Annotated in this window: 50 protein-coding genes, 1 other RNA gene and 1 riboswitch (1 of these 52 running past the window's edge); of the genes, 8 read left to right on the plus strand and 43 right to left on the minus strand. The window is 38.1% G+C overall.

Annotated features, from left to right (window positions below; all coding sequences use genetic code 11):
- Window positions 1-268: 268 nt before the first annotated feature.
- The 4 genes from F606_RS0103300 to F606_RS0103315 form a co-directional block, all read right to left on the minus strand.
- On the minus strand, window positions 269-1,141 hold the full coding sequence (locus tag F606_RS0103300; protein WP_211210019.1) for a hypothetical protein: 873 nt from the start codon (window positions 1,139-1,141) through the stop codon (window positions 269-271).
- A 92-nt stretch (window positions 1,142-1,233) separates the two neighbouring features.
- Window positions 1,234-1,617, minus strand: a complete 384-nt coding sequence (locus F606_RS0103305; RefSeq protein ID WP_019552447.1) for a hypothetical protein — start codon at window positions 1,615-1,617, stop codon at window positions 1,234-1,236.
- Between the two features lie 117 nt (window positions 1,618-1,734).
- Window positions 1,735-2,067 (minus strand): hypothetical protein, encoded by a 333-nt coding sequence (locus F606_RS0103310; RefSeq protein WP_019552448.1) that lies wholly within the window; start codon window positions 2,065-2,067, stop codon window positions 1,735-1,737.
- A gap of 84 nt (window positions 2,068-2,151) precedes the next feature.
- Window positions 2,152-2,565 carry a hypothetical protein gene (locus F606_RS0103315; RefSeq protein ID WP_019552449.1) on the minus strand — a complete coding sequence of 138 codons (414 nt, stop codon included), beginning with the start codon at window positions 2,563-2,565 and terminating at the stop codon, window positions 2,152-2,154.
- 669 nt (window positions 2,566-3,234) lie between these two features.
- Here F606_RS0103315 and F606_RS20455 point away from each other — a divergent pair.
- Both F606_RS20455 and F606_RS23435 read left to right on the plus strand, forming a co-directional pair.
- A complete protein-coding gene (locus tag F606_RS20455; protein ID WP_019552450.1) occupies window positions 3,235-3,516 on the plus strand; it encodes a helix-turn-helix domain-containing protein in 282 nt (93 codons plus the stop codon).
- A gap of 557 nt (window positions 3,517-4,073) precedes the next feature.
- The gene (locus F606_RS23435; RefSeq protein WP_154651086.1) at window positions 4,074-4,211 is read left to right on the plus strand and encodes a hypothetical protein; all 138 of its coding nucleotides are present in this window, start codon (window positions 4,074-4,076) and stop codon (window positions 4,209-4,211) included.
- A 191-nt stretch (window positions 4,212-4,402) separates the two neighbouring features.
- Here F606_RS23435 and F606_RS0103325 read toward each other — a convergent pair whose 3' ends face one another.
- Together F606_RS0103325 and F606_RS0103330 are read right to left on the minus strand one after the other, a co-directional pair.
- On the minus strand, window positions 4,403-4,975 hold the full coding sequence (locus F606_RS0103325) for an ATPase (RefSeq protein ID WP_019552451.1): 573 nt from the start codon (window positions 4,973-4,975) through the stop codon (window positions 4,403-4,405).
- Entirely contained in the window at window positions 4,968-5,159 is a 192-nt protein-coding gene (locus tag F606_RS0103330) for a hypothetical protein (RefSeq protein ID WP_019552452.1), read from the minus strand. Before F606_RS0103330 ends, F606_RS0103325 begins: the two co-directional genes overlap by 8 nt.
- A 325-nt stretch (window positions 5,160-5,484) precedes the next feature.
- Between F606_RS0103330 and F606_RS0103340 the strand changes: the two genes are divergently transcribed.
- On the plus strand, window positions 5,485-6,255 hold the full coding sequence (locus tag F606_RS0103340) for a GNAT family N-acetyltransferase (protein ID WP_026329220.1): 771 nt from the start codon (window positions 5,485-5,487) through the stop codon (window positions 6,253-6,255).
- Between the two features lie 157 nt (window positions 6,256-6,412).
- Here the strand turns inward: F606_RS0103340 and F606_RS0103345 are convergent, their stop codons facing one another.
- A complete protein-coding gene (locus F606_RS0103345) occupies window positions 6,413-7,618 on the minus strand; it encodes an MFS transporter (protein ID WP_019552454.1) in 1,206 nt (401 codons plus the stop codon).
- Window positions 7,619-7,929: 311 nt separating this feature from the next.
- Between F606_RS0103345 and F606_RS0103350 the strand changes: the two genes are divergently transcribed.
- Window positions 7,930-8,922: a D-isomer specific 2-hydroxyacid dehydrogenase family protein gene (locus F606_RS0103350; RefSeq protein WP_019552455.1), complete on the plus strand. Its 993-nt coding sequence runs from the start codon at window positions 7,930-7,932 to the stop codon at window positions 8,920-8,922.
- Window positions 8,923-9,096: 174 nt separating this feature from the next.
- On the opposite strand, the gene F606_RS0103355 is transcribed toward F606_RS0103350, so the two are convergent.
- A complete protein-coding gene (locus F606_RS0103355) occupies window positions 9,097-9,774 on the minus strand; it encodes an HAD family hydrolase (protein ID WP_019552456.1) in 678 nt (225 codons plus the stop codon).
- 25 nt (window positions 9,775-9,799) lie between these two features.
- Window positions 9,800-10,792 (minus strand): Gfo/Idh/MocA family protein, encoded by a 993-nt coding sequence (locus tag F606_RS0103360; RefSeq protein ID WP_019552457.1) that lies wholly within the window; start codon window positions 10,790-10,792, stop codon window positions 9,800-9,802.
- Window positions 10,793-11,094: 302 nt separating this feature from the next.
- Here F606_RS0103360 and F606_RS0103365 point away from each other — a divergent pair, with 302 nt between their 5' ends.
- A complete protein-coding gene (locus F606_RS0103365; protein ID WP_019552458.1) occupies window positions 11,095-12,327 on the plus strand; it encodes an EAL and HDOD domain-containing protein in 1,233 nt (410 codons plus the stop codon).
- A gap of 192 nt (window positions 12,328-12,519) precedes the next feature.
- Window positions 12,520-13,698, plus strand: a complete 1,179-nt coding sequence (locus F606_RS0103370; protein ID WP_019552459.1) for a pyridoxal phosphate-dependent aminotransferase — start codon at window positions 12,520-12,522, stop codon at window positions 13,696-13,698.
- 78 nt (window positions 13,699-13,776) lie between these two features.
- Here the strand turns inward: F606_RS0103370 and F606_RS0103375 are convergent, their stop codons facing one another.
- From F606_RS0103375 to F606_RS0103390, 4 genes are all read right to left on the minus strand, one after another.
- Window positions 13,777-15,753: an FAD-dependent oxidoreductase gene (locus F606_RS0103375; RefSeq protein ID WP_019552460.1), complete on the minus strand. Its 1,977-nt coding sequence runs from the start codon at window positions 15,751-15,753 to the stop codon at window positions 13,777-13,779.
- A 175-nt stretch (window positions 15,754-15,928) separates the two neighbouring features.
- Window positions 15,929-16,792, minus strand: a complete 864-nt coding sequence (gene pstA, locus F606_RS0103380; protein WP_019552461.1) for a phosphate ABC transporter permease PstA — start codon at window positions 16,790-16,792, stop codon at window positions 15,929-15,931.
- Complete coding sequence (pstC, locus tag F606_RS0103385) at window positions 16,793-17,680, minus strand: phosphate ABC transporter permease subunit PstC (RefSeq protein ID WP_019552462.1); 888 nt, start codon at window positions 17,678-17,680, stop codon at window positions 16,793-16,795.
- 24 nt (window positions 17,681-17,704) lie between these two features.
- Window positions 17,705-18,583, minus strand: a complete 879-nt coding sequence (locus F606_RS0103390; RefSeq protein ID WP_019552463.1) for a phosphate ABC transporter substrate-binding protein — start codon at window positions 18,581-18,583, stop codon at window positions 17,705-17,707.
- 175 nt (window positions 18,584-18,758) lie between these two features.
- On the opposite strand from F606_RS0103390, the gene F606_RS0103395 reads away from it, so the two are divergent.
- Complete coding sequence (locus tag F606_RS0103395; protein ID WP_019552464.1) at window positions 18,759-20,540, plus strand: ATP-binding protein; 1,782 nt, start codon at window positions 18,759-18,761, stop codon at window positions 20,538-20,540.
- A gap of 64 nt (window positions 20,541-20,604) precedes the next feature.
- Here the strand turns inward: F606_RS0103395 and phoU are convergent, their stop codons facing one another.
- From phoU to F606_RS0103420, 5 genes are all read right to left on the minus strand, one after another.
- The gene (gene phoU / locus F606_RS0103400) at window positions 20,605-21,276 is read right to left on the minus strand and encodes a phosphate signaling complex protein PhoU (RefSeq protein ID WP_245542077.1); all 672 of its coding nucleotides are present in this window, start codon (window positions 21,274-21,276) and stop codon (window positions 20,605-20,607) included.
- Window positions 21,277-21,302: 26 nt separating this feature from the next.
- Window positions 21,303-22,058 (minus strand): phosphate ABC transporter ATP-binding protein PstB, encoded by a 756-nt coding sequence (pstB, locus tag F606_RS0103405; protein WP_019552466.1) that lies wholly within the window; start codon window positions 22,056-22,058, stop codon window positions 21,303-21,305.
- Between the two features lie 142 nt (window positions 22,059-22,200).
- Window positions 22,201-22,896 carry a winged helix-turn-helix domain-containing protein gene (locus tag F606_RS0103410; RefSeq protein WP_019552467.1) on the minus strand — a complete coding sequence of 232 codons (696 nt, stop codon included), beginning with the start codon at window positions 22,894-22,896 and terminating at the stop codon, window positions 22,201-22,203.
- A 14-nt stretch (window positions 22,897-22,910) separates the two neighbouring features.
- Window positions 22,911-25,232: a bifunctional diguanylate cyclase/phosphodiesterase gene (locus F606_RS22930; RefSeq protein ID WP_019552468.1), complete on the minus strand. Its 2,322-nt coding sequence runs from the start codon at window positions 25,230-25,232 to the stop codon at window positions 22,911-22,913.
- A 235-nt stretch (window positions 25,233-25,467) separates the two neighbouring features.
- Window positions 25,468-26,379, minus strand: a complete 912-nt coding sequence (locus F606_RS0103420) for a LysR family transcriptional regulator (RefSeq protein ID WP_019552469.1) — start codon at window positions 26,377-26,379, stop codon at window positions 25,468-25,470.
- Window positions 26,380-26,667: 288 nt separating this feature from the next.
- On the opposite strand from F606_RS0103420, the gene F606_RS20460 reads away from it, so the two are divergent.
- Entirely contained in the window at window positions 26,668-28,713 is a 2,046-nt protein-coding gene (locus F606_RS20460; protein WP_019552470.1) for a methyl-accepting chemotaxis protein, read from the plus strand.
- 190 nt (window positions 28,714-28,903) lie between these two features.
- On the opposite strand, the gene trxA is transcribed toward F606_RS20460, so the two are convergent.
- The 25 genes from trxA to smpB all read right to left on the minus strand — a co-directional run.
- Complete coding sequence (trxA, locus tag F606_RS0103430; RefSeq protein WP_019552471.1) at window positions 28,904-29,221, minus strand: thioredoxin; 318 nt, start codon at window positions 29,219-29,221, stop codon at window positions 28,904-28,906.
- A gap of 13 nt (window positions 29,222-29,234) precedes the next feature.
- On the minus strand, window positions 29,235-30,095 hold the full coding sequence (locus F606_RS0103435; protein WP_019552472.1) for an NAD(P)/FAD-dependent oxidoreductase: 861 nt from the start codon (window positions 30,093-30,095) through the stop codon (window positions 29,235-29,237).
- A 208-nt stretch (window positions 30,096-30,303) separates the two neighbouring features.
- Window positions 30,304-31,047, minus strand: a complete 744-nt coding sequence (locus F606_RS0103440; RefSeq protein WP_019552473.1) for an ABC transporter permease — start codon at window positions 31,045-31,047, stop codon at window positions 30,304-30,306.
- Window positions 31,047-31,799, minus strand: a complete 753-nt coding sequence (locus F606_RS0103445) for an ABC transporter ATP-binding protein (RefSeq protein WP_019552474.1) — start codon at window positions 31,797-31,799, stop codon at window positions 31,047-31,049. Before F606_RS0103445 ends, F606_RS0103440 begins: the two co-directional genes overlap by 1 nt.
- Before the next feature lie 4 nt (window positions 31,800-31,803).
- Complete coding sequence (locus tag F606_RS0103450; RefSeq protein ID WP_019552475.1) at window positions 31,804-32,745, minus strand: ABC transporter substrate-binding protein; 942 nt, start codon at window positions 32,743-32,745, stop codon at window positions 31,804-31,806.
- Window positions 32,746-32,920: 175 nt separating this feature from the next.
- Window positions 32,921-33,790: a hypothetical protein gene (locus tag F606_RS0103455; protein ID WP_019552476.1), complete on the minus strand. Its 870-nt coding sequence runs from the start codon at window positions 33,788-33,790 to the stop codon at window positions 32,921-32,923.
- Entirely contained in the window at window positions 33,783-34,184 is a 402-nt protein-coding gene (locus F606_RS0103460; RefSeq protein ID WP_019552477.1) for a DUF3783 domain-containing protein, read from the minus strand. The genes F606_RS0103455 and F606_RS0103460 overlap by 8 nt, the downstream gene beginning before the upstream one ends.
- A 102-nt stretch (window positions 34,185-34,286) precedes the next feature.
- Window positions 34,287-35,096 carry a TIGR03915 family putative DNA repair protein gene (locus F606_RS0103465; protein WP_019552478.1) on the minus strand — a complete coding sequence of 270 codons (810 nt, stop codon included), beginning with the start codon at window positions 35,094-35,096 and terminating at the stop codon, window positions 34,287-34,289.
- A complete protein-coding gene (locus tag F606_RS0103470) occupies window positions 35,075-36,397 on the minus strand; it encodes a putative DNA modification/repair radical SAM protein (RefSeq protein WP_019552479.1) in 1,323 nt (440 codons plus the stop codon). Before F606_RS0103470 ends, F606_RS0103465 begins: the two co-directional genes overlap by 22 nt.
- 136 nt (window positions 36,398-36,533) lie before the next feature.
- Window positions 36,534-38,558, minus strand: coding sequence for a methyl-accepting chemotaxis protein (locus tag F606_RS0103475; RefSeq protein ID WP_019552480.1), 2,025 nt, complete (start codon window positions 38,556-38,558; stop codon window positions 36,534-36,536).
- 138 nt (window positions 38,559-38,696) lie between these two features.
- Window positions 38,697-39,248, minus strand: a complete 552-nt coding sequence (locus F606_RS22155; RefSeq protein ID WP_019552481.1) for a hotdog family protein — start codon at window positions 39,246-39,248, stop codon at window positions 38,697-38,699.
- 99 nt (window positions 39,249-39,347) lie between these two features.
- The gene (locus F606_RS0103485; RefSeq protein ID WP_019552482.1) at window positions 39,348-40,409 is read right to left on the minus strand and encodes a hypothetical protein; all 1,062 of its coding nucleotides are present in this window, start codon (window positions 40,407-40,409) and stop codon (window positions 39,348-39,350) included.
- A gap of 261 nt (window positions 40,410-40,670) precedes the next feature.
- Window positions 40,671-42,137, minus strand: coding sequence for an oligopeptide:H+ symporter (locus tag F606_RS0103490; RefSeq protein ID WP_019552483.1), 1,467 nt, complete (start codon window positions 42,135-42,137; stop codon window positions 40,671-40,673).
- A 321-nt stretch (window positions 42,138-42,458) separates the two neighbouring features.
- Window positions 42,459-43,718, minus strand: coding sequence for an HD-GYP domain-containing protein (locus tag F606_RS0103495; protein ID WP_019552484.1), 1,260 nt, complete (start codon window positions 43,716-43,718; stop codon window positions 42,459-42,461).
- A gap of 55 nt (window positions 43,719-43,773) precedes the next feature.
- Window positions 43,774-44,721 carry a diguanylate cyclase gene (locus F606_RS0103500; protein WP_019552485.1) on the minus strand — a complete coding sequence of 316 codons (948 nt, stop codon included), beginning with the start codon at window positions 44,719-44,721 and terminating at the stop codon, window positions 43,774-43,776.
- Between the two features lie 84 nt (window positions 44,722-44,805).
- Window positions 44,806-44,893, minus strand: a riboswitch (cyclic di-GMP riboswitch).
- Between the two features lie 116 nt (window positions 44,894-45,009).
- Window positions 45,010-46,368 (minus strand): branched-chain amino acid transport system II carrier protein, encoded by a 1,359-nt coding sequence (gene brnQ, locus F606_RS0103505; protein ID WP_019552486.1) that lies wholly within the window; start codon window positions 46,366-46,368, stop codon window positions 45,010-45,012.
- Between the two features lie 269 nt (window positions 46,369-46,637).
- The gene (locus F606_RS0103510) at window positions 46,638-47,474 is read right to left on the minus strand and encodes a family 1 encapsulin nanocompartment shell protein (protein WP_019552487.1); all 837 of its coding nucleotides are present in this window, start codon (window positions 47,472-47,474) and stop codon (window positions 46,638-46,640) included.
- Between the two features lie 14 nt (window positions 47,475-47,488).
- Window positions 47,489-47,863, minus strand: coding sequence for a demethoxyubiquinone hydroxylase family protein (locus tag F606_RS0103515; RefSeq protein WP_019552488.1), 375 nt, complete (start codon window positions 47,861-47,863; stop codon window positions 47,489-47,491).
- 164 nt (window positions 47,864-48,027) lie between these two features.
- Window positions 48,028-49,353: a TIGR02679 domain-containing protein gene (locus F606_RS0103520; RefSeq protein ID WP_083923940.1), complete on the minus strand. Its 1,326-nt coding sequence runs from the start codon at window positions 49,351-49,353 to the stop codon at window positions 48,028-48,030.
- The gene (locus F606_RS0103525) at window positions 49,322-53,371 is read right to left on the minus strand and encodes a TIGR02680 family protein (protein WP_019552490.1); all 4,050 of its coding nucleotides are present in this window, start codon (window positions 53,369-53,371) and stop codon (window positions 49,322-49,324) included. The genes F606_RS0103520 and F606_RS0103525 overlap by 32 nt, the downstream gene beginning before the upstream one ends.
- The gene (locus tag F606_RS0103530; protein WP_026329223.1) at window positions 53,358-54,503 is read right to left on the minus strand and encodes a TIGR02678 family protein; all 1,146 of its coding nucleotides are present in this window, start codon (window positions 54,501-54,503) and stop codon (window positions 53,358-53,360) included. The genes F606_RS0103525 and F606_RS0103530 overlap by 14 nt, the downstream gene beginning before the upstream one ends.
- Window positions 54,504-54,508: 5 nt before the next feature.
- Window positions 54,509-55,981, minus strand: a complete 1,473-nt coding sequence (locus F606_RS0103535) for a TIGR02677 family protein (protein ID WP_019552492.1) — start codon at window positions 55,979-55,981, stop codon at window positions 54,509-54,511.
- A 151-nt stretch (window positions 55,982-56,132) separates the two neighbouring features.
- On the minus strand, window positions 56,133-56,597 hold the full coding sequence (locus F606_RS0103540) for an Hsp20/alpha crystallin family protein (protein WP_019552493.1): 465 nt from the start codon (window positions 56,595-56,597) through the stop codon (window positions 56,133-56,135).
- 361 nt (window positions 56,598-56,958) lie between these two features.
- Window positions 56,959-57,308: a transfer-messenger RNA gene (gene ssrA / locus F606_RS22600) on the minus strand.
- A 75-nt stretch (window positions 57,309-57,383) separates the two neighbouring features.
- On the minus strand, window positions 57,384-57,671 hold the 3' portion of the coding sequence (gene smpB, locus F606_RS0103545) for an SsrA-binding protein SmpB (RefSeq protein ID WP_019552494.1). The gene runs 189 nt beyond the window's last position; only the last 288 of its 477 coding nucleotides appear in the window; its start codon lies off the right edge, out of view — the gene reads right to left on this strand; the stop codon is at window positions 57,384-57,386.

Raw genomic sequence — 57,671 nt, forward strand, 5'->3', positions numbered from 1 at the left:
TAAAATATGGTAAAAATCAATAAAACAACAGCGAGACCAACACTATTTTTGATAGTCGTTGATCTCGCTGTTGTTTTTATCCACACAATTCTACCAGCCGGAGAAACACTTTTCTCACTGGGTCTCCTGAATGAAGTAAAATACGCTCCCCATGGTTCTTTATGCTGAACTTCCATATAAAATATATTGCCAAATTTCAACAAGGCCGGATACTGCTGTGAAACGCATGAAAATAAACAGGTTAACGACTGCTAGTACCATCATCTGTTTATGAAAATTTGGACTTCTCAAAATATGCAATAGGATTTAATGGCGTTGTTATCCAAATAAGCGGACTCAAAAAATAATGCCATTTGGATTCTCTAAAAGAATTATATCTTTTTAATTTTATTTCAATATCTTTACCTTTTTCAAAATTCATTTCCGTTATGTATTCATTCTTTTTAAATAATAAAGTTTTTATTTTGTCTTGATTAATTTCATTCACAAACTCATAATTGTTTTTATCCATAATTTCAATGCAAAAATCTTCTGTTTTCCTTGCCTCAATTTTATATTCAAACATGAACGCGTCTATTTCATCTACTTTATTATATGCATCACCTATTATGTTTTTAGAATTATAAACCTTTCCATACACTTTAAAAGTGTCTTTGATCTTTTGATTTTCCTGTTTTAATTCTATATTTTTCTGTACTATATTGTCTCTATTTACAAGGTAATAACCTGAAATACACATATTTAAAATAGCACCTATAAATAAAATGAACCCCAAAGTATAGCTAATCCCCTTAGCTATACTTTTCCCGATTTTTGAATCTATAATATCATTATTTGCTATTTCTTTATTCATGAATTGTTTATAAAGTAGTATGATCCAACTCATAGGTATTTCTAAAACTTCATAAAAGGCTTGTCCTTTTAAGCCTTGTTTCTCATAATTGGGCGGTGAACCAATGATACTATATAAAACAAAAAGCCCATTTAATACCATTACTGGTGATAACAATAAGAATAGTACCAAAAATAATATAATTTTAATTAACTTAAACAAGAAACCCTGTATCTTGTAAAAAATTTTCACTGCACCCTCTTTTCCTTTCCAACTAGAAATATGCAGCATCCGTAATAGCTGAACCACTATAGCACTGATATTCTAGCAATCAACTTCCTTATTTCCCGTTAACTTCTTTTGTCAACGAATATAAGAGCCAGTAATTACTAACAATGATACTAGCAGCAAATATCATATCTTTTTGCCAAAACCCAACCATTCAAACCATAGGATGATGATATTGCATAATAACAGTATTGATCCGCTATTAATCTTTCTGCTAATTCATCTTCGGTATTATAAGACATGGGCCAACAATAATTCTTTTTCTTTTTTAATAAATCATTATTTCTTTTTATAAATAAATTAACATCATATTTTTCTATATCAAAAAGAATACTTCCACTTAATTCATTCTGAAAAAAATGCACCAACACATCATAAAAAAAGATATTCGTATTTCTTATCACCCCAGCTTCTTTATATTGTGTATGTAATATTATTTGGTTTTTTTTTAAATCAACTTCATAAGACATTATTTCATTATCATGTATGCTTAACAAATTATCACTCCCAAAATCATGGTACGACCTTCCTGTAGGGCTTTTTCCTTTTATTCGATCACACAATCTATCCAGTTTATCGCAGCCTATCCAGGCTATCATCTCACTACATAGATGTTATTCGCTAGAAGAATATATCATTTTAGCTGTAATAACATTAATTTCATCTCCTGAATTAAGTAGAATGCTCACTTTAAAATATTCACCTTCAGCATTTTCTATACCCAATGTAGAAATATAACATCCTGGTCCCCACGGTTCCTTGTGATTAACTTCCATATACACTATGTTGTCGAAATTCAACAGCGCCGGATACTGATGCGTATCATCCATAATGATAGGCATTTCAAGTGTTCCCGCATCATAATCACAAATAATTCTTGAAATTTCTGCATCATGGAAGTTGATATTTTGAATTTCTTCTATTTTTTCTTTAGTAAAAATAATCACTACTTATCATCACTTTTTTTATTGCCTATTGCTATAGACGTTTTCATAATTCATCTCAATGTTACCAGTCCACTATCTCTTATTTTATTTAGATTGCTCCCATTTACCTCTCAATTTCTCCATGTCGCGTTCTATCCCTGAAAGATATGATAGTGCATACGTTTTTATTTGATTCTGCCATTTCTCTTCACCATATACGTACCCTTCCAAAAAATCAAGCGTACCATTTTTAATAAAAAGTACAAAGCCCGCACCATCTTTCACATTCACTATGTTGGCTATAACATCTCCCAGTTGAATAGGTTTAGATGTTTCCAGTTTGGGCACATTGTTTGGCACATCAAACGATGTAAAAAATCCAGTACCCGAAAATTCACGTTTCTTTATTAAAGCTTTGCGGTATTGATTTCGGAGAATCATTAATTTACCATCTTGACCATCTAAAAGCTTTGTCATTACTTCTTTTTCCATTTCAATAAATGCCCCTGATATTTCCATGTAAATTCTCCTTTAATATTCTAAAATGAATAGTCTTTCAAAATACTGCCATCTTACACTTTTCTTCACAGCTAACGCTTTGTCCCTTGATCAACCTAACATGAAATAAAAACAACTCTGGTTCATTTATAAAATCTTAAAAAATTCTATAAATAGTAACCAGAGTCGTTTCATTAACCATATTATTCACCAATCACATGTAAGATAATCCTCTAAATGTAATGATATGACCAAAATCTCCCATGATTTGTATTGTTAAATAACAAATCCATCTGTTACTACATAATAAATTAATAATTTGCTTTGTAATTTCATATCTTATTCTTTTTATCGATGATTGGGTCTATTCACTTAAACTTTAACTTTTTAAATTTTTCTCTAAAAAGCTCATCCGTTAAAAATTGCCCATTATTCTCGCAACGTCGACTTGGCTAAACCCTAAACCTGTAACAGCCTGTTTGCTTTGCCTGGGTTGACCTCTCTAATTGCATGATTCCCAAATGTAGCATGATATACATTATGCCATACATAGACATCACGTCATTGTTTTCTAAGTTCACAATTTTCATTATTTGCTAAATAGCGTTCAAACTCTTCGCGATTGATCATTAAAAGCACCGCCTTTTTCTTTTTTAAACTCTCTATATCATACAATGGTAAATGTCTATTATGGTGGCACAAAAGCAAAAATATATTGCGAAATATATTAATAAAACTACACAAGCTTACAGCTTGTATGAACGTGATGAACGCGATCCTGATTCAGCAACACTTATTCTACTAGCGGATTTTTTTGATGTAAGTTTAGACTATCTCCTTGGTCGCACCGACCAATCTAAGCCCACTATCCCACCAGTCGAAAAAGCATCCGGTGATTTACCACAAGAAGCTCTCGATCGAATCGAAGAATTTAAAGACTTGATGCGACTAAAATATGGTAAAAATCAATAAAACAACAGCGAGACCAACACTATTTTTGATAGTCGTTGATCTCGCTGTTGTTTTGTCCACACGAAAACCCATATTCTTAATTTATCATCAAAGTGCTCTTAGCATATAAATTACAGAGATGCTAACATTTATCGTAGAAGTGTTTATGGATAAATATTGTATATTCGTGCCAGGTTGACACAACCTGATTATAATAACAAATAAGGCGCCGTTGCTGCTGTCAAAGTAAACATAATTGTACAACTCTATAACCTATGCTATACTTATTTTTAGGTACTACCCAGCGGTAGGCGGTCAATATTACCCCTGAAATGGGGTGATGCCCATGAACGAAACAAACGTGACATTGTTACTCTTTGTTGTTCTTGTGGTACTTTTACAAAAAAAGTAACCGCCCTCGGTCTCCAAACTTAGGCGGTTACTTTTTGAAACAGTTTTAAATTTCGGGGCTGACCGTTTAATGGGTAGCACCTTTTATATTTAATTATACCATCACCTTGATATTACTTCAATATTTCTTTCTTAACTTCTATTCTGCGAAATTTTTGACGTAAGTATTGACTGATCGTATCGATCAACCGAAGTTCAATATAACACCAATAGAAAAAGTATCCTGCGATTTACCACAAGAAACCCTCGATCGAATCGAAGAATTTAAAGACTTGATGCGACTAAAATATGGTAAAAATCAATAAAACAACAGCGAGACCAACACTATTTTTGATAGTCGTTGATCTCGCTGTTGTTTTATTGATACGAAAAACCATAGTCTAAATTTATTATAGAAGTGCTCTTAGAAAATAAATTTCAGTACCACTACAATCTAAAAAACACTTGCAACACAAAAAGATGACCCCTACACAGTTTCCCCGACAAGTCGATCGTCTCATTTATGCATTGCTTTATTTGCATCTGTTAATTTGTTTATATGCTCTCTATCCCAAAATTCATTTTCCCAATAAAAGCAATCATCCTTTCGTTTCTTAAAAATACGAAATGGCTTATCTGAATTATCATATATATGGAAAATATCACATATTTGTAAAAGAGTTGGCACTAGCTTCAATGCTTTCTGATACCTACTAATAATCTTTTCCTGCGGCACATCATGTCCCCCCGCCGCTTTCCTTGTTTTGACTCGCATAACATTGATTATTGAAGCTGCCGTCAATACATAGATACAGCGGATAAAGAAACCTTCCGCTTTTGCTCTTATCAATAAGTTGATATTTCGCTCTGTCGATAATACAGTTTCAAAAGTAAAGCCTTTATGCATATCTATCATTTTATTACGAAGTTCCTCGGCCTTTTGCGCAGCTTCTAAGTCAGTGCAATGGCTGCTACGTTTTATATCGTCAGCATTGATATAAGGTTCTATAATATTTGCCAATCTTGTAATTGTACTTTTTCCGCTCCCATTTGGACCAGCAAATACTATTATTTCCGGTTTCTTATGCATATTCTCTGCTCCCGTCAGGGTATTGTATATAAGGAGCCTTCCTTTCGTGGTCATATTTTGATATTGGCAGCCCTTTAATTGTTTTGATTTCATTTTCAATTCGAACTGCCTCACTAAATCTTTTTGTAAGCTCATCATCTGATACACCACAAGTAGAGTCCAATTCATTTTGTTCATTCTTCATGATCTATTCCCCCTCGTTTATCTTCATTATATAATATTTTTAAATAATTTGACACACTTACATTGCTCTGCATTTTCTTTTTTCACCTTTGTACTGGCGACCACAATATGGAGAAAATCATTCTTCAAAAAATAAAATCAAAAAAACATAGACTTAATTCATCACATAAAATTAAAATTTTTAATCACTACTAACTGTAATATTATTTTTTTAATAAAATGGAGTAAATATACTTATCATACAAGGACCATTCGCTATTTGACTTTAGCAGGCTACAAGAATAAAATTAGAGATATCAATTGATAATAAAGAGGTGTTCATGTTTATGAATCATTCCATCACACATATTGAAGAATTATCTTTAAATGCCTTTCCAGCATTACAAACAGAAGTATATGATGGTTGGATCTTACGGTTTTCGGATGGTTATACGCATCGGGCAAACTGCATTTGGCCTTTATATGAATCCAGTATCGATCTTGAAACAAAAATCAAGCACTGTGAAAAAAAGTATACCGAAAAAAACCTACCAACTATTTTTAAAATAAGTGATGAAAACAATATGGATTTAGATTTTATATTGAATGCTTCCGGCTATCAATTAGTCAAAAATGTTCAATTAATGGCCTGCAATCTTTCACAATTGCCACTCTGGCCTGTGGAAAATATTCATATCACAAAAGGCATGAACGAGTCATGGCTCGATGCCTATATTGATTTCAATGGGACACAGACGAAAAAAGTTCATGATATTGCCGCCCGCATTTTACAAAATGTATCCAGCAATATGTTTTGTGCCGAACTTAGACAAGACAATCAAATTATGGGATTTGGCCGGGTTGTCCTAGATCAGGAAATCATTGCTCTCTACAGCCTGCATATCAATGAAAAATTCCGTCGTCAGGGTCTTGGAATTCAGCTTTGCAAAGCCTTGATGAATATTGGTATTGAACACGGTGCCGGTATCGCTTGTTTACAAGTGGCAAGCGATAATAAAAATGCGATTTCACTTTATGAAAAATTAGGCTTTCAATCAATGTACCATTATTGGTTTCGCGAAAAACGCACCGCCAACAGTAAAGAAATCATTGATTGATTACATGCTGACCATATCAGATGAACCACCCGTTAAGCGGGTGGTTTTTAGTTTCTTTATATGATATTCAAACCTGCTACAGCATAAAAAAATTCAGGTATCGTAAAATATTACGATACCTGAATTTAGTATGCTAACAATAAATAAATTTGCCAACTTATCCTTTGACTAGAAATTTATTTTTCAAGGGAACTGTTAAGGGAATGGTAAGCAGCGCCACTACCGCAACGATAATTACGCAAACTTTTATCCCAACAAAATCACTTATAATGCCATAAACAGAAGGTGATATTGCCCCTGAACCAATCGTTAATGTATAAAAAATAGCAAAAGCCTGTTGTCTTCTTTTTTCCACTACCAATTCTGGAACGCTCCCATAAAGTACGGAGGATGTTCCATTGAGCACAATACCAATAATTGGCGAAAATACGATTGCGGCATGCAGCGGAAAAACAATCATAGCGAAAATACATAAAGTCGTCATGATTTCGGTAATGATCACCGACCGCAATACCCCAAACTTTACAGCCATCATCCCACAGACAAATTTTCCTGCCGCGCCTCCGGCAAAGATCAGCGAAAGTACTAAGCCGGTGGTTGACAGTGCTGCGCCTTTTTCCTGTAGCAAAAACGGTAAAAACGTTAAAAATCCCATCCGCGTTGCACTATCAACGATACCGATCGTGGACAAAGACCAAAACGCTTCGTTTCCCTTCCATTTGAGGTATCCATCTGCAGCGCGAAGTGTTTTGGCTTCCGGAACATTCGTTTTTGGTCTTGTCTCGCGATTATTTAAAAGAATCACGGCAGCTAGTCCCATGCCGAAAAGTCCCAATATATGACTCACGGACATCCAGCTATATTGCATCATTAAATATGCGGCCGCCCCTGGTAAAACCAGTTTTCCGATATCGCCAGCCACATTAAAAGTACTCAATGCCGTTCGACGGGCATTGATACCTGTATAAGCATTTGAAATCAACAAAGAAGATAGCGGATGTTGTACACTGGCTCCAATCCCGCCAACGGCAAGAATACAGCCTAACATAATAGGACTCCCAGCACTATAACCTAGGAAAAAAACAGCCGCACTTGTAAGAAGTATCCCTGATACTAGTAATTCAAACGCTCCAATTCGCCGAGCAAACGAACTAGCTGGCACTTGAAATCCTGCCAGTGTACCAGAAAAAAGCGTCTTTAAAAAACCGATTTCGGTAAAAGATAAGGCAAATTGTGCCTGCCAAACAGGGAAAAAAACATACAACATATCCGTAAAACCATCTTGAATAAAATGAGCCATACTCCCTGTCCATAAAACTTTTTTATGTGCTGCCAACGGCTCGCCCGTATAACTTTCAGCCATTTTATGCCCACCTATCTATTATTTTTAATTTATTCGATAAATATCCTCTTAATTGTAAGACATTGTCTCTCTCTTGGCAAATTCATAACAACTGATTCTGTATTATTTCAACCTAACAAAGACAATTTTTTTAATGAGAAAAATTTGTCATATGATCAACAAAAACAACCATTTCTTTTAAATGTAATAAATTAAACTCAATATAAGAATATTTAAATCGAATATGTTATAATAATCAAATAAGCGAAACGTAATACACACATTCGTCCATTATAAATGTAAAATCAATGTGATAAAAGGGAGCCGATCTGATGCAAAAGCCAAAAATATGTGTCTTTAACTATCGTGATTTTGATGAAGGAGCGTATTTTGAAAAAATCAGCAAAGAATTAAACATTGAACTTGTAATTTGTCCTACTGGACCAACCAAAGACAGCATGGGCCTCGCCAAAGATTGCCAGTGTATAAGCATCATTACAACGCCAATTGATGCTGAGCTTATGGAACAACTTCATTTACTTGGCATAAAAATGATTTCTACGCGAACCATTGGTTTTGATCACATTGATCTGGCAGCGGCAAAAAAATATGACATCGCTGTTAGCAATGCAACTTATTCCACAAATGGTGTCGCTGATTATGCCATTATGTTAATGATGATGTCGGCTAGAAAAATGAAGCACATCATGCAGCGCGCAAATATCCAGGATTTTTCATTGCGAGGTCTGCAGGGCAGAGAATTTGCTGCCCTGACAATCGGCATCATCGGAACTGGAAAAATCGGACAAACCGTCATTCGTCATTTATCCGGTTTTGGCAATCCAATTTTGGCCTGCTCCTTATATGAATCTGAGGACGTAAAGCAGTATGCTCAATATGTTTCTTTAAGCGAATTGATCCAAAGAAGTGATATTATAAGTTTACATACCCCTTTAGATGAAAGTAACTATCACATGATCAACAGCAAAAGCATCACTGCCATGAAAGATCAGGTGATTTTGGTCAATACGGCCCGCGGTGGTTTAATCGATACCGCTGCCTTGCTCGATGCGCTCGAAAGCGGAAAGATAGGTGCTGCTGCCTTAGATGTCATTGAAGATGAATTTTCACTCTATTACAATGACTTGAAATCGCAAGTATTGTCAAATCGGAATTTAGCGATACTGCGCAGCTATCCGAATGTCATCGTCACGCCCCATATGGCATTTTATACCGATCAAGATGTACATGATATGGTATATTCATCCCTAAAAAGTTGCTTGCTAGAAATCGCTGGCGAAAAAAATCCTTGGCGAGTCAATTAAAAAAACGCTACACCCCCAGAGCTTCTAAAATCCAAGAAAATTACCTCAGGTAAGATCAAGAACTATATCCAAGTCAAAAAAGGCGGGATATCCATAGAATCAGCTATGGATATCCCGCCTTTTACATATCGACAGCGTTTTTTTATTGCACTGAAAAAAAATCGTCGACTCTATTTAAATTACCGTATCAGAAAAATATTTTTTAACTTCTAGCAGTGTCTTCATTTCTTTAAATACAAGCTTTTTCGTATCTTCATCCGGTTGTAGTAAATCCGGTACCATAATAACCTTCATACCAGCTCGATATCCGGCTAACACGCCCAGCGGCGAGTCTTCTAAAACAATACAGTTTTCTGCCAAGCAGTTCATTTTTTTTGCAACTGCCAAAAAGATATCCGGTTCCGGTTTCGATTTTTTAAGTTCATCTCCATAAAGGGCATAGTCAAATCTTTTTAAAACATTTGCCAGCGCTAACAGATGCATTGCTGTTTTTCGATTGGACGATGTTGCTACTGCTTTTTTTATTTTATTTTTTGCAAGAAAATCCAATAATTCATAAAGCCCCTCTTTTATTGGAACGCCATTGTCTTCTATATATTGTGCTGCAAATTCTAATTTCTTTACTAAAACCATGTCAAACGGAAACGCTTTACCGAAACGCTGCTGATAAATTTCTTTCACACGAATCAAATTAACACCAATCGTGCGACGAAATGTTACTTCATCTAAAGCATATCCATAAAATTCACATGACTTCATAAAACTTTGAAAGGATACTTTTTCTGTATCAAACATTAATCCATCCATATCAAAAATCACTAAGCTGTTGTGTTCATCTAGTATGCTATTCATGACATCGCTTCTTTCTGGGTAAAGTTTATTTCTTCTCATCTGCCGGAAAGACCAAGCCGATTTCCGCCCGAGCCTGATTCGCCACAGCCATGACTTGCAGTGACTGCTCTAAATACGCATAACACCTTGACAAGTCTTGCCTACGATAAATTTCTTCAAAAACGATAAATTCATGGACCATCCGATGCTCATACAGATTTTCATTGTTTGTTACTTCCTGCTCTTCCACTGATAGAGTAAATGATTCCAATGTATTCGGTGCACCATGAACCCTTATATAACCTTGTGTTCCTTGTATTGTAAGCAGGCTTGGACTGACTGAGTCCTTTGCCCCGACACAAACTGCCGCAAACCCATCATATTTAAGTGTAAGCACACCAGATGTATCAATACCATTAAACCCAATATTTGCCATATAATGCACTTCTTTTGGTGTGCCAAAAAGGCCAATAACAAAATTTAGATTATAAATATTAATATCATATAAAGCCCCGCCAGAAAGTTTTGGATCAAATGCCGGTAATACTTCACCTTGCATATATTTACCATAGCGTCTGGAATATTGTGAATAATTACACTGTACCATTTTTATTTCACCAAGTTCTGGTAAAGCTTTCTTGATGGCTGTAAAATTTGGCAAGTGCAAAAGTGTAACCGCTTCAAATAAAAATAATTTTTTATGTTTTGCAATGGTGACAAGTTCCTGTGCCTCCTTGCTCGTTGATGTAAATGGTTTTTCTACAATAACATGCTTACCTGCTAAAAGTGCCTGTTTTACATAGCTATAATGCTGGCTGTTTATAATACCGATATAAACAACTTCCAATTCGAGATCACAAAGCATTTCAGCGTAATCCGTATATACTTTTGGTATTTTATATTGATCAGCAAGCGCTAATGCTTTATCTTTACTATGTGAACGCGCCCAAATAGCAATACAATGAATCGTTTCCACCTGCCTGAGTGCTTCCAGTGCCTCACTAACAATGACACCTGTTCCTATAATGCCTAATTTCATACAGCTGCCTCCCTCAAAAATAAATAAAGTATCGATCCTATAATAAAAGTATTCGTCAAAAGCTTGTAAAACCCTACGTCAATCTGCCTGATGATAAAAAATACAATTCTATTTTCGTTTTAACAACGTTACAAACTCCACACTATGTATACCGATAATCCCGACTTTCACGAGGCAGGTATTTATTTTAAAATGTAGAATTGTATTAATGAAGACTTCCATAAAATAGGATACGTATTGACTATTGCTTGCACAGTTTCACCTTCACTGTACTAGGCAAGTTACACTGAAAGGAGCTTTTTATGATAAAAGAAAAAGATGTTCATGTAGCACGTCAACCAATTTTCGATGTAAATTTAAATGTTTTTGCCTATGAACTCCTATTTCGCAGTAGTTTTATAAACAGTTATGATGGTACAGATGGAGACCAAGCGACACTAGATGTCATCAACAATAGTTTTTTACTGATTGGTATTGATACCTTAACCTATGGGAAAAAAGCTTTTATAAACTTTACCGCAAACTCCTTGAAAAATAATATTCCAGCGATGCTTCCTAAAGAAATTCTAGGTGTCGAAATCTTAGAAACAGTCATCCCTGATAAAGAAATAATAGAAGCTTGTAGAAAGCTTAAAAAAAATGGATATCTATTAATTTTAGATGATTTTATATTTCATCCAGATTATCTACCGCTCATTGAATTAGCTGATATTATAAAGGTTGATTTTCGGATTACACCACCCGCTGAGAGACGCAATCTTATTCAGCGTCTGGATGGTTATCCAATTAAGTTTCTGGCTGAAAAAGTAGAAACACAAGAAGAGTTTCAGTCTGCTCGTCACCTTGGTTATTCGTATTTTCAAGGCTATTTTTTTTGCAAGCCATTAGTCTTATTTGGCAAGAATCTACCTGGGTACAAAACAAATTATCTGCATATCTTAAAAGAAATCAATCAGCCCGAAGTGGATTTCGCTGCAATTGAAACCATTATCAAACAGGATGTTTCGCTGTCTTACAATTTGCTAAAACTAATCAATTCTCCAATATTTGGTTTTAGAACTACGATTCGCTCTTTGCAGCAAGCTTTAGCCCTTCTAGGACAAAAAGAGTTGATAAAATGGATATCACTCATCGCATTGAAGAGCGTAGCCAATGATAAACCAGGTGAGTTAATCTTGAACTCTCTCATACGGGCAAAATTCGCCGAAAAATTAGCCCAAGAAAAGATATGGCGAAATCGAGTCTCTGATGCTTTCCTGATGGGTATGTTTTCTCATATTGATGTTCTTTTGGATCGACCGATGCTTCAGATATTAAGTGAAATTCCTTTAAAAGACGATATCAGGCAAGCATTACTTGGTCAAGAACACAACGATTTTTCTGTATTATATCAATTGATTAAAACCTATGAAGCTGGGGAGTGGGAACTATATATCCAGTATGTCGAAGAACTCGGTATCGAGGAAAATCTCGTGTTGCAAGCCTACCGTGAATCTTTGATCTGGGCGCATGATTTGCTGCTCGCCAATTATTGAAAAAGTGATTACAAAAACATTGGTTGCCAAGGTTTTTATAACCACTTTTTTTATGCATAAATAACCTAAAAAAAAAGATTATTTACAAGAATTATGATTTATATAATTGAATAAAAAATTCATATATGTTATTATGGCTTTAGTTAAATACCTACTTGCAAATTGATTTTGATAGAAACGAGTTGATTGTTTATGCGTAATTTCATTTCCGACAAAGCGGCACAATTCAATGAATCCGTCATTCGTGAAATGTCACGAGTCGCCAGTGCCAACAAGGCTGTTAATCTCGCTCAAGGTTTTCCTGATTTTCCAGCACCAGATGCACTTAAAATAGCTGCAGCGCAAGCTATTTTCAATAATGAAAACCAATATGCTATCACCTGGGGCACAAAAAAGCTGCGTGATTCTCTGACAGCAAAAATCAAACGTGATTATGCTGTCAGACTAGACCCAGAAAAACAGATCACCGTCTGCTGTGGTTCCACCGAAGGTATGATTGCCTCACTATTAGCCACAATAAATCCTGGTGATGAAGTCATTGTCTTTGAACCATTTTATGAAAATTACGGAGCTGATGTTATTTTATGTGGTGCCAAGCCACGGTATATTACCCTCAAAGAACCGGATTACTGTATCGACAGAGAAGAACTCTCTGTTTTATTCAATGAGAATACCCGCGGTATCATCCTTAATACACCAAATAATCCAACAGGTAAAGTATTTAGCCGCGATGAATTGGAATTCATAGCCAAACTTTGCCAAGAATATGATACGTTAGTTTTTAGTGATGAAATTTATGAACATATTGTTTTTGATCAAGCGAAGCATATACCAATCTGGACACTACCTCATATGTTTGAGCGTACAATCGCCATTAACAGCGTTTCCAAAACCTATAGTGTCACCGGCTGGCGTATCGGTTTTGTTACAGCCTCTCCCGAACTTACGGCTTCCATTCGAAAAGTTCATGACTTCTTGACGGTTGGTGCGGCTGCCCCGCTTCAAGCCGCTGTAGCCACCGCATTCCAGTTCCCGCCAGAATATTATGATAAGCTTTCGGCTTTTTATCTGGAGCGGCGAAATTTTTTGGTAAAGGTACTCAATGATGTCGGTTTTAAGTGTATTGTACCAAATGGAGCTTATTATATCATGGCAGATATTACGAATTTCGGCTGGGATGATGATATTGAATTTGCTTTCTATCTGACAGAAACAATCGGCGTAGCTGTAGTTCCAGGTTCTACTTTTTATCGCAATGATGTACCCGATGGGAAAAAATATGTGCGTTTTTGCTTCTGTAAAGAATTTTCTACATTAGAAGCTGCCGCCAAACGTTTAGGCAAACTTAAAAACTATCATAAAGAACCATAAAAAATTCCTGGTGTGAATTAAATAATTCACATCAGGAATTTTTTTTAGTGCCTTGCTATTTTTGTTTTTTCATTCATTTTAAATATTATTAGCAATTTCATAGCCATCCCAAATTGCTTTCATTATAGTTCCTACTTGACGACCATCACCAATTTCATAGACAACCGCTCTGCTCTGTTTCAGTTCAGATGCTATAGATTTTCTTGGTCGGAATCCAACAGCAATTACAACAGAATCAGCTTGTATATCCATTTCACTTCCCTCTGCCGCTAGAACAATTCCATGATCTTTAATCTTTACAATTTTATGTCCATTTAAAACTTTGATATGATGATGCTCAAACAGGTCAAAAATCATTTGTCGGTTCGGAACCGGAACGGGAATGCCCGCCGAAAGGATACTATCCAACGCTTCAACAACCGTAACATCGTGGCCCTGCTCAGAATAGGTCAAAGCCATTTCACACCCCACCAAACCGCCGCCAACAATAACAACCTTGTCACCAATTTTCTCTGGATGGTTTAGTGCATCTATACAGCCAATCACTATGTTCTGCTCAATTCCAGAAATTTTCGGTATAATCGGTTCTGCCCCAACAGCAAAAATCATGACGTCTGCCGGTAATTTTTCCAGTTGTTCCGTATCAATTTTCGTTTCCAGCTTTATTGTCACCGGCAACTCTGCGAGTTCTCGTTGATACCATGCATTTAAGTCACGAACTTCTGTTTTGAATTTATGCGATCCACCAGGAATCAAATTACCACCCAACGTTTTTTGTTTTTCAAACAAGGTCACGTGATGGCCGCGCTTTGCTGCCGTGCGTGCAACTTCCATTCCAGCAATACCACCACCGACAACAACAACCTCTTTTGTCTGCAACGAAGGCTTTAGCCCATGCCTACTCTCTCTCATTGCCGCTGGATTCACAGCGCAGCTAGGCTGCAAACCTTGTTGTAGTCTCGTAATACAGCCTTGATTACAGGCCAGGCATGGACGAATTTTATCCGATTGTCCCGTTATCACTTTATTCGGATAATTCGGATCAGCCAAGGCCGCCCGCCCCATAACAATAGCATCTACCTTGCCATCTCGAATTGCTGCTTCGGCAAGATCCGGATCATTCATACGTCCACCGCCTAAAATAGGAATATGCACAGCAGCCTTCGCTTTTTCTGCCAAAGCTATTGTATATCCTTTTGGCATATACATTGGTGGACAAGCATAATAAAAAGAGTCATAAACGCCTGCATCAACACTTAGCGAATCATACCCATAACTTTCTAACAACTTGGCGATATGTATTCCTTCTTCTAAAGTTCTTCCGGCTTCTTCTTCCCCGGTCAGAGATGCTTTACCAAACCCTTTAATAAAGGTTTTTAGTCCCAAGCGCATACTAACAGGATATTCTTTTCCACAAACCTGTTTTATGCCTGCAAGAATTTCTTTTGCTGCCCGCAGACGATTTTCCAGACTGCCGCCATATTCATCGTTTCGATGGTTCATTAAACTCATGGCAAATTGATCAAGCAAATAGCCCCAGTGAATAGCATGTACTTCCACGCCGGAAAACCCTGATTCTTTAGCCAGCTTCGCCGTCTTTACTACAGCATTAATTTTTTTCTTGATCTGTTCATTTGTTAAGACGGGAGAAAGCATGCCTGTTTGACCAAAAACAGGAACTGCCGATGGTGCTGGTAATTCAGGATAATTTCGTCCTAACCCCATCGTAATTTGGGCAAAGATCTTAGCTCCGTAAGCACCTGCCCGTTCATTCAATTCGGTTGCAGAAAATTTAAATGCATCGGGTGTCTGCAAAGGACTTGGTCCAATTCCAGAATAAGGATCTACCTCATAATCTGACACAATTGCTCCCGTAAAAATCAAACCAAATCCACCTTTAGCACGTTCCACTAAATATTGGATCGCATTTTCACTAAAACCTCCCTGTGCACTATAATGCTGATTTCCACCTATTGGCGCCATGCAAAATCTGTTTTTCAGCGTCAAACTACCAATTTTAAAAGGTTTACATAAACATTCATAAGAGTTTCCCATATTTTCCTCCTCAAGTATTGTTTGACATACCTATCTTACATAATTACAATTATACACTTTCACTCATTACATAACCATACGCAGCAAGACTCCATCGATAAAAATTTAGCTAAAAAGGCAAAAAAATTTAGGGTGTGAATCAAATGATTCACACCCTAAATTTTATTTTAGCGCATTATAGATGTTTTACAACACCCATGCGTTTTTGTAAGATTTTCAACGGTATCATAAACAAGAGGTTAAAACATAAGATTGTTATGATCAGTAACGCACCTATGCCATCCGCAATCGTAACCCGATCCGGTACAAGCCCAGTTGACATCAAATACCACATATGCACGGCCAACGTTTCACCAGCGGCAAAAAAATTCGTATCAGCCTGGTAGCGTGAAACTGTTGTACCTGCCGTAAAGATCAAAATAGCCGTTTCTCCCAAGGCTCTGCCAGCCGTTAAAGTAATGCCTGTTATGATTCCTGGCAATGCACTTGGTAAAATAACTTTCCAGATTGTCTGGAGTTTCGTTGCTCCAAGAGCAAGACTGGCTTCACCGTAAGCTTTCGGTACCGTACGGATTGATTCTTCCGTTACCCGCACAAGTACTGGCAAATTTAAAAGAACCAAGGTCAACGCCCCGCTAATAATGCTGAAGCCAAATCCTAGAAAATTAACAAAAATAATCATCCCGAAAAGCCCCAGCACAATTGACGGTACGGTAGCCAAACTTTCCGTGCTAAGCCGAACAATTTTCGTCAAGCGTGTTTCTCTGGCATATTCAGCTAAATAGATCCCCGCACCAATTGCTAGTGGAATTGAAATTGCCAAAGACAAAAAGAGTAAATAAAAAGAGTTAAACAGTTGCGGTCCGACACCGCCACCGGCCTGAATATCACTTGGTTTGCCAAACATAAAGTCAAACGACAGCACTGGTAACCCTCTATAGAGAATATACCCTAGGAAAAAGATTAAGATTCCTAAAATCATAAACCCGACAAGCCACATAACAGCTGTAGCTACTGAGTTCGTCAATTTTGCATTCATTTATGCATACCTCCTTGAGCCCAGTCGCCGAATCAGCAAAATCATGCCAAGAGATATGACAAGCAGCACTAAAGCCATGAGAAATAAGGAGTTGCCCCAAACAGAACCAAATGGTGTATTTCCCATCTCAACAACAATATTGCTGGTAAGTGTTGATGTTGATGAAAAAAGTGTAGTGGCAACCATAGGCGTATTACCAATTAACATCTGTACCGCCATGGTCTCGCCAATTGCCCTGGCCATGGCTAAGATAATTGCCGTGAGGATTCCTGGCAAGGCTGCTGGAACCAGCACATGAAATATGGTCTGCCAGCGCGTTGCGCCGAGTGCCAAGGATGCTTCTTCCATCATCGATGGCACAGAGCAAATTGCATCTTCGCTGATACTGATGATAGTTGGTAAAATCATGACGGCCAGTACGACAGCCGCCGCCAGCACACCAAACCCTGATTTTACATGAAAGACTTCTCGTAAAAATGGCACCAACAAGGTAAGCCCAATATAACCGTACACAATCGATGGTATTGCTACATATAATTCAGTAGCTGGACGCATGATTTCCCTAAGCCAGTTTGGTGCTATCTTCGCCATAAATAAAGCCCCTAAGAGTCCTAATGGAGCGCCGATCAGAACCGCCAGTATGGTAACAAGAAGTGATCCTACAATAAAACTAAGTGCGCCAAACTGATGTCCCATGGGATTCCATTTACTTGTGAAGAAAAACTCGAATGGACTCACTTGGCTAAACGTCATCAAACCTTGTTTGCCGACAAAGAATATGATGGAGAAAATTATCAGTGCCATCAAACACGCACTGGCAATAAATAGGTATTTAACATACCGATCATAACTGAGTCTTCGCTTGTGATTCTGATCTTTGCTGTACATTATAACATCCCTTCTAGCTGTTTGTTACTTTTTCAATTTAGTAATTGCAATAAAGCCCAGCTTTTCTACTTGTGCATTTTGGAATTCATCACTCATTACATAGTCAATAAATGCTTTGACTGCGCCTGTAGCTTCACCCTTTGTATACATATGACCATAACCATAAATTGGATATTTACCATCAATTATTGCCTGCGCCGAATATTTAACGCCATTGTAATTCAATACTTTAACTGTGTCATCTGCATATGGCGCATCTACGTAACCAATAGCTCCCGGTGTAGTTGCAATCGCTGTTCTTAAAGCACCGTTTGAATCTTGAATAACTGCTTTATCGGTGAATTCAGCACCTTTTAAAACAACATCCGCAATGGTTGCACGAGATCCGGAAGATTTTGCCCGATGAATCAAAGTGATTTCTTGATCGGCACCGCCAACTTCTTTCCAGTTTGTAATTTTCCCTGTCATAATATCAATAACTTGCTGCGAAGATAAGTTATCCACTTTTACATCTTTATTTGTTATAAACACAAAAGGTTCAACAACAACTTTATGATCGACAAGACCTTTATCTTTATAGTCTGCAGGAAGATCAACATCCGAGTTACCAATTTGTACAGCACCTTCTGCCACTTGGTTCATACCTGTGAAGGAACCACCGCCAGCGATATTTACAGTTACTTTCTCATGTTTCTTTTGAAATTCTTCCTGTGCTGGTTTCAAAAGTGGTAAAAGTGCGGTCGAGCCTGATGCACTAATTTGTCCCGTAAGGACTGCATTATCCTTATCAGCACCAGATGTGCTCGCTGCTTTATCTCCACCGCCGCATCCAGCCGTCATAACAGCTCCAATCAGTAAAGCTGCTGCCATTGTAAGTAATTTGCTCTTTTTAAATGAAATCATTATTCCATTCCCTCCTGAATATCTTTTATATCTTTCCCTTCCTATATTCTAGCGTAGAGACTTCGTTTTGATGTTAAGGGTTTGTTAAGAAATTGTTAAAACCGCTATACAAAAAAAACGCTTATGTTACAATAAAATTGATATTAGTAATACCCACACAGAAAGAAGGTCCTTTATGCTAAAATCAAAAATCAGCCGCCGTTTGATTTTTTCATTTCTGCTCATTACAATTACATCCCTATCATTACTTGGAATGTACCTCTTGCAATTTTTTTATAATGAAAATCTCAAAACAAAAACTGAAAATCTCATCATAAATGCTCGAACGATTGAAGTTTCGCTTGAAGATGCACTTTATAATCCAGCAAAACAAGATTATGTAAACAATGAAATTCATAAGATCAGCGATGCCACAAATCTTCGCATTACCATTATCAATGTAAATGGCCAGGTGATCGCCGATTCGTGGGAACAGACGGAAGAATTAGATAATCATCTCTTACGCCAAGAAGTACAAGATGCCCTCCATAAAAAATATGGTACGTCAATCCGTTATAGCGACACCATCAAAGAAAACATGCTCTATGCGGCAATGCCAGTTTATCAAAACGATGAACTAGTCGGCATTGTAAGAACCGCTTCTACTTTATATCCGATTGAAAACTCATATAAACATATTCGGAATACCATTTTTACAGCACTTTGTATTACAATCATTCTGGCCGTCCTATCTGGTTTTATTCTTGCTTATCGACAAATAAAACCCATTCGGCAAATGATTGAAGATGCCCAAAAAATTGCCGATGGTGATTTAGACAGGCGTATCTATATCTATACCAACGATGAATTAGAAGTTCTTGCCCAAACCATCAATAAACTCACTACCAATTTGGAAGAAAAAATTAGCGAAGCCGATGCTGAGACGCGTAAATTATCTTTGATTTTAGAAAATATGGATAACGGTGTCATGCTGCTTGACACCCAAGGTAATATTACAACAGCCAACCAGCGTGCACGTGATCTCTTTCGACTCACCCCGGATTTAATGAAAAAACAAAGTATTAACGCCATCGGCAGCACCCTTCTCAGTGAAACAGCCAAAGAAGTCCTCAAAACGATGTCGACAAAATCCATCGCCTTTAAAATCAACATCAATCATACAAAAAAGACATTTGATGTATTTTTTGCCCCGATTATAAACAGCGACAATACTGTAATCAGCATTCTCAGTGTATTTCATGATATTTCTGTTTTGCAGGAAATGTCAACCCGTCAGACTGAATTTGTAGCAAATGCATCCCATGAGCTTGCTACACCTCTGACATCCATTTGCGGCTTTTCCGAAACACTTTTAAGCGGTGCTTTAAAAGACCCTGTACTTTGTGAAAAATTCATTACCATCATCCATACCGAATCTGAACGAATGGATCGTTTGATAAAAGATTTATTGCAGCTTGCCAAACTAGATAGTAAAGAATACCGTCAGCAAATCAAAATTGAAAGTGTCGATCTGAAAGAAGTATGCCTGGCTGTCAAGTTAAAACTGCAAGCTCAAATTGATAAAAAGGCTCAAAGTCTTCAACTAAATCTTCCCGTAGAGCCAGTTATCGTTCAGGCAAATACCGACTGGATCATGCAATTATTGATGAACCTGACTGAAAATGCGATTAAGTATACACCAGAACAAGGACAAATAACCCTCACTTGCACACTCGATCAGAATAAAGTTTTTGTAAAGGTTAAAGACAATGGGCTGGGGATTGCCCCCGAAGACCTGCCTTTCATCTTTGAACGCTTTTATCGGGCTGATAAATCTCGCATCCGCCTTGATTCAAGTGGGGGTTCCGGTATAGGTCTCTCACTTGTACGATTTATCGTTGAATTATTCGGCGGTCAAATCTTTGTCGAAAGCCAGCTCAAAGTTGGCACTAGTTTTACGTTTTATCTACCGAAATAAAAAAAAGAACCAAAGAAAAGCCAATCCTAATTCGCAGCCAGCGAGTTAGGATTGGCTTTTCTGCTTATTTTTCAGGTTTTCGAATACGTTCCGCTGTTTCTAAATAAATGACCCATTCAGCAATATTCGTTGCATGGTCACCGATACGTTCAATATAACGAGCCACAAAAATCAATTGAGTTGCTTGTTTTACTTTTACAGCATCATCGCCAACAAATTGTGACAATTCATGAAAAGTTCGAGCAAACAATAAATCGATTTCATCATCCATCTGGCAAACTTCTTCCGCCAATTTAAGATCGGCTGTCTGGTAAGCTCGAATGGCCAGCTCGGTCATCCGTCTGGCACTTTCCGCCATTTTTGGAATATCAATCAATTTTTTAACAAAGGGTACTCCCTCTAATTCCAAAACTGTCTTTGCTATATCATAGGCATGATCACCGATCCGCTCCAAGTCTGTAGAAATTTTAAAACCTGTAGCAATGACCCGCAGATCCCTGGCGATCGGTTGTTGTTTTGCAATGAGCAGCATGCAGCGATCTTCGATACCAATCGTCATCTCATCAATGATATCGTCTTCCTTCATGACTTTTTCCGCCAGCTCTTTATCCATACCAAGCAAGGCCTGCATCGCTAATCCTAAAGCAACATCGACAGCCTGCCCCATCTCTGTTACCTTTTGCTGCAAGAGATCCAATTCTTCAATATAACCTTGCCGTGTAACTCTAACCATCATTTCTACCCCCTTAGTCTTTTCAGAAATCAACCAAAACGACCAGTAATATAATCTTCTGTTTTTTTATTCGCTGGTTTTGTGAAAATCACATTTGTCAGATCATGTTCAATCAATTCACCATTTAAGAAAAACCCTGTATAATCGGAAACACGAGCCGCCTGCTGCATATTATGCGTAACCATGACGATTGTATATTTTGCTTTTAATTCAGCCACCAATTCTTCAATTTTCATTGTCGAAATCGGATCAAGTGCCGAACAGGGTTCATCCATCAAGAGTACTTCTGGTTCAACAGCAAGGACTCTGGCGATGCAAAGTCTCTGCTGCTGCCCCCCGGACATCCCCATAGCCGATGCCGAAAGACGATTTTTCACTTCTTCCCAAAGAGCGGCCCCTTTAAGACTGCGTTCGACAATTTCATCAATCAGGACTTTATTGGTTATCCCATGAATTCGGGGACCATACGCAATATTATCATAAATTGACATAGGAAATGGATTGGGGCGCTGGAAAACCATACCAACGCGTTTTCTAAGATACACGACATCTGTATCTGGTTGATATATGTTAACACCATCGAGTGAAACTTCTCCTTCAATCCGCACATGTTCAATTAAATCATTCATCCGATTCAGTGTTTTCAAAAATGTTGATTTACCGCAGCCAGATGGACCAATCAGTGCCACAACTGAATGTGGGTTCACGACAAGCGATACATTTTTTAGTGCCTGTGATTCACCGTAATATAAGTTCAGCTTCTTCACCTGCATTTTATAATCCATAATCATTTCCTCCAGTCAAAAAACTCGCTATAGGAAATATACCATACCACTAAATACAGGTTGTTAAGCAAATGTTAAGTTTTTGTAAACAAAAACAAGGTATAGACAAATTTAAACTGTCTATACCTTGTTTGACTGATGTTTATTTATCTTTCATAGCAAAACGATAGCCCACACCGCGCACGGTTTCAATCGCATCACTTATTTTGGGAACTTCGGCAAGTTTGGCCCGAAGATGACGAATATGAACATCTACCGTACGTGTATCACCATAATATTCATAGCCCCAAATCTTCTCTAATAGTTCATCTCGCGAATATGCTTTCCCAATATTTGTTAAAAACAACTTTAATAATTCGTATTCTTTCGGTGTCAGAGCCAAAAGTTCTTGATTCAAAAATACTTCGTAACTCGAAAAATTGATTCTGAGTGGTCCGACAATCAGCTCACTATTCGGTAAATCATCTCGATTGCTGCGGCGCAGTACGGCTTTAACCCGCGCAATTAATTCCCTCATGCCAAATGGTTTGGTCATGTAATCATCAGCACCAAGTTCCAGTCCCAAGACCTTGTCGATTTCATCCGACTTAGCAGTAAGCATAATCACGGGGATTCGTGCCGTCTTATTTTGACTTTTTAGCTTGCGACAAACTTCAAATCCATCCAACCCCGGAATCATTAGATCCAATAAAATTAAATCCACTTTTTCTTCTGCGGCCAGCAATGCACTAACCCCATCAGCGGCTGTCAAGACTAAATAACCGGCATTCTTCAAATTATATAAGAGCAGTTCACGAATGGATATATCATCATCCACAACTAAAATTGTCTGCTGCATTTTCTTCACTCCATTCAACTGCTTTGCTTACGAAACGAATCAAATTCTTCCATATCCATTGGTTTTGCATATAAGAAACCTTGTGCAATATCACAAGAAATCCCCCGCAAAAATTCAGCTTGTTCTTGGGTTTCTACCCCTTCACAAACAATTTCCATTCCCAGTTTCCGGGCCATTTCTACAACCTGGGCAATAATAATTTGGCTTCGTTCTGAATTGGCTGTCTCATCCAGAAACACCTTGTCAATTTTCAACGTATCTACCGGTAATTCTTTTAGCAAATTCAAAGATGAATACCCTGAACCAAAATCATCCATTGAAATAGATACTCCAAGCCCATGCATCTCTTTCATCATTTGAATCAAACGGGAAGTATTATCAAAAAACATACTTTCCGTTAATTCCATTTCAATAAATTTAGCTGGAATATTATATTTTTTCAGTACGCCTGCCAGTCGTTCCATATAAAAAGGCTGATTAATATGAACACGAGACTGATTGACCGAAATGGGTATCGGCAAAAGTCCATTATCAAGCCATTCTCTGATTTTCTTACAAACCTCTTCCAAAATATAAAAATCGATTTCAATAATAAAACCATTTTTCTCTAGAATCGGCACAAATTCATCAGGTCTCATAAAGCCTTTCACGGGTGAAATCCATCGTACTAAAGCTTCTGCACCAACAATTTCCAGTGTTTTTAAATTAAACTTAGGTTGTAAATAAGCCTTAAATTCACCATTTTTCAGAGCACCTTTCATCATTGCTTCCATTTCATTTTGATGTACAAATGTCTGCATCAGTGCATCATCATAACAATGCAGAGATTCCACTGCATTATCACGTCCCGCTTTTTGGGCTAAATTGGCCTTATCAATCATCGACATGATGGCTGATTTCAGGGGACGTTTTTCTGCCTCATACAGGTTGATCAGCGGTTCATCAATATTAGCTTGACAATCCGTTTTCTGTGGTGGTATCAGATAAGCTCCTGCGGTAATATGAAGTGAAATATTCATATGTATTGACTCATATAAATGGTCCTGCATATAAGATTTAACCATCGCATGATATCGAGTGAATTTTTTATCGTCCAGCTCATATAAAAGGATAAATTTATCACCTGAAACACGAGCACAGGCTTCTCGGTCGTTCATTTTACGTTTAATCACATGAGCCAATGAAATCAATATTTTATCGCCAGCAGGATATCCGTAGGTCTCATTAATATATTTGAAATTTTGAATATCCAACGAAACAAGCGCATACTGATCTACGGCATATTTTCCCAAGAGCTGCGCTGCTCGAACCCGAAATCGATTTACATTATCGATGCCTGTCAACGAATCAATATAGGCTAATTTTTCAATACCACGCTGTGCTTTATCTCGTATGTAAAGGATATATAATGCCATCCCCATAAGACAAGTGACAATCAATCCACATAAAACCATTGTCTTCATTAAGGACTGTTGTCCTTTTGACATTACCGTATTTGTATCAACAAAGGTCAACAAAATCCAATTGTTTATTTCACCACCAACTTTATGATACCCTATGTAAGTTGGAACACCGTTGACTGGACTAAGCACAATGCCCGATTTACCAGCTGCCAAATCAGCTTTGATCTTATCCACAAGTACCAAATTCTCATTTGCTGTTACTTCTTCACTCGTCATTCGGTTATATAAATTAAACGATTCATGGTCACCGCTGCGACTTGGCGAATTTAAAATCACATTTCCTGCCGCATCCATTATGTAACAAGTTCCATCTTGCGCATAAAAATTATTGAGTAGTTCCGACTCAATGATTCGAACTGATTTTGTCATATTCACCGTACCGACAATCTTTCCATTTAAAACCAGTGGAACACTATAAATAATAAATCGCTCATGCGTCAAGGGATCTTGAAAAGGCTTAGAAATTGAATATTCCCCAGACATCGCTTCATTAAAATAAGCTTCCTCCTTAATGTTTTGTCGTATACCATCTGCTGCAATGGTCGTTCCATCGGCTTTGCTGACAGTTAGTTCTTTATAATCATGTTGATTCGAATAAGTACTTAAATAATTTTGGAGTGCTTTTTGATCATTGAAATAATTATTTTTCCCGATCCGTGCCGCACCTTCAACAAGCCGCCTCTGATCGACTTCAATTCGATTTTGAATCATATCCGTTCGCTGCGTAAGCAAAGTGTCGATTTCCTGTGTAAAATTTTGCTGTATTGCTGATCGAACACTACTTACATAATAGATACAAGAAATAATACAGGCAAAAAGTAATACATAAATGATAGTTAAAGCTTGTCTGTTTGCACTGTGTCCTTTAAGCATGTAACCAACAACCCCAAACCAATTTCAATATCATAAAAGAATGCTCATAAAATTTTTACATTCTAATATAATCATTATTATAAGTTCATTTTTTTAATAAGTCCAGCCCTTTCAATGTCAATCTAAAACAAAGAAGACCTCCCGCTCCGTCAAAAATGTACTTTTTTATCAGCAATCGCCAAAAACAAGCGCAATCTCTTGATCAAGTTGCAGTTTTGGCAATATTTTAAAATTTTTATACCGAAGTATTATTCAAAAAATTATCGAATTTTTTTGATTTTGTATGTTCCTGAATAAATTCAACAAAGCTCTGACCTGCCTGCGATAAACATTTATCCTGACTCCAGATAAGCGAAATATCAACCAGCATCGGTGGCATAATAGCTACACGAGAAAAAATAGTTTCATTACGTGTAACCAGATCCAATAGCAATGAAATTCCAACTTTATTCGCAATCAACTGCTTGATGGTTTTAAGCTGTGATGTACACAATAAAATATCCGGCGTAAAATCATTTTCAATACACCGTGCATAAATTGCTTTATATTGATAGGTATTGGGCTGCTGTAAAATAAATTTTTCTTTTTTCAGTTGGTCAAAGCTCACTGTTTTTTCATCTTTTAACCGATGGTCATGATCAACACAAAGACTCATTTGATCCTGCATAATCGTAAGTTTGTGCTGTCCAGCGCGTTCTTCGCCTAAAATAATCCCCAAATCCAGTTCTCCATCATCAATCTTTGTCTGTATTTCAGTTGAATCTCCATACTCAATAACATCCAATTGGATATTCGGATAATCCTGCTTAAAACTTGTAAATAAATTAGGAAATACATAGGCTTCTATCATCGGTGGGACCCCTAAATGCACCGTCCCATATTTATTTTTCTGAAAACGCATCATATCTTGTTTCGTTTCATCAATTGCCCAAAGTATCTTGTCAACATGAAGTAAAAAAGCTCTGCCTTCCGGAGTCAGCACAACATGTTTTTGGCTTCGGTCAATCAATAGCACTTTAAGTTCTGCTTCTAAGGCTTTAATCGCTTTTGTGACAGACGGTTGTGATACATGCAAGACCTCTGCTGTTCGTGTAAAATTTTCTAATTTACTAATTGTGTGAAAATATTCCAATTGACGGAATTCCACTAAAATCAACCTTCTCCCGCATGTCATTTCTTATATTATTCTATCATAACTTGAATGCATCGTATATGCTTTTCAGCGAAAATCTTTAATTTTCTAGGAAATACAGGACTTTTTGCTCTATAATCACTTATAAATAAAAACCCGATATGCGTCTCAACCTAATATATAACGAATTCTCATTTTATTTCATGTTAAGATTTGGCAAAGAAACGGTTAAGCTTTCGCAAATTACCTTCCGCTCTGAAATAAATCATGCTAACATCAAAAAGAAAACAAGGAGCTGTGATAATGAAAGTTTCAAATTTATATGGAAAATTCCTATCTAAAATAAATTTTAAAAAAAGACCAAATTTAAGTTATAAAAAATTGAACAAATCATCTTTGCTGACCAAAAGTGCTGTGTATACCATTTTAACCTGTTCAATCCCGATTTTACTAATCGGCCTGCTCTTTACACATGAAATTTCCAACAGTCTAACGGATGCAGCCATTGAGAAAAATAACAAGGTTGCCGAACGAGTTGCCAGTGATGTAGGTTCGTACATACTTAGCAAGCAAAATTTTCTGCTTGCTATAAGCAAGAAAAATGAATTACGCAGCATGGACCCGATTCTTACGAAACAATACCTCGCATCCGTTCAAGCTTTTTATGGAAGCTCTGAACCATTATTTGTTGCAGATACGAACGGGCAGCAGATAGCACGCAGTGACACTGCCGCCCCGATCAATATAGCAGACCGACCTTATTTTCAATCAGCCATGCAAGGCACAACAGCATTTTCGGATCCACTACCAAGCAAGGTTACACAAAAATTGACAATAATCGGTACGACACAAATAAAAGGAGATGGCAATAAATCCGTTGGAATTATTGGTGCCACGCTGTCCCTTAATAACCTTCAAACACTCATTGAACAAATTCTATCGCAAAATCCTGGCTATTCAATCGTTTTGCTCGACAAAAACACCATCCCTTTATACAATCAAACAGACTCTGCTTCTGTAGACAATAGAACTTCTCTGCCCGAGCCGATCTATACCGAGGCCGTACAAAAGAAAACCGGCAAGGCTATAAGCAATGTGCGTGGACAAGATTTTCTTGTTTCCTACCGTCCGGTAGAACATACAGACTGGGTCGTTGTATCTTTATATTCTAAAGATGTTGCGCTGGCTGCTGTCAATACACTAATCGAAGAGAGTTTAGGAACTGCACTGCTTTTAACTTGTATTTTTGTTTGTATTGGTCTTTTTGTAACACGTAAAGCATTAGCACCATTAAAGGAATTACATATTTGTACGGCAATTGCAGCGACTGGTGACTTAACCGTAACATTAGAAAATAAACGACAAGATGAACTGGGTTCCGTAGCGCGTGCTTTTAATATGATGTTGTCCAGTTTACGTGATATTGTCCATAAAGTAAAAGACTCCGCCAGCAAGATGGCTGAATCGGCAAGTCAGGTAGCCTTAAACACAGAACAATCCAGTGATTCAATTCAGCATGTCGCAATCGAACTCCAAAGTGCTGCCAAGCAGATCGAGTCACAAAGCAAGGAAACCGCCTCAGCCCAATCACTGCTGCACGAATTGATGCAGTGCAGTGCAGAGGTCTGTAATACTTCACAGACCGTGGCTGTCGCAACACATGATTGTACAACGATTGCCACACAGGGGCAAGATATCGTAACTCAAAATGTTGAGCAAATACAGCATATGAAAACAATCTTACAAACTACGGTGACCAATGTGACGGATTTAGGCGCAAAAGCGAAAGAAATCAATTCCATTACGGCGATGATTACCACCATTACCAAACAGACCAATCTTTTGGCACTCAATGCAGCAATTGAAGCAGCACGTGCGGGAGAAGCTGGAAAAGGATTCGCCGTAGTTGCGAGCGAAGTCAGAAAATTAGCCGAAGAATCAGCAAGTGCCATCAAAAATATAACAACCATCATCGCTCAGGTGGAAGCACAGACAAACGATACAATCAATGGCGTCGAACAGAATTTTTCCTATATCGACAAAAGTACCCAAACTGCATTGCAGCTCGGAAATTCTTTCAAAGAAATCGTCGATGCAGTTTTAAATGCCGAAAGACAAGCCATTGTAATAACAGAAGAAGCAACCCAGCAAAATAGTTTATGTGAGCAAGCCTTGCGCAGCGTTGAAAATATCCATATCTTATCACAGCAAAACAGTGAAACCATCAATAACATATCTGCTGCCAGTGAAGAACAAGCTGCATCTGCTGAAGAAGTAACGGCTGCAATCGGTCAGTTTGCCGATATGGCACAATCCCTCGAAGAAATGGTTCATCATTTTAAATCCTAATTTTCAATATATATAAAAAAGAGTCGGTTGAAAGTGTGTATACACTCAGCCGACTCTTTTTGTTCTAAGAACGAATTAACGTGCGAGTAAAAAAATCTCCGCAGCGTTATGTAAAACAAGCATGTACCCTCTTAATTTTTGCAGATTGATAAAGCATACTAAATTCTGTAATTTGTTATATATAGATCAATCACAATGCATTTTCAATCATAGTTTCATAAACACTGGCCGCAGCTGCACCAATTTCCCGACCTGCCAATTTGCCTTTTTTAAATACAAGTACGGTTGGAATTGACATAATCTGATAATGTTCTGCCAAAGCTCGTTCTACGTCGACATCAACTTTAGCGACAACAGCTTTACCTTCATATTTTTTAGAGATTTCCTCAATGATTGGTGCCAACATAAGGCAAGGCCCGCACCAAGTTGCCCAAAAATCAACAAGAACAACTTCATTTGCTTGTAATAATTGATCAAAGTCTTTTGTACTCGGATGTATAATCCCCATATCAAAAACCTCCTTATTTCTTCTGATCATCAATATATTTTGACGCTTGTTGTGCTGCAATTAAACCTTCACCAACAGCCTTAGCAATTTGCAACGGCTTACCATTGCAATCACCACAAGCGAAAATACCGGGTATATTCGTTTCCATGTCACGATTCACCGCAAGAAATCCGTCTTGCAGGTTTAGCCCTTTACATAAAGCTGTTGGTACGATTACATTACGCAAAATAAACACCACATTGGTTTCGATTGACGTTTCATTTACCGTAACCGCTTGCACAATGGTTTCACCTTCAATAGCCGTTATAGCACCAGAAATAAACTGAACCGTACCAGCTAAATCAGCCGGACGCTGCTTCGCTGAGACAAAGGTTACATTCACGCCTATTTGCTGCAAATGGTTTGCTTCTAAGACAGCCTCGTCCGCCAAACCATACACGATGGCTTTTTTGCCTCGATACATCATGCCGTCACAAGTAGCACAATAACTGACCCCTTGACCCAAAAATTGTTCTTCACCAGGCAAAGCCTTTTGTTTGGCTGCACCAATTGCCAATATCACAGTTTTAGCCTGCACAATCGTCCCATTGAAATTCAACATAAAATAATTTGAAACTGGTAAAATCGTAATAATCTTTCCTGTTTCAAGACTGGCACCCAAAGATTTAGCATGCTGACGAAAAGATTCCATCATTGCAGCCCCATTGACAGCTTCCATTCCTAAATAATTATCAACCCGCGCAGCGCGTTCCAGATAATTATTTTTTGTTGAAAAGACTCGTGTCGATTTACCGCGGGCAATCACATTGATTGCTGCCGATAATCCAGCTGGCCCGCCACCGATAATTGCAATATCCGTCATTGTTGACTCCATCGCCCAGCCTCCTTTCAACTTTCAGTTCATTTATAGTAAATTGTAAATATGAATATGCTTCATCTTTTCTATTTTACTATATGAGCAGAAAATAGAAAAGTACTATTTTGCTACTCATATTTATTTTTCAATATTTATTTTGAATCTCCTCTAATTGCAATAAAAAAAGCGGAAAGAGTCGCCTCTTTTCCACCTTAGCTTTAGCCTGCTATTTATATTGCCAATGGCAAAGCCGTTTTTCAATCCAATCAATGAAAGCAAATAAAAATAAACCCATTAAACTAAGAACAACAATCCCCGAGTACATCTCCAGATAATTAACCCGGAGCCAGGCATCCATAATAAAATAACCCATACCGTACTGCGTCCCAAATGTTTCGGTAAAAAAAAGTACAGAAATTGCCGTTGCCATTGCTACCCGAATCGCTGTAATAAATTTTGGCATGGAAGCTGGCCAAAGTACTTCAAAAAAAATAGCGCCAAAAGGTGCACCTAAAGAATATAAGGGATAGTACGTCTCTTTGGGAATACTGCGAATATTATCTCGAATTGCAACAATAACTTGAAAAACAATAATCAAAAAAATCATGAGTATCTTCGAGAACTCTCCAATACCAAAAAGCAGCATCAAAATTGGCATCAGTGCAATTTTAGGAATTGGATAAGTAAGGTAAAGCAGCGGTGATAAAAAACGATCCCATTTGGGGAAATACCCCATAATTACACCAAGCGGCAAACCAATTAAAACTGCCAAAAAAAGTCCTGCGGTAATACGCCATAAGCTATACAAACTATGGACTGCAATATATTTCATGAAAATCGCGACCAAATTCACCAATACCAGAAAAGGGGAAGGAATAATGGGCAGCATAATGATTTTAGACAGAATCCACCATAAAGCAAAAAATGTTATGATGCCTAGCAAAAACCAAAGTGGTTTATGTTTTTCCATTATTTTGACCACTCCTTTTTAATCAGATTTCGAATCGACAGTCCCAGTTCAAAAAACGCTGGTTTTTGACGAATGTTACGGCCGCCAAAGAGTGGATTTTCAATAATCCGACTAATCCGTCCTGGATTTGGCGATAAGATGACAATTTTCTGACCAAGATAGATTGCCTCTTCTACATAATGAGTCACTAAAACCGTTGATACTGCATATTTTTCCCAAATTGATAAAAAAACATCCTGCATTTCTTCCCGAGTAATAGCATCCAATGCCGAAAAAGGCTCATCCATCAACAGCAGATCCGGTTTTAATAAAAAAGCTCTAGCTAAACTGACACGCTGCTGCTGCCCGCCGCTAATTTCGCCAGGATAGCGCTTGCCGAGTTGTTCTATGCCTAGTTGCTGCCTGATCACTTGCAGCTTCGCATAGTCCACTGCCTTTTGATGCTGTTTAATCTTCATGCCCAAATAAATATTCTCATCAACCGTACGCCACGGCAGCAAACCATAATTTTGCGGAATAAAGCCTATGGCCTGCTTCTTGGGATTTATAGTTTGTCCATCTACTCTGACTTCACCTTCATAGTCCGTAATAATCCCAGCCAATACCTTAAGCAAGGTTGACTTACCACACCCGGATGGTCCAATGACTGCACACGTCCCACCGTCATGAATCGCAAGATTTATACGCTCTAATGCAGTATATATTTCCGTTTGCGATTGATATTTAACCGTCAAATCTTGAATCTCAATCATACATTCATTGCACTAAGATATCCGTCACAATATCTTGATAGGTATAGGATTGTTTTATAAGGTCTTTATGATTCAGCCATTGTATGCAGTCTACAACATCTTTTTCAGCCGGAAGAGCCGCTTCTCTATAGGTAGGAATCAATAAAGCATCTTTTGCTGCCGACGGAAAACCACCTTTTTCAATTAGGAGGTCAATATAATTTTCGCGTGCTTGCGTATTAAGGTAAGCCACGGCTTTATTGTATGCCCGGTACATCGCTTGAATTTCCGTTTTTTTCCCTTCGATTGCTTTATTCGTAAACAGGATTACCCCCGGATTAATTGCCAATTGATCTGAACTGCTAAGGAGTTTGCAGCCATTTTGAATAGCAATACTAGCCATCGGCTCCGGCAACGTTGCAGCGGCCAGTTTACCATTTTGCAGCATTTCAAGACGAGTGGGAATCTGCGGAATAACCACTTTATTTATATCACTGTCCGTCATATGATTAGCAGCTAAAATTTGATCGGTAACATACTCAATAATTGTATTTTTTGATACAGCTACATCTTGCCCTTGCAAAGCAGCAACACTAGCTGCTGTTTCATTGGCTCCGGCAATCAGTTTATAACTGCCATCGGTAAAAGAAGTGACTTTCACATCAAAACCACCTGCTTTAGCAAAGGCCACAGCCAATAAATCAGAAATTGCTCCGTCCAAATTTCCACTTTGCAGAGCGCTGTCACGATCCATCGCGCTTTTAAATTGTTGTATATTAACGTTGATTCCTTCTTCTTTAAAATAGCCCTTTTCTTGCGCAATAATAAATGGCATTGAATCAACATCTGGCATTAAGCCAATCGTAATTTCTTGTAGAGCCCCTTTTTTATCGGTGCTTTGCGTTTGGCAGCCACTTGCTGCAAAAGCCAGCATTACAATAAGCATTCCTGCTATAATTTTTTTCACATAAATTGCCTCCTTAAAAATAGCCAAACAATAAAATATCTGTTATACCTGCACATCATGAATTAAAGATTTTTAATATTAATCACCAAAAAGGAACTATAGGGCTAAACAACGTTGCGTAAAGCAAGCGATGCCCTATAGTCTCTTTACATTATATAGAAACAGTATTACTTTTTTATTGCTGCAGCATAGGTTTATATTTATCAATCAACGAATCAACATAATTTTTACCATCTTCTGCCACGGCAATCACTTTATCAATTACATCCGAATGTTCAGCATACGCTGCCTGTGCCGACTCTTTCAGCTGCTTTGCCTGATTCGTCATTGTTTTCGTATCTTCTAATGCGCTGTCAACATGTTCAATCATAGACTGCGCCTGATCCAGAGAAGTTTTAATATCATTGGCCTGCTCAACTGCCGCTTGAGCTGCCGCACTTGCTTTTTCCTTGGCGCTTGCCTGTTGTTTATCTTTTCCTGTAATAGTATTCCATAATTTAGTCACACCTGATGACCCATTTTTTTGATTTTCCAGGGCTTGTTCATTTTCAGCCAAGACTCGGGCTTTTTCTGCGGCATCTTTCTGTTTCTGTTCGATTTGGTTTCGCTCTTGTTCCAATTGTGCTTTTTGTCTCTCTAAATCCAATTGTTTTTGTTCTAAAGATTGTACATCCTGCTGTTTTTGCTGAAGAACTTGCTTTTGGTGAATCCGTTCATGTTCCGCAATTTCCCTTTGATCTCCATAATATCGTGCCACAGCAAAGCCAATCAATAATGCTAAAACAAAACCACCGCCCAAAATCCAAGCTATCTTTTTCCGTTTAGCTGAGGTGTTCGAAAAAATCAATGGCATAGATTTGTCCTCGGGTGTCGTTGTCTTTTCGAGAGTTTCCACATCAACACGAGGCATAATCTGCGTTGCTTCAAGTGACTGCGGCTTCGTCTGATCCGTTTGCCGCGGTACAATTTGTGTATGTTCTAATAAAGAGGCATCTGGTTCCTGTTTTATTTGATCTTTCATTATATCTCCTTCTTTTTTATTCAAGTTCTGGCTCCTGCTTTAGCATAGCACCATGTTCTTTTTGCATAGTTTCACATAATCGCTGCAACGACCAAAACATATTAAATGGTGTCACAATCGCTTTGAATTTAATGGGTTCGATTTTTGCTTCTTTGAAAGCAGTAAGCACTTGATCCAAGCGTTTTCGGTCACTGTTGCTGAAAACGATAACCTCGTGCGGAAAAACAAATTCGTCTATTTCAGTCTTGATTGCTACAAAACCTTTTCGCCCGACTAAGTGGCCAACTTTCTGTCCCAGCATTTCATCGCCGATATCTTTCGTTTGAATTTTCAACTGTTTACATATATCTTTAATTTGCTGTAACTTCGTTTGATCCAGAAAATGATAGAGTAAAATCACTTCTTCTTGTTTCTTCATTCGTATAAACACCTCACCTGCTATCATTATAAAACATTGATTTCATAAGCACAACAGTCTAATGAATCCGTTGCATCACAATTGATAAAAATCGTTGCTCGCTTACTTGTATTTGACAGGTAATTTTTCAGGTCCCTTCGGAATTTTTCTTCTTAGCATTGGTGCGCTCTGAAATTCAGTCATATAATCCCAATATCGTTTTGGCATCTGTGTCATCCGGCATTTTTCATTATGCCGCCCCTTGATTTCAATCGTATCATAAAATAACTTCCATAACTGCCGAAACTGGATTTCCGTTTCGTCAAATTCTGGCATTTCTAAGGCATCAATGGGTACAATGCGAGATTGATAAGGCTGATACAGCAGACCCATCTGATGGGTCTTATCATAAATCAAAAACCGTTCTTCCGGATACCGTTCCATAAAATGCTGCTTCAAGAGCGGTAAAACAAAGTTTTTTGGTCCAATCTCACTAATAAGAACCTGATTTGCCACCGAAAAGCGAATAAACCCCTTCAATAGATGTGATTCTTTTTGCAGATGCTGTACCGCTTTATAAAGTGGATAAACAACCTCATCCGTAAGACGATTCATAATCTGTGGACCACATTTATAGGCTTGTCGCAAAAAAAGCAAAATATAAAGCTCTTTTTCAGGAAAGCAAGTTAAAAAAGCCTGGCAGACAAATTCATAGACCTCATAACTTATTTTTTTAGGAATCGAGCTTTGCACTCGTTTTGCTTTCATGGGATCTGTCAAAATGTCTTTGCCGGCAAGCAGCATACTTTGCCGATAGTCTGGTCCAATGATTGCCAACGGAATTTCTTTTTTATCATAGGATTCAAAAACGCAGCAAAGCAAGCCTTCAAAACTACCATCATAGTTATAAATTACATCGGCAGTGGCAGACATTCAATCAACTCCTTCGCACCAACTTCCAAGACTGAATTCGGTTCAAATAAAGAAAGCTGACGTCCTCCTGTAAGATCCGTTCCATAAAGTTTTGCTTCGCGCGCTGACATCATCGCCCGAAGTACTACCTGACGCGACATATCTAAGCCTGGCAGCTTACGCCCTCTGCAGCTGATAAAATATTGTGCTCGTTTCATCACGATCCCCAACTTTTTAAGCCCCTCAAAGCTTAATATACCACTGCGCCGTGCAGCAATGATCCTATGGGCGGAACGTACACCAATCCCTGGTACTCGCAATAAATCTTCAAATGGAGCTCGATTAACATCCATCGGGAAAAACTCCATATGATGCAGTGCCCAATTGCATTTTGGATCAACATACGGATGAAAATTTTCGTTTTCCTCATCGAGCAGTTCTTTGGCGGCGAAGCCATAAAATCGAAGCAGCCAGTCTGCTTGATAGAGTCGATGTTCCCGCCATAGCGGCGGTTTGGTATCCAGGGATGGCAGCAATTGATCTTCCATCACTGGCATATATGCCGAAAAGAAAACTCGTTTTAAATTATAACTCCGATATAGACCTTCTGTAAGATTCAATATTTGCCGATCCGTTTCAGGAGATGCGCCAATAATCATTTGAGTACTTTGACCTGCTGGCGCAAATTTCGGTGCATGACGATATTTTACCAGATCATGACAATTTTCTTCAATTCGGCCTTTAATATAAGACATCGGTGTTAATATCGAATGTTTGGTTTTATCAGGTGCCAAAAGTTGCAAACTATGTTGTGATGGCATTTCTATATTCACACTCATCCTGTCCGCGAGCATCCCCAGGCGAGCAATCAATAGACTATCTGCACCGGGAATGGCTTTCGCATGAATATATCCATTAAATTTATACTCTTCCCGCAAAATCCGTAATGTTTCAATCATTTGTTCGCAGGTATAGTCAGGACTCTGGATAACTCCTGAACTTAAAAATAAACCTTCAATATAATTACGTCTGTAAAACTGGATTGCCAAATCAGCCAATTCCTTTGGTGTAAAAGCTGCTTTTTCTGTTTCAGCCGAACGACGGTTGACACAATATTTACAATCATAGATACAGATATTCGTAAAAAGCACTTTCAAAAGGGATACACATCGTCCATCGCCAGCAAATGTATGGCAGATTCCACAAGCTGAAGCACTGCCGATACCGCCGCGTACTGATTTTTTATCTACGCCGCTGGACGTACAGGCAGCATCATATTTGGCCGCATCACTCAAAATTTTCAATTTAGCAAATATATCCACATTGCTCGCTCCTCATAGTACTTTATAAAATTAACTTAATCCATTATATATCAGAACACTAGTTCTAGTAAAGTGAAAAAATTTAAAACAGCTCTTGATTCATAATAAATCAAGAGCTGTTTTTCTGTATTACTTTTTATATTTTAAACTGCTGTACTTCCTGTTGCAGCTTTTCTGCCATAGATGCAAGATTTTGGCTGGCATTCGCAATATCTTGCATGGAAGCCGCCTGCTGCTCCGTCGCAGCTGACACAGTCTCTGATTGTTCAGCAGCATCTTTGCTTAAACCATCAATTTTTTGTACATTCCCTACAATCAGTTCACTATTATTGGCCATATGTTCAATCGCTGCCGAGATATCCTGTGCCTGTGCAGATACTTCCTGAACAAAACCCACAATCTGGTGGAATGCTTCTCCGGTGGAGCCAACTACTTGTGTCCCAATCTTAACCTGTTGGCTGCCTTCGTTCATAGCCACAACTGCATTGTGTGTATCGTTTTGAATTTCCATAATCAAATCAGAAATTTGTTTCGCGGCCATCTGTGAACCTTCAGCAAGTTTACGGACTTCTTCGGCAACCACCGCAAAGCCTCGTCCTGTCTCACCCGCCCGAGCTGCTTCAATAGCGGCATTCAGTGCCAGAAGATTTGTCTGCCCGGCTATGCCCGAAATGGTATCCACAATTTGCCCGATTTCTTTTGATCTTTCGCCTAGCACCGTAACTACTTGAACGGAATCATTCGTTGCCTTTTCAATTCGATTCATCTGCTCAATCGCCTTGGTAACGCTTTCGCCGCCACTTTGTGCCACCGCTGCTGCATTACCACTTTTAGTCGCCGTTTCATTCGCATTTTTAGAAACATCGCGAATAGCCAAAGACAAATCCTCCACAGCAGTGGTCGTACCTTTCACTGCTGCAAGCTGCGTTGTCATGCCTTGTGCGATCGTAGCAATGGATGCTGCAACCTGGTCCGAGGCCTCTGATGACTGTTCTGATGTTGCGGTAAGCTCTTGTGAAGAAGCCGCCAGCGTCTGTGACGATTCACCAACAGCCTTCATCAAGCTGCGGACTTTCGTTCGCATGTCACGTATAGCCTGTGCTAACATACCAAATTCATCCCGTGTTGTAATGCGAGCTGGTTTCTCGGTAAAATCACCTTCGGCCATCTCATTCATTGTTTCAACCATGGTCTGAAGTGGTTTTACCAGTTTCTTTGCCGCAAACCAAATAACCAGAGAAATTAATAAGATTACGACAATAGAAAGCCCCATCATAATTAGTAAAATTTTATGCGCTGCAGCAAAAATTTCATCTTCATAGGAAACAGCAGCAACGCTCCAGCCCGCTGTCGGAATCGCTTCGAAAAAAGCAATCTTTTTTTCGCCAGATTCCGTTGTATAGCGATAAATACCACTTTGCCCCTCCAGCATTTTTGTCCCCAGCTGCCTGATTTCAGGATCTTCATCCTCACTGATTTTTTTCTTCATGATATAGTCATCACTTGGATGAACAACAAAGGTGCCATCTTGCGCAATTAAGATGCCATACCCCTTGTCGCCGATTTTCAGGTTTTGTACTTTTTGAGCGATGGCTTCAACATAAATAGCTGCCAAAACCATACCAATATTTTTATTGCTGTTATCTTTAATTAATGAAATTGCATTTACAATCGTTTTCCCTGTAGCTTGTGAAACAACGGGTGCTGACATAAATGATTTTTTTTGCCCTTGCATCGTTTCTTTATACCAAGCTTTATCCCCAACTGACATCAATTTTGGTCCGGCAGCAGCCTGTCCCCATAAAACTCCTGAATTGTCAAAATACCCCCAACTTACACTGTCGTATGTATTTGGCAATTTTTCCTGCATTAGTTGAAAACGATGTTCATTATTTTTCGTTGCTGTAACCGGATCGGCAACAGCATTACGAGCCGCCGGATTTGATGCGGCAGTTTGCGTTTCAAACAGCCTTGCATCGAGCCATGCATCAATATTTTCCGCTACCTCTTTTGTTTCACGCTGTGATCCACCCAATAATTCCGTTTCAAGGACTACATCTACATATTTGTATGAAACAAACGATAAAAGAAGGAATCCTAAAATAGTAACAGGTAAAATGAATAACAGCACTTTTCCTTTAAAAGATATATCTTTAAACATAGATTTTCCATCCTTCCCTGAACAGCATAATCTAAAAAATAGTTTTGGTTCTTGGTGCAAAACTATATATAATGCATTGAAGCAGCCTATCCGTCTGCCATGTAGAATATTTAATGCCACTTAATCTATGATTGTATTTTATTTGTTTATATCAACCTTTCCCTTGAAAATCATTTCATGTCCATTATAACCAATAAATCCTCCACTGTGTTTCTGCAAGTAAACGATCTGGTTTGCATATAATGGTTTGATGAATTTCATTTCCAGCGAGTTAATATCACCAAAATAATCAGCCAAAGTCCGCAGTAAGAACAGCCCCTGCACAATCGGTTGATCCGTTAAGTGAATCGGATTGGTATCATCGGCTTCTTTGGAAAAATCATAGATGGCTTCCTTGGTGAAACTCCGCCAAACCTGTACATCTTTTGGCATACTATGATGACCCGGCAACACTAAATTTTCTGTTGCGTGCAAGAATAAGGTGATGCGAAGTCTAGCCAGAACAATCTCATTATCGTATAAGTCTATAATAATCAAAACAAACTTCGCTTTTTCTTTTTCAACCATCATATTCGTATGTGTGCCTTTGCCGACTAAATTTCCATATCGCTCAAATTTTGCTTTCGCAATATAAGGCTCTGTATATTGTTCTCCATGCAATGAAGACAATGCTCGTATCAATCGTATCATCAATAGCCCCTTCTTTTATGACCTATTTTATCATACGCAAATTTTCGAAGCGAAGTTTATAAACATGCCTACTGGACTCAGTAAATAGAATGATTCATTTCAATTGGTGTCAGCTTTAACTTTATTAGAAATGAACTCCGCTTCATGTTCAAGTGTCTTTGCTTCTTTCAAAAACTCATTTGCTTCTTTTAATGGTTTCACATCTTTATTATCAAGCCAAAGTGCATATTTTTCACAGTAGCCGATTCGCAAATCACATATTTTAAGGCGTAATCGCTGCAATGTTTGTGCCGCTTCTGGAACGTCAATTTTATGTAGCGCTTCCATTCGTTCATTCCAATCAAGCAGAAGCTCCTCTTTAACAATTTTTTTGAGATCCATTCGTACGTTCTCATTACCCAAATTACTAGTTAGTAAAATTGTTTTCATTTTTTGCTCAATATCAAACACGTTTTTATCATGATTTGCCATTAAAACTTGCGTTGTGTCAATATAGGCTTTCATTTGTTGACGCCGGGCATCGGACAATAAAACAATATATTCTTTGAAATTTTTTATTTCCGTGATTCGCCAGATTCCATTCTCTGTTTTTTTCATTAAAAGTTCTAACACAAACGGAGCATTGGCCTCTCGATCGAAAATTTTAAGACCAACGACAGCACTGTCATCTGCTTCATCCATTTTAGTATATTCAATACTTTCAAATTGCATATCTTTGATACCTGATTTGCTTAAAATCATATCCGAATCAATCGGAATCCCCTGATCTACAACTTTTGATGCATCATCATCCCATTTTCCCGATTCAATATAATGATTAATACTGCCCTTAAAAGCTGCTACGATCGGGGCTTTAAACATTTTAGCAAACCCACTTAATGCTACTTTCGCTTCCTCCGGCATAGGGCGTTCGGTTTCAATCAGCCCTTCCATCATCGCATCACAAGCCTTTGTTAATGTACTATCCATATCCACGTATTTTTGAAATTTAACCATATCATGTTTTACTGCTGCTTCTTGAATCATTTTCAGTGAATATTCCGGTGTTTTTGTATAATATGAAAAATACCAGAATAAAGTCCCTGCAAATACTGCCAGAATTGCGGTTCCAGCGGCCAATAACTTAACTTTTGTCTGCATCGACAATGACCATCTTTCCATCGCTTTCATCTCCCTCGGAAGAAACTTTACCAATAAAATAGTTCCTTGGATTTCCTCTACCATTTATAATTATGCCACTAGATATCTTCCCGATGCAAGCGGTTAAAACCTTCTCAATTGAGAAAATATATTTAATTTATCCAGAGAAATACAAAGAGCCTGTAGTACCGCACATAAAAGTATAAAAACAAGCGTGTATTTCATCTCGCTGAGATAAAATACACGCTTATACTTTACTTGGTTCGCAAAATGAATTGAGACTTAATTTTCTACACGATCTTTTTTATTGATCAAACGATTCAATGTTGGTACAGTTGCAATCATAAGAATAGCAATCACAACCGTGACGATCCCTATTTCATTAAATACGTTTGCATAAATTGGCAATGTAACCAATGGATCAACGACACTTTTCGGTACAGTTGTAAGTGTAGCTACCCAGCCACCAATAACCGCTGCAATCGCTGTTGTCAAAAACCAGGCTCCCATTAGAAAACCAATCATCCGTTGTGGTACCAGTTTAGAAATCATCGATAATCCCAATCCGCTGATCAAAAGTTCTCCCATACTTTGAAAAAAATAGGAAGCCACCAACCACCAAACCGATACAATGCCCTGTGCATTCGCAAATTTCGCCGAAAATCCTAAAATCAAAAAACTAATTGCACATAAACACATGCCAAAAGCAAATTTCCCTGGCATTGACATATCCTGGTCTTTTTTACCAAAATGTGTGTATAACCAGGCTAGTATTGGACTCGCCAGCATAATCCAAAATGGATTCAAGGTCTGGAAAACTTCCGGATCATTGATTGTCATTCCCAAAAGCGAATGTTCAACATTCTTTATAGCAAAAAAATTCAAAGATGTTGGCATTTGCTGATATAACGTAAAAAAGACAATCGCTTCAATGATCAAAACAAAAGCAGCAATCAGTTTACTGCGTTCAGCACCTTTTGCTTCAAAAATCATCTTAAAAAATACTAAAAATACCCCTGTACCAACGATTGCCAAAAACCAGTGCGCCACCGTTAAATTTGTCAGCATCCAAGCTGATACAAAAATCGCCAGTAAAAGCCCCAACACAACCACAGCAAATTTCCGCATTGACAGTGGTTCTTTACCAACTGGTGAATCAAGCCCTTTTACCAAGCGCCGGAAAAAGATAAAATTAAGAATTGCAATTACAAGGCCAGCGGCACAAATGCCAAAACCAAGATCCAGCCCATAGCTTCCGCCAACAATTGGCACCAGAATCATCGAAAAAAACGACCCCACATTAACTGCCATATAATACATTGTAAAAGCACTATCGAGCTGTGCTTCATTATTTTGATACACTTTCGATAATAAACTCGATGGATTTGCCTTAAAAATCCCATTACCACAAGCAACAAACCCCAATGCCAGGAACACCATACTCTTATCACTGCCAGCAATAGCCATCAAAGTGTAGCCTAACATTAAAGTTACGGCACCTAATAAGATTGTTCGCTGCGTTCCGAGCACCTTATCTCCGATATAGCCGCCAATCGATACATAACCATACACCATGGCACTAAAAGCCCCAAAGACTACGAAAGATTCTGCATCATCCATACCTAAACTTTTAACAAAAAAAGAAGCTAATACTGCCTGTAGACCATAATAACCAAACCGTTCCCAAAACTCTAAGAAAAAAATCATATTAAAAGCCTTCGGATGACCTGCTTTTTGAACTGTTTCCATTTATTCGCTCTCCTACTCCCATAAATTTCTCCTGCCAGAGGACATTATAGCACTATATTTTTATATAATAAAGGACTAAATTGTTTTTTTACAAAATATTTCTTCTTGATTTTATTAAGTCCGTAAACAAAAAACATTTATATTACAATACAAATCTATATATATTTTTAAGAATAATAATCCATTATCAGTGTACTTTTATATTTAAATTATTTTTTTGTGATTTTTATGTATAAACGACTCCATTATGTATAGGATATTGCTTTTTGTAAAATTGTACATAAAAAAAACCGGCTCACTAACGAGTCGGTTTTTCCATATTTAAGCAAATCTTTCATTTTCTTTTACCGCCAGCCTAGTATCAACTAATAACACGGCATCATCATAATGATCAAATAGACTTTTTAGGACATTTCCATCAATTTTGTTTTGCTTTACCATATTGGTCATGATATCCTGCACTTTTTGCTTTGGTAAACTCTCACGATAAGGACGCGTCTCAGTAAGAGCAACAAAAATATCCGCTACAGCCAAAATTCGTGATCCCAAAGACAAATCTTTACCGCCAATACGAAATGGATACCCTTGTCCATCTAATGTTTCATGGTGATAGGCTGCCCATTGGGCAATAACTTCAAAATGATCAATCTGTTCTAATATGCGATACGTATAATAGGTATGCTGTCGAACAATCACGACTTCTTCTGCCGTCAATTTACCCGGTTTCTCCAAAATAGCATTTGGGACCGCTAATTTCCCCAAGTCATGCAGTAATCCGGCAATTTCCATGCTTTTCACATCATCTTCACTAAAACCTTCAAGTTTAGCTAAAAAAACAGCCGTTTTCGTCACACTCCGTGAATGATGCGCCGTAAATTTACTAATTTTATCAATTATTTTGGCAAAAATATTTGCAATTTGAATGGCATCATCGGAAGAATAGCGAGCAGATCCATAAACATCCAAGGTTTTAAAGAAATTTTCATAATAACTGGCATTGACTAGATCAAGCCAAAAGCTCTCCGCTTGCATAATTTCGTGAGCCGCTTTCACTAATAATGGATCAAAGACAATCCCGCTTGATCGATCAATGGATTCCAATATCTTTTCCCGTTGGGCAAAAATTGATTGATTATGATGGATCAGAATTTGTACTCGATCCGCTAAATGAATGATCCGGCTTACTAATGGAATCTGCGACCCCTGCAGCCCGCTTTTATTTCCACCACACCAGTAATCATGGTGATAGCGGATGCTCTGTGCCAAGTATCCCAGCTGCGGTGAATCTTTCAACAACAAATAGCCTGCTTCAGCATGTGCTCCCAGGCTTCTTTTTTCAAACGTATCCGTCTGCTGTATTTTTTGCCGCTCATCCCAGCTGGACGCAGCTCCAATATCATGCAGCAACGCCGCAAAAACCAACGTACGCTGCTCCGTGGCATTCATTAAGATCTGATCGGCAATTTTCTTGCAAATCATAGCCGTCTGCCAATGATGTCTCGACATTCCATTAATCGATAACTCTAATGCCATCGACAAGGCTTTGACTAAATTCACAGGATGTATATCAAAAAAGCGCATAGTATGTCCTCTTCCAAAACAGAAACATGTTAAAATTAGTTAGGAGCACAAACGCTTATGTACGTGGACGCAATGAACGAGATTTCTTAAAGTCTGTATCCAAAAAGACCTGATATGCATTTCGTCCATTGTTTTTCACTTTATATAAAGCTAAATCCGCCATCTCGACCAACTCTTTTTGTCCGCCCGTAATCATCGGTATCGTCGAAGCAATCCCTGTACTTACGGTAATATATGTATCAACGGGGGATTTTTCATTTTCAATTTTCAATGCTGCAATATTATTTTGGATGCGCTGCGCAATACAAACCGCCCCTTGCTGCGGCGTTGCTGGTAGAATAACCATAAATTCTTCACCACCATAACGTGCGACCACATCTCCGGCACGAAGGCTTGACTTTTGCAATGCTTCCGCTACCATACATAAGCATTGATCTCCTGCTACATGTCCATAGAAATCATTATATTTTTTAAAATAGTCGATGTCAATCAATAAGGCAGATAAAACTTCCCCTTTACGCAATGAACCATGCCATTCTTTTTTTAAGGCCTCATCCAAATAACGCCTATTAAATATGCCCGTTAACGCATCACGAAAGGAAAATTTCTCCAAAATATCCCTTTGGTTTTTTAGTGCTAAATGATTTTTGATACGAGCTTTAATCACCAAAGGATGAATTGGTCTAATAATATAATCAACGGCTCCGAGTTCCAGCCCTTTTGTTTCATTTTGACTTTCTCCGCGACCTGACAAAAAAATCACAGGAATTTTTTTCGTGGCAGGATTTGCTTTCAGTTTCCGGCAAACCTCATAGCCATCCATATCAGGCATAACAACATCCAATATAATCAAATCAATTTTTGTTGATTTTACATATTCTAAACATTCTTTACCTGATCGTGCTGTAACTACCTCATAATCCTCACATAAAATATCTTCAATAATTTTCGCATTAAAATATACATCATCAACAATAAGAATCGTTTGCTTTTCTAAATCCATATTTCCCTTCCCACTTTCTTAATCAAGAGATCCACTCATCTTTATATACTATAAAAGACCGCCAGATTACACCATAACACATCCTGATGCAACCTGGCAGTCATAGACTTATAATATCTTTAGACCCACGGCTTTGCGTCCCTATTTTTCAATAGGTTTGCTATTTGGAAAACAACGATTATTTTTAATTATATATAGACATTCTACAATACAATATAAACAATGTCTATTGAAATACAATTGAAAACTATATGAGTCTTCGCCCTTATCCCCAAAACAATACCGTGTTTAATAAGATCTCACTGATTTTCTTTGGCATAGACCAATAATCCATCCCAGTGACAAACCAAACAGCATGGGAATTACCCAGCCCATACCCATATCAAAAAACGGCAGGCAGCTCTGATAAAACAACAAGATTTTTTGAATAAAAGCTTCATTTTTCATATTGTCCGGTATCGCGTTGAATGCATCCCCCACACTGGCAAACAAAGTAAAAATCGTCGTCAATAAATAAACACTTTGTCTATGCTTAAATAAAGGCGATAAAAATGCCAAGATAATTAATGTAATTGCTAATGGATACAAAAACATTAAGATTGGAATTGATAAAGAAATGATCTGTGTCAAGCCAACATTAGCAATTAAACAGGAAACAATCGTAAATAAAATGACATACGAACGATAACTAAGCAGTGAAGGAAATAGTTCTTTAAAAGTTTCCGCACAAGCAGTAATTAAACCAATTGCTGTTTTTAAACAGGCCAGCGTTACAATAATTGCCAGTAGCAGACTTCCTGCTGAGCCAAAATAATACTTAGCAATCTGGGCCAAGGCCGTGCCACCATTTGTGGAAAGTTCATATTGTGCCACACTTGTTGCCCCGATATAAGCTAAACAGCTGTAGATAATACCCATCAAAAGCACGCTGATCGCACCAGCTTTCACCGTACCAACTGCAATCCCTCGCGGGCTTTTCACCCCTAAATCCTTTATTGTTTGAACCACAATAATACCAAAAGCCAAAGACGCCAGTGCATCCATCGTATTATAACCTTCGGTAAAGCCTTTAAAAAATGGTTCTGTCACATAAGCTCCATGAATTGGTGCATTCATCACAATTCCCATCGGAGAAAAAAAACTGCTAAAAATTAAAAATGCTAAAAAGATCAAAAACAGAGGATTGAGAATTTTCCCAATCCAAGTCAAAATTTTATTTGGTCTTAATGAAAAAACAAGTGCAACAAGAAAAAATACAACCGTAAAGCAAGCTAAACCAAAAGACTGATAAATTGGATTCATATAAGGAACAATTCCTATTTCATAAGAAACCGTACCCGTTCTTGGTAAAGCAAAAAACGGACCGATTGTTAAATAAAGTAAAACCGTCATAGCATAGCCATAAAAGGGATGAACCCGGCTAGCTAATCCAAACAAACCATCACTTTTAGAAATACCAATTGCCACAACCCCTAAAAAAGGCAATCCGATGCCAGTAACCAAAAAACCAATCGTTGCGACAAAAACACTGTTTCCAGCTTCTTGTCCCATATGTACCGGAAAAATCAAATTTCCTGCCCCAAAAAACAAACCAAACAACATAGACCCAATTAAGACATACGATGATGCTGTTAACTTTTTATCCATAAAAATATTTTTACAACCTTTCCACTCTAACGAGAACGTCATCCCGACGTTATAAATTTACTCTGACCGTATTGCATTAAAAAAATATGTATAAACAGTATATTACGCGTATGAATTATTATATATCTTTTTATCTGATTTATCAATTCTATGTTCGTTTCATTGCACAATAAGTGGCGGCTTTGCAAGAAAGTAAACATTTTCTCAAAGCCGCCACTTATTATACGTAAAATAACGTAGAATTTTACTTTTTATTTAGTTTGCTAACTTTAACTAAATACGACAATTGATTCGGGACGTTTAATCCTAAGTAAAATTGTTTCGAGCACTCGGAATAGGTGATTCAATTTTTCAGAACCAAGATATCCAGTAATCATATCCTGTCCGATAACCAAATCTATGTTTTGTGGTTCCGCGCAAACCAGTATGGCTTTGCCTGTCCCTAAAGCTGGCGTCATAAATAAATTGCCACCCAACACTTTTTTAATGCGTTCGCTTTCCAACAGTCCTGTATTTTCTTGTAATCTTTGCAGCTGTGTAAATAAATCCGGTGATACCGCTAAAGTGAATTTACCAGCAAAGCCTTTAGAAGCTAAACTCTGCAGTCCTTTTACTATATCCTGAAACGCATTTTCACCCGTTTTCCAGTCACTAATAGCAATTTTCTCACTACCATCTGCTGTTGCCAACCCAGCTGTTTTACTCGTTTTATTACCCATGAAGATCAACTGATCTTCTTTTCTCGCACAAGCATTCGCAGCCGCTGCTACAAGTGATAAATCCAATGGCAAACCGGTTTGTTTTGCATATTCCATATCCCGCCAGCCGATTGAAAAATCTTTATAGAGCATCGGAACTTCAACAAATTTGCGTGTTTTAACCTGCAATGGTTCTGCTTCTGCTTCACCAAAAAAATCAGATTGACTATCCCCTAATTCATTAAATGTGTCCAAATAAACACTTTGTGTTCCTGCTCCGAGCGGTCCATAGACCGACAAAAACTTTCGTGCGATCAGAACAGCTTTTGCTGCTTGTACAACCGTTGTATCAATGCTCTGCCATTCTTCTTGCGGTAAATCTATATCATTTCTCATTAAATAATCCATATAAAAACCCCCTTCTATTCTTTAATCAAACTACCAACTGTCGCAGCACTCGTCGAAATTTTATTATCCGCTGCCTGTTCTTTCGGGGTAAGACCTAATTCTTCAAGCATTTCATGAACCTCTGCTTCGCCATCTGCAAAATGAGCTGCTTCTGCAGGATCAAGGTGCCGAAGTAATGTCATGAGTTCACCTACGTGTGCTTTTTCTTCATCACGGATATCACACAAAACTTTTTTTGCTACTTCATCATCGGTTGCCATTGCATGAGCATCATATAAAAAAACAGCTTCCAGCTCCCCAGCAATATCCAAACGAACAGCCTGAATTAATTCTTCTTTAGAAATTTTCTTGTTTACATTTCCCTGAAACGGATTCGCAAAATTCGGCATAAAATGCACCACCTTTTTTATTTATCTGAAATGCTTTTGCATTTCTACAAAAATAAATTATTATTTTTATTTAATAATAATTATCTTTTACATAAATCCATCATACCATCTTTTATAGATTACTTCAATACCATCCGCTAAATTCCTTTGGTTTTATTTGGCATTTAAGTATATAAATCGATATCAGCACGTAATTTTTCCAAAAGGATTTCCTGATATCCAGCTTTTTTATGAAACAACAATTCTGCTGAAAGTTTTCGCAGCCCCTCATGCTCCACATTTTTCAGCTTTTTAAGCCGTTCGGCGCTAATCATTTCCTGACAGCGACAGGCTGCATAGTCACTGCTGGTAAAATGCCAGGGGATAACATGCTGGGGATGCCGTTTCACGATACGGTCGGCAATCAAAATCCCTTCTGGATCAAAATCTCCTGAATAATACAAATTGCAGCCAGCTGCACATAAAAGGTCAATCAAAATCAACGATGCCGTCTTCATTTGCCCCGAGGTACACATCAGAGCTATTTTTTTACCTTTTATACTTTCACACAATGCCGAAAAAACCATTTGATTCTCAACAATAAAGACTCTTTCCCCAAAAATGGCGGCATGCACAATATGTTCCAAACCTGCCAAATTAATCATATATGCTTCCGATTCACGAATAAATCCTTCATAAGCCGGATGAATGTTTTTCGCTGTATACAAAGAAATACCATAGGCCGTCGTAAAACTCGAAATATCATCCGATCGGATACCTGCTGTATAATACACCTCTAATACACCTTCTGCATCTTTAGGATAGACCATGCCATAAATATAACTCAGCGCATATAAGAGCAGACGGCCAGCACTGTGCGAACGATCAAAATAATGCGGATTTCCTGTAATGAACGCAGCAATAACCGCTAATCTGATTCTGCTGCCAACAGCACAGGCATTTAAATAATTTACAGTCTGCGCTGTATAGATAATCATCCATCTGGCAGTAATCGTATTTTTTTCATATTCCGCCATAAGCAGTGTATAGCCCGCTGATTTTTCTGTCAAAAGGCAGTCCATCCAAGCAGACACAATCGCTGTATAAGCTCCTTTCAGCTTTAAAGACTCAATCGCAGTAGAAAAAAAATTTTGTTTTGCCTTTTGCACTTGTTCACGCTCAACCTTATTGGTCCGTAATGTTTCACCAAAATAACCAGCAATGAGAGCTGGCAGCTCAACCGTCGTATATTTAGTCTCAGTCAAGGCTTTTTGAAAATCAGACATTTTAAATTTGACTTTATCGCCAGAAAAATAAACCCCCAAAATTGCCTGAAATGCTCTTTTTTCTCGCTCATTCACCTGTTCAAGAATAATCCAGCCTGCGATCCGCCCATATTTTTCCCATTGCCGCCGCATTGCCTGAAATAATCGTTGATACGCATCATTACCTTTAAAATATTTTATACATTCTTGCAGATCATACGTCATCCAAAATTCGCTCTTTCCCATTCCAATGATAAAAAATAACTGTTACAACGGAAGAATTCGCCGGGCGGAGGAGTTCGGCAATCTTGATTGATTTTACACTTTCATAGCAGCCCCACAGAGCCTGCGAATTCATTATATAATCAAAATCAAGCTTATTTATCAGAGTAAACATGCTGCTAATATTTTTTTCATCCACACCAGCAAACGCTTCATCGAGTGCAACCAGGCGCGGACAATCTTCTTTTTCGGCTTTTTTATACTGGGATGAAACAGCTGCAAACAGTGGTACATACATCGCCATTGCTTTTTCACCACCACTAAATGTATTGAAAAAATTATTCGTGAGTTCTTTACGCGGTCCCTCACTGCGACGAAATACCAGCTTGAGATCAAACCACTTTCGATAATCCAATGCATCCCGAATTAAATCAGAATAATTGACAACGATATCATTTTCGACTGCCGCTCGTCTAGCCGTAGAAATTTTGCTGCGGAAATGGGTCGATACTTTTTCAATATCATCCTTCGTCAAAAGATTGCGATCCCGATTCAGCAATTTTTCCAATTCCATGGTGTCAATCTCAGCTTCCTGCATGGATTTTTGTGGTTTCCAGTCAATCGAAAAAGTCAGCCCCATAGACGTATCCATATGTTCCATCAATGCAGACATATCACGAATCCAGTTTCTGCTTTCAAGGATACGACTATTCAGTTTTCGACTTAAGGTATCCGTCAGAATATCTTCAAAGAGTTTTCTGTCTTTATCTTGAATTAAAAGTTCCGTACTATCAATTGCTTCTTTTATCACATTGTAAAAATTCATAAATGACAACTTATTTCCCTGCCATACAGCAACAATGCGTTGACGTCGCCGCAGCTGTTCTGCCGATTCAGCAAAACAATCTTCCACGGATATTCCATACGATGACAGATTACTATTGTGCTGCTGATAAATTTTTAGTAGATTACTTGTTATTTCAACAATAGATTTATCTGTATCTGCAGCACGAATCTGTTTTAATGCCTCTTTCGCACACTCTTGTGGTGATCGATCGCCAACTTTTATACAAAATTCAAGTGCTAGTTCTTCCTCATAACACATATAAACGTATTTCAGGTGATCGGTTTGTATCAGCAGCTGCGCCTGCAATTGTTCCTTTGTTTCACTAAGATGTCGCAATTCACTTTGCAGTGCTGCCATCTTTTTTTCATTTTCACGTATCAGAATATTATTTTTTTGCAGCTCGGCAATAATCGCCTCCAACTGTTGTGCCATAGCCTGCGTTTCTGGTTTATTTAAAAACTCTTCCAACTGCTTTATTTCGCCTTTATACTTGTCTAGTTCTAACGAAATGCGACGTTGCTGCCGGCTTTCACTAGCCAAAGTTTCTGCCTTATTTTCACGTTGTTCTTCAATTCCAAGTAATTTAGTCTGTACAATTTGAACCATATTAAGCTGGCTGCCCAGTCTGTAAATTGTATTTCCATATTCATCTGCAGCTTCAATTCCCTCCGTATAACTTTCGCAGGTTCTTTCAAACGGCAGGTTCTTACATTTCACAATCACTTCTTGCTCGCACACTTTTTTTATTGCCAGTATTTGTTCAAGTTCGGCCTCTTTCACGGCAAGTTCATCTATAGCTTTTTGCAATTCGTAATCCGCATCTTTTACGAGCGACAGCCCTTGATTCAGATCCGAAAACGAAGGTACCTGTTGGTATTCTGTCACAAGAATCAACAGATTTTTTTGTGCTGTTTCCAGCTGTTCTCTACACTTTCCCATCTGTTGCAAAAGGTCCGCACAAGCCGTTTCCTTTTCAGAAATTTTACGCAAACGCTCTTTTTGTCTTGCCTGAACACCGATAAAGACAGCATTTTGCGTAATAACACTATGCCCGGTAATGATGCCATTGCGAAAATAGCCTGTTTCACTTAGAACCATTGCCACATCTTCGTTTTCTACAGCAGAAATATACAATAAAAGTTCCTCGACCATTTCCTTAAGCTCTGGTTCAACATTGCCCGCTACTAGCTTATCAAACGGAAACATTTGAATGACACCTTGTCCCGTAAGCAGCGTATCGGAAGCTTCACGCAAAAGTTTTTGTGCGCGTGGCAAATCCCCCTTCGCAACAACCAGTGCATCCAGTATACCAGCATCTGCCAATTGTTCTTCAAGTAAATCACAAGCCTCACTCGAAAGATTCGCTCCAAATTCTACGACTTCATAAAAAGGTCGATACACGATATGATGGGACGCCAATATTTTTCTTGCCTTATCTACTTTTGCCTGCCGCTGTGGTGGCAAATCCTTTGCTTCTTTTAAAGTCTCAAGTTCTGTGAGTGCCTCTTGATATGCTGTATCAATACTCGTGTACTGATTTTCAATCTCAAGTTTGCTACTGATCAATCGACTATAACAATCACTATGCTTCGTATTTACAATTTTTTTAATTTCTTCCGCTTCAGCAAAACTTTGATATTTTTCTATCAACTCAATCATGGAACGCATTTCTTGCTGCGTAAAACATAGTTGTTTATTGATCTTTTCCATACGGAAAAATTGATCCTGCAGCACATCACGCGCCTGTGTTTCCATCGCTACAGCGTTTCGATACTGCTCCGCTTTAACACCTTGTTTTATTTTATAAGCACTTACTGTTTCTTCAGCAAAATCCCATTTTTTACGAACTTCCTTTACTTGTCGCAACGCTTCAAGTCCATGAGTAATAGCCATACGATAGTTCTTTAGCTGCTCCCGCATTTCCATAAAAGCTGTATCATCCGTCATATGGGAAATTTGAGCTACAAAGCATTCATGCTGAGAAAATTGTAAAATCTCATTTATTTCGTTTAAATCTTTGATCACTGCATCTATCTGGTATGTCGCATCCGCCAGATTTTTCTTTTCCGTGCGTTCTAGCACATCATAACCGCGAAGATCCTCTTGGTATTTTTCAATATTTTTATCTAAAGCACTACTGTCACTGCTTAAGGCTTCCACTTTCCCCCGGCTTTGCTGTAATTTCTGAACGGAATTTTCCAGATCAACCGAAGCCAGAGTCGTCCTTTCATGTTCTAATGTTTCATTTCGATCACTCAATGTGCCTGTTTGCACAGCCAATTGATCCACCGTTTGCGTATTTTTTGCAAACTCTTGCTGGGATGCAGCTAAATTTGCCTCGATTAAGGCTTTTTTATCCCTAGCGCCAATATACACTTGCGCCTTTTTCCCCAGTATAAACTGATTATACCGATCATACTCTCGTTTGATAAAACCAGCATCCTTAAAAGCTGTGCGTAAGCCCTCAAGTTTTGTCTGGATATCCTCTATTTTTTCCATAGCCTCAACCATCGTTCGAATATCTTCATCCGATAAAATCTGCAAAGACTCATTCAGTATTTCACAAACCTTTGATGGCTTAAAATCACGGGAAAGTTTCGGCGCACGAACCTTGATCATAAGTTTCACAAACTGATCATATTGATCAATCCGTGGAAAGCCAAAAATATATTGATTGACCATTTCCATATATTCACGTTGACTTGTTTTTAAAGGATTTTGGTCTCCCAATATATGACTCAACTCTAAACGAGACAGCGGCATTTTTTTACTGCCAGCTTCCTTATATAGATTAAAATCATAACCGATGCGTCGTCCATCCCGCAAAACGAAACCCCAAAAAGTCATTGCTTTACCGCGCTGTGCCCGTTGTCCGATACCAATCGTTCGATATTGATCAGTTCCTGCTTTTTTAAACTCTAAAAAAAGATACCCCGTTACATCCTCACGTTCACCATTTCCCAAGAAATAATATTCCATTCGCCGGTCTTTCGAACCAAATGGATCAAGCCGTTCCGGACTTTTATCACCATCAAGAATGAATGGAATAAAGCTCTGTGTTGTTATGGATTTTCCTGAAGCATTCGCACCACGCAAAAGGAGTTTACCATCTGCAAAATCAAAAACTTCTTCATCATAGAGCCAAAAATTTATAAAACCGATACGGTTCATTTTCCAGCGATTATTCATCTTCATTGTCCGCCTTCTGCTTAAAATCTTTCGGATATTCACCCGTGAATTTACCAACTGCCGGGTATAAGAACAACGAATCCCCAAACGGTTTGAGCATCATCCACTGCTGCATATATTCCATTACCTGTATTGTCATTTTATTCAAACTCATCTCCCGGTATTCCTTACTCCAGCCTTCTCCATATTTCTCCTTGCATGCAGATAGATACTTCATAAACACATTTTTCTCCAACACAATACCATCTTGAAGATCCCGCACGAACTCATCTTTTGCAACAGCTACACGGATTTCTTTGCAAAGCAGGAGTACAATCCCGGAAAGCATCGACTCATTTGGATGCACCACCCCAAAAGGATCTGCCTCTTCCATCACCAAAAAAGCACCCCCACGATGAATTTGGAGTACACCGCCTAAATAATCCACTAAATTTTTCGCTACCCATTGCCGTTGATTTTTAACATAAACGGCATCTGGATCATCAGCTGTCGTCCAATACATTGCTGGGGCAGTAACCAGTTCGCGATAAACACGATTGATTCGATAATGCCCTCTATCGCTATCAACTTCCGCTATATTTTCTCGTTCAAAATCGCAATAAGACGAAAAACTGGCAATATCTCGATTAAAATTTGTCGCAAAATAGCGCGACAAACCGGTATTTTCATATAAAACTTCTTGATTCATAGAACTTGTCAAATTGTTGCTTGCACCTTCATAAACACGCAATAGTCCTCTCTCTTCAGCAAATTGTAATGTCCGAATCAAAGATTTGCGCTGCGTAAATTCAGTCCAGTCGATTTCCATATATTCTTTTAATTGCAGCGTAATCATATCAACAAGTTCCGATAATAGAAACTGCTCATCATCTTCTCGATCTTCTAAAAAAATCAATAAAGAGCATAGAATGCAATAATCCCGCATATCTGTAAAGGCTTGAATCCCCATAAAAGGTTCCGCATGAGCTGGGACTTTTTCCAGCTTAATCAATTGTTCATTAACAATCAAGCGCCAGCCTAACTGTTCCGTAAAAAATTTACGAAACTTTGGCAATTCATGTTTTATCATGAAATACAATTCTTTTTCATCTGCCCGATTGATCCAATACTGTGTCAAAAGTGCTCGTGCTTCATTCATAACCATCACCCCGCAAACTCAAAAATATAAATGGGCATACTAAGATCTCCATCTTCACAATGAAGTATACAACGCGTTTCTTTCTTTATAAGTGTATATACCTGTCCATATTCCGTTCGACCACTTTTCGTACTCGTTGCATTCGCTGCCGATATCCAGCGCAATAAAGTCTGGCGCAGTGTTGCTGGAATGCAATCTTCGATCTTTGAAACATCCAGTCGCCCATCTTGAATATATTGCAGCACGGTCTGCCGCTCTTTTTCAATTTTCTGCAAATACAAAATTCGTTGGGCTTTTTTATCCTCAGTTTTTGCTTCAAATCCTGTTTTGTCAACGCGAGGTTGATATGTACGAGTACGCGGACGCACAATAAAGCACATAGAATCTTCATTATAGGTACTTTCGTTAATATTGTCCGTTGACCGCAAAGCATTCACCTTAAAATGTTGGATATTTTGAACTCCAAAAACATGAGCGCACAAACGATGCGCTTCTTTTATATCCTTGCAATCCATAAACATATCAATAAATTTCCGATAATCTTCCTTACGGCTGACGCCCCAATTTTGAAGCTGGACAATAAGTGCTGCATTTTGAATGATTTGTCGAATAATTTCATTGGTAATTTCTAAAATCCGCTCACTTTCACTCAACTTATCGGGCACGGAAATAAACCAACTTTTCAATACATTCCACTGGCCCCAAATATTTTCTTCAATTTGCTGTTCCAAAAACTCACTATTTTCGATCGCCGGCCGAGGTATTTCCAATTCACTTTTTACGACCAAATCCAATATAGTAGTCTCCATATTAGCTGAAATACGTTGCAGAGTTACCTCAATTTTTGCTGAATTCAATTGTAAATCTCTGACAAAGTCCTGCAAATAGGTAATAAATAAATCTTTACGAATCATGAATTCCACTGATTTAAGAACTTTTTCTTGACGGCCTGAATAAAACTCGCGCAAATAATCTTGGTAGTTTTGATTGAGACGCTTAAAATCCGATTGCAGGGTTCGCCACCACTCATTGATACTCCGTAAATTGCACTTATCCATATTTTCGGCATTCTCGAGTAATTCATAGAGACGAACCGATAAATTTGCCGCCAGTGTGCCGCTTTCCATAAAAAGATTTTCAAGTTTCACAGTCATCCGCTCTACTTCAACGGCATACTCGGACATAGAATAACGAAACTGTTTATTCTTATAATCCGCTATCGTATAAACACGCTTCGGATCTTGAATTGGATTGAGATTTTTCCATTGCACCAGTGATGCAAGATCTTGTTGCAGCTGTTCCATTGTATACGTTTCAAAATCTGAATATTGTGTAACGAGCGCAAAAATATCTTCTTTATAAAGCTGAAAATGCAGCTTTTCAGTTTCGCGAAAAAAACAGCGCATAATCCGCCTATATCGCTGGCAGTTATCCGCTGTTAAATATTTTGTTTCATCAATAGCCTGTAAATTTTTCATAAAAAATCTCCACAAAATTTATATAATCTTATTTTTACATTCCACAAACCACTTATAATTCCTGCTTTATAAGACCATTTCTTCGTATTTTATACAAAAAACGGTATGCAGGCGACACTTTTTCGTGTTGTTCCTGCATACCGTTTTTTGCTTAATGAATTTCAATTTGCTTCGTTTTATTTACATCATAAACCTTTGGCATATCAATGGTCAAAATTCCGTCCCGAAACTCTGCATTGACTTTTTCTTTATCAATATCACCAATGTAGAACGAACGCGATACATTTCCAATATACCTTTCTCGACAGACATATTTGTTTGCTTCATCTTTTTCTTCTTTTTCCTGATCTGACTTGGCCTGAATAGTCAAATACCCATTTTCATAGTCTAAAAAAACATCTTCTTTTTTGACGCCCGGCAAATCTGCCACAAGCTGATAGGATGAACCATTATCTTTTACATCAACTTTAAAAGATCCCATGCCTGACATCCATTCATGCATCGATGTCATTGGCGAATTAAAAAATGGTTCATTAAAAATATCAAACAGTCGGCCAAAAGCATCTTCTTTCTTAGCAAGATTGTTTTTCGAAGCGAATGGTACTAATCCAAACATACGCTTTTCCCCCTTATGCTTTCTATTTTTTATAAAATATCTAAAGAAGAATTTCAGTCAGCTATCCGATGAGGTCACTGCTTAATTTCTTCTTACAAGTTCTATTATAGTCAAAAAGGTCAAAAAGTCAATATCTTATTTTAATAAAAAACCATACGATAATATCTGCTTTTATCGTCCGATCATTTTGTCTTGCCATACTTTTATTTTTTATTTTCTTGCTTTTCGTGACAACTTTTATCACCTTATAAGAAGCACATTATTTTGTCGACAAAAAAAGAAGCGTCCCTGTTGTCCGCTTAAAATCATACAGCAAAAAAGCCACGAAAATTCGTGGCTTCATAGGTAATTTTATTTTATATGGTGGAGACGAGGAGAGTCGAACTCCTGTCCGAAAGCAAAGCCACATAGGCATCTCCGAGCGCAGTCTACGATTTAAGTTTTAGATTACAAACGTCCGCAAACAAACTTTCCTAATCCGATCTCGATAAATTTCCCATTCAAGTCTCCGAGAATTGACTCTCAGGTATCCCACTAATTTGTCTCAAGTAAACCCCGCAGGCTTAGATAAACAAGAGATGCAGCGCTTAGGCTGCTAAAGCGTAATTATCATTATTAGCTTTTAATTTAAGGTTCACCTTACTAACGGGTTGATGACCCCCCGGCTCGCTTCCTATGCTCCTCCACCCCCGTCGAAACCTTTACGTCCCCAGTGAAGTACGGCAGCATTTTTCTGTACCGTATACTATAATATAGCATATTTAGCCTTAAAAAGCAAATTCCGTGTTAATAATCACGCTGTCGTTCTTTTAAAGCACGTTCCACGTCACGTTTTGATGCCTTATCGGCTAAATCCTGACGTTTATCATAGTTTTTCTTACCGCTGGCCAGGGCCAGCTCAATCTTCACACGTCCACGGACAAAATAAACTTTTAACGGAATCAAAGTAAAACCTTTTTGTTTCATCTTACTGTCGATTTTAAGAATTTCACTTTTATGCAGCAACAGCTTACGAGTCCTTAGCGGATCATGATTAAAAATATTTCCATGTTCATACGGACTGATATGCATACC

The sequence above is a fragment of the Propionispira raffinosivorans DSM 20765 genome (assembly GCF_000381065.1).
In the GTDB taxonomy this organism is placed as follows: Bacteria; Bacillota; Negativicutes; order Selenomonadales; family Selenomonadaceae; genus Propionispira; species Propionispira raffinosivorans.

Bases quoted from the DNA above. Each gene is read 5' to 3' on its own strand.
- F606_RS0103315 (WP_019552449.1), bottom strand. From the start codon at position 2,565: ATGGAAATATCAGGGGCATTTATTGAAATGGAAAAAGAAGTAATGACA.
- F606_RS20455 (WP_019552450.1), top strand. From the start codon at position 3,235: ATGGTGGCACAAAAGCAAAAATATATTGCGAAATATATTAATAAAACT.
- F606_RS0103325 (WP_019552451.1), bottom strand. From the start codon at position 4,975: ATGCATAAGAAACCGGAAATAATAGTATTTGCTGGTCCAAATGGGAGC.
- F606_RS0103330 (WP_019552452.1), bottom strand. From the start codon at position 5,159: ATGAAGAATGAACAAAATGAATTGGACTCTACTTGTGGTGTATCAGAT.
- F606_RS0103340 (WP_026329220.1), top strand. From the start codon at position 5,485: ATGAATCATTCCATCACACATATTGAAGAATTATCTTTAAATGCCTTT.
- F606_RS0103345 (WP_019552454.1), bottom strand. From the start codon at position 7,618: ATGGCTGAAAGTTATACGGGCGAGCCGTTGGCAGCACATAAAAAAGTT.
- F606_RS0103350 (WP_019552455.1), top strand. From the start codon at position 7,930: ATGCAAAAGCCAAAAATATGTGTCTTTAACTATCGTGATTTTGATGAA.
- F606_RS0103355 (WP_019552456.1), bottom strand. From the start codon at position 9,774: ATGAATAGCATACTAGATGAACACAACAGCTTAGTGATTTTTGATATG.
- F606_RS0103360 (WP_019552457.1), bottom strand. From the start codon at position 10,792: ATGAAATTAGGCATTATAGGAACAGGTGTCATTGTTAGTGAGGCACTG.
- F606_RS0103365 (WP_019552458.1), top strand. From the start codon at position 11,095: ATGATAAAAGAAAAAGATGTTCATGTAGCACGTCAACCAATTTTCGAT.
- F606_RS0103370 (WP_019552459.1), top strand. From the start codon at position 12,520: ATGCGTAATTTCATTTCCGACAAAGCGGCACAATTCAATGAATCCGTC.
- F606_RS0103375 (WP_019552460.1), bottom strand. From the start codon at position 15,753: ATGGGAAACTCTTATGAATGTTTATGTAAACCTTTTAAAATTGGTAGT.
- pstA (WP_019552461.1), bottom strand. From the start codon at position 16,792: ATGAATGCAAAATTGACGAACTCAGTAGCTACAGCTGTTATGTGGCTT.
- pstC (WP_019552462.1), bottom strand. From the start codon at position 17,680: ATGTACAGCAAAGATCAGAATCACAAGCGAAGACTCAGTTATGATCGG.
- F606_RS0103390 (WP_019552463.1), bottom strand. From the start codon at position 18,583: ATGATTTCATTTAAAAAGAGCAAATTACTTACAATGGCAGCAGCTTTA.
- F606_RS0103395 (WP_019552464.1), top strand. From the start codon at position 18,759: ATGCTAAAATCAAAAATCAGCCGCCGTTTGATTTTTTCATTTCTGCTC.
- phoU (WP_245542077.1), bottom strand. From the start codon at position 21,276: ATGATGGTTAGAGTTACACGGCAAGGTTATATTGAAGAATTGGATCTC.
- pstB (WP_019552466.1), bottom strand. From the start codon at position 22,058: ATGGATTATAAAATGCAGGTGAAGAAGCTGAACTTATATTACGGTGAA.
- F606_RS0103410 (WP_019552467.1), bottom strand. From the start codon at position 22,896: ATGCAGCAGACAATTTTAGTTGTGGATGATGATATATCCATTCGTGAA.
- F606_RS22930 (WP_019552468.1), bottom strand. From the start codon at position 25,232: ATGCTTAAAGGACACAGTGCAAACAGACAAGCTTTAACTATCATTTAT.
- F606_RS20460 (WP_019552470.1), top strand. From the start codon at position 26,668: ATGAAAGTTTCAAATTTATATGGAAAATTCCTATCTAAAATAAATTTT.
- trxA (WP_019552471.1), bottom strand. From the start codon at position 29,221: ATGGGGATTATACATCCGAGTACAAAAGACTTTGATCAATTATTACAA.
- F606_RS0103435 (WP_019552472.1), bottom strand. From the start codon at position 30,095: ATGGAGTCAACAATGACGGATATTGCAATTATCGGTGGCGGGCCAGCT.
- F606_RS0103440 (WP_019552473.1), bottom strand. From the start codon at position 31,047: ATGGAAAAACATAAACCACTTTGGTTTTTGCTAGGCATCATAACATTT.
- F606_RS0103445 (WP_019552474.1), bottom strand. From the start codon at position 31,799: ATGATTGAGATTCAAGATTTGACGGTTAAATATCAATCGCAAACGGAA.
- F606_RS0103460 (WP_019552477.1), bottom strand. From the start codon at position 34,184: ATGAAGAAACAAGAAGAAGTGATTTTACTCTATCATTTTCTGGATCAA.
- F606_RS0103465 (WP_019552478.1), bottom strand. From the start codon at position 35,096: ATGTCTGCCACTGCCGATGTAATTTATAACTATGATGGTAGTTTTGAA.
- F606_RS0103475 (WP_019552480.1), bottom strand. From the start codon at position 38,558: ATGTTTAAAGATATATCTTTTAAAGGAAAAGTGCTGTTATTCATTTTA.
- F606_RS22155 (WP_019552481.1), bottom strand. From the start codon at position 39,248: ATGATACGATTGATACGAGCATTGTCTTCATTGCATGGAGAACAATAT.
- F606_RS0103485 (WP_019552482.1), bottom strand. From the start codon at position 40,409: ATGGAAAGATGGTCATTGTCGATGCAGACAAAAGTTAAGTTATTGGCC.
- F606_RS0103490 (WP_019552483.1), bottom strand. From the start codon at position 42,137: ATGGAAACAGTTCAAAAAGCAGGTCATCCGAAGGCTTTTAATATGATT.
- F606_RS0103495 (WP_019552484.1), bottom strand. From the start codon at position 43,718: ATGCGCTTTTTTGATATACATCCTGTGAATTTAGTCAAAGCCTTGTCG.
- F606_RS0103500 (WP_019552485.1), bottom strand. From the start codon at position 44,721: ATGGATTTAGAAAAGCAAACGATTCTTATTGTTGATGATGTATATTTT.
- brnQ (WP_019552486.1), bottom strand. From the start codon at position 46,368: ATGGATAAAAAGTTAACAGCATCATCGTATGTCTTAATTGGGTCTATG.
- F606_RS0103510 (WP_019552487.1), bottom strand. From the start codon at position 47,474: ATGGATTATTTAATGAGAAATGATATAGATTTACCGCAAGAAGAATGG.
- F606_RS0103515 (WP_019552488.1), bottom strand. From the start codon at position 47,863: ATGCCGAATTTTGCGAATCCGTTTCAGGGAAATGTAAACAAGAAAATT.
- F606_RS0103520 (WP_083923940.1), bottom strand. From the start codon at position 49,353: ATGGGAAAGAGCGAATTTTGGATGACGTATGATCTGCAAGAATGTATA.
- F606_RS0103525 (WP_019552490.1), bottom strand. From the start codon at position 53,371: ATGAAGATGAATAATCGCTGGAAAATGAACCGTATCGGTTTTATAAAT.
- F606_RS0103530 (WP_026329223.1), bottom strand. From the start codon at position 54,503: ATGAATGAAGCACGAGCACTTTTGACACAGTATTGGATCAATCGGGCA.
- F606_RS0103535 (WP_019552492.1), bottom strand. From the start codon at position 55,981: ATGAAAAATTTACAGGCTATTGATGAAACAAAATATTTAACAGCGGAT.
- F606_RS0103540 (WP_019552493.1), bottom strand. From the start codon at position 56,597: ATGTTTGGATTAGTACCATTCGCTTCGAAAAACAATCTTGCTAAGAAA.